Annotated in this window: 49 protein-coding genes, 1 tRNA gene and 1 pseudogene; 30 read left to right on the forward strand and 21 right to left on the reverse strand. The window is 64.1% G+C overall.

Annotated features, from left to right (window positions below; all coding sequences use genetic code 11):
• Positions 1-81: 81 nt before the first annotated feature.
• The 5 genes from QSV46_RS31495 to topA all read right to left on the reverse strand — a co-directional run bounded on the left by QSV46_RS31495 (position 82) and on the right by topA (position 7,983).
• Positions 82-1,407, reverse strand: coding sequence for an LLM class flavin-dependent oxidoreductase (locus QSV46_RS31495; RefSeq protein WP_314960779.1), 1,326 nt, complete (start codon positions 1,405-1,407; stop codon positions 82-84).
• 232 nt (positions 1,408-1,639) lie between these two features.
• Positions 1,640-2,389, reverse strand: a complete 750-nt coding sequence (locus QSV46_RS31500; protein ID WP_314960781.1) for an NUDIX hydrolase — start codon at positions 2,387-2,389, stop codon at positions 1,640-1,642.
• A gap of 31 nt (positions 2,390-2,420) precedes the next feature.
• Positions 2,421-2,861, reverse strand: coding sequence for a DUF983 domain-containing protein (locus QSV46_RS31505; protein WP_314960782.1), 441 nt, complete (start codon positions 2,859-2,861; stop codon positions 2,421-2,423).
• Positions 2,855-5,212: a ribonuclease R gene (gene rnr, locus QSV46_RS31510; protein WP_314960783.1), complete on the reverse strand. Its 2,358-nt coding sequence runs from the start codon at positions 5,210-5,212 to the stop codon at positions 2,855-2,857. Before rnr ends, QSV46_RS31505 begins: the two co-directional genes overlap by 7 nt.
• Positions 5,213-5,220: 8 nt before the next feature.
• The gene (gene topA / locus QSV46_RS31515) at positions 5,221-7,983 is read right to left on the reverse strand and encodes a type I DNA topoisomerase (RefSeq protein WP_314960785.1); all 2,763 of its coding nucleotides are present in this window, start codon (positions 7,981-7,983) and stop codon (positions 5,221-5,223) included.
• 226 nt (positions 7,984-8,209) lie between these two features.
• On the opposite strand from topA, the gene QSV46_RS31520 reads away from it, so the two are divergent.
• The gene (locus QSV46_RS31520; protein WP_314960787.1) at positions 8,210-8,449 is read left to right on the forward strand and encodes a hypothetical protein; all 240 of its coding nucleotides are present in this window, start codon (positions 8,210-8,212) and stop codon (positions 8,447-8,449) included.
• Positions 8,450-8,643: 194 nt separating this feature from the next.
• Here the strand turns inward: QSV46_RS31520 and QSV46_RS31525 are convergent, their stop codons facing one another.
• Positions 8,644-9,111 carry a helix-turn-helix domain-containing protein gene (locus tag QSV46_RS31525; RefSeq protein WP_314960788.1) on the reverse strand — a complete coding sequence of 156 codons (468 nt, stop codon included), beginning with the start codon at positions 9,109-9,111 and terminating at the stop codon, positions 8,644-8,646.
• A gap of 121 nt (positions 9,112-9,232) precedes the next feature.
• Between QSV46_RS31525 and QSV46_RS31530 the strand changes: the two genes are divergently transcribed.
• Entirely contained in the window at positions 9,233-10,006 is a 774-nt protein-coding gene (locus QSV46_RS31530; protein WP_314960789.1) for an SDR family oxidoreductase, read from the forward strand.
• Between the two features lie 205 nt (positions 10,007-10,211).
• Here the strand turns inward: QSV46_RS31530 and QSV46_RS31535 are convergent, their stop codons facing one another.
• Positions 10,212-10,820, reverse strand: coding sequence for an FMN-dependent NADH-azoreductase (locus tag QSV46_RS31535; protein ID WP_314960791.1), 609 nt, complete (start codon positions 10,818-10,820; stop codon positions 10,212-10,214).
• Between the two features lie 83 nt (positions 10,821-10,903).
• Between QSV46_RS31535 and QSV46_RS31540 the strand changes: the two genes are divergently transcribed.
• Entirely contained in the window at positions 10,904-11,314 is a 411-nt protein-coding gene (locus tag QSV46_RS31540) for a helix-turn-helix domain-containing protein (RefSeq protein WP_314960792.1), read from the forward strand.
• Here the strand turns inward: QSV46_RS31540 and dprA are convergent.
• Positions 11,311-12,448 (reverse strand): annotated as a pseudogene (gene dprA / locus QSV46_RS31545) (DNA-processing protein DprA). The gene QSV46_RS31540 and the pseudogene dprA sit on opposite strands and share 4 nt — an antisense overlap.
• A 91-nt stretch (positions 12,449-12,539) precedes the next feature.
• Here dprA and QSV46_RS31550 point away from each other — a divergent pair.
• Positions 12,540-13,784: an amidase gene (locus tag QSV46_RS31550; protein ID WP_314960794.1), complete on the forward strand. Its 1,245-nt coding sequence runs from the start codon at positions 12,540-12,542 to the stop codon at positions 13,782-13,784.
• Here QSV46_RS31550 and QSV46_RS31555 read toward each other — a convergent pair.
• The 4 genes from QSV46_RS31555 to QSV46_RS31570 all read right to left on the reverse strand — a co-directional run bounded on the left by QSV46_RS31555 (position 13,776) and on the right by QSV46_RS31570 (position 17,977).
• On the reverse strand, positions 13,776-14,942 hold the full coding sequence (locus QSV46_RS31555; protein WP_314960796.1) for a patatin-like phospholipase family protein: 1,167 nt from the start codon (positions 14,940-14,942) through the stop codon (positions 13,776-13,778). The genes QSV46_RS31550 and QSV46_RS31555 overlap by 9 nt on opposite strands.
• Positions 14,943-15,090: 148 nt before the next feature.
• The gene (gene plsY, locus QSV46_RS31560) at positions 15,091-15,690 is read right to left on the reverse strand and encodes a glycerol-3-phosphate 1-O-acyltransferase PlsY (protein ID WP_314960798.1); all 600 of its coding nucleotides are present in this window, start codon (positions 15,688-15,690) and stop codon (positions 15,091-15,093) included.
• 32 nt (positions 15,691-15,722) lie between these two features.
• Complete coding sequence (locus QSV46_RS31565) at positions 15,723-17,024, reverse strand: dihydroorotase (RefSeq protein WP_314960800.1); 1,302 nt, start codon at positions 17,022-17,024, stop codon at positions 15,723-15,725.
• A 5-nt stretch (positions 17,025-17,029) separates the two neighbouring features.
• Entirely contained in the window at positions 17,030-17,977 is a 948-nt protein-coding gene (locus QSV46_RS31570; protein WP_314960801.1) for an aspartate carbamoyltransferase catalytic subunit, read from the reverse strand.
• Between the two features lie 263 nt (positions 17,978-18,240).
• On the opposite strand from QSV46_RS31570, the gene QSV46_RS31575 reads away from it, so the two are divergent.
• Genes QSV46_RS31575 through QSV46_RS31585 form a run of 3 tightly spaced genes read left to right on the forward strand, consistent with a single transcriptional unit; the run spans position 18,241 to position 21,410 of the window.
• Entirely contained in the window at positions 18,241-18,957 is a 717-nt protein-coding gene (locus QSV46_RS31575) for a M15 family metallopeptidase (RefSeq protein ID WP_314960973.1), read from the forward strand.
• Positions 18,958-18,978: 21 nt separating this feature from the next.
• Positions 18,979-20,622 carry an acyl-CoA dehydrogenase family protein gene (locus tag QSV46_RS31580; protein ID WP_314960803.1) on the forward strand — a complete coding sequence of 548 codons (1,644 nt, stop codon included), beginning with the start codon at positions 18,979-18,981 and terminating at the stop codon, positions 20,620-20,622.
• Between the two features lie 23 nt (positions 20,623-20,645).
• Positions 20,646-21,410: a CPBP family intramembrane glutamic endopeptidase gene (locus QSV46_RS31585; protein ID WP_314960975.1), complete on the forward strand. Its 765-nt coding sequence runs from the start codon at positions 20,646-20,648 to the stop codon at positions 21,408-21,410.
• Here QSV46_RS31585 and QSV46_RS31590 read toward each other — a convergent pair.
• Positions 21,407-22,330 carry an AEC family transporter gene (locus QSV46_RS31590; RefSeq protein WP_314960804.1) on the reverse strand — a complete coding sequence of 308 codons (924 nt, stop codon included), beginning with the start codon at positions 22,328-22,330 and terminating at the stop codon, positions 21,407-21,409. The two genes, QSV46_RS31585 and QSV46_RS31590, sit on opposite strands and share 4 nt — an antisense overlap.
• Positions 22,318-22,824, reverse strand: coding sequence for a Holliday junction resolvase RuvX (gene ruvX / locus QSV46_RS31595; RefSeq protein WP_314960806.1), 507 nt, complete (start codon positions 22,822-22,824; stop codon positions 22,318-22,320). The genes QSV46_RS31590 and ruvX overlap by 13 nt, the downstream gene beginning before the upstream one ends.
• A gap of 47 nt (positions 22,825-22,871) precedes the next feature.
• Here ruvX and QSV46_RS31600 point away from each other — a divergent pair, with 47 nt between their 5' ends.
• Positions 22,872-23,090, forward strand: coding sequence for a hypothetical protein (locus QSV46_RS31600; RefSeq protein ID WP_314960807.1), 219 nt, complete (start codon positions 22,872-22,874; stop codon positions 23,088-23,090).
• A gap of 52 nt (positions 23,091-23,142) precedes the next feature.
• Here the strand turns inward: QSV46_RS31600 and QSV46_RS31605 are convergent, their stop codons facing one another.
• Together QSV46_RS31605 and QSV46_RS31610 are read right to left on the reverse strand one after the other, a co-directional pair.
• The gene (locus tag QSV46_RS31605) at positions 23,143-24,078 is read right to left on the reverse strand and encodes a cyclase family protein (protein ID WP_314960808.1); all 936 of its coding nucleotides are present in this window, start codon (positions 24,076-24,078) and stop codon (positions 23,143-23,145) included.
• 188 nt (positions 24,079-24,266) lie between these two features.
• On the reverse strand, positions 24,267-25,157 hold the full coding sequence (locus QSV46_RS31610; RefSeq protein ID WP_314960809.1) for a LysR family transcriptional regulator: 891 nt from the start codon (positions 25,155-25,157) through the stop codon (positions 24,267-24,269).
• Between the two features lie 97 nt (positions 25,158-25,254).
• Here QSV46_RS31610 and QSV46_RS31615 point away from each other — a divergent pair, with 97 nt between their 5' ends.
• The 8 genes from QSV46_RS31615 (at position 25,255) to QSV46_RS31650 (ending at position 32,867) form a co-directional block, all read left to right on the forward strand.
• Entirely contained in the window at positions 25,255-26,235 is a 981-nt protein-coding gene (locus tag QSV46_RS31615) for a nitronate monooxygenase (protein WP_314960810.1), read from the forward strand.
• 17 nt (positions 26,236-26,252) lie between these two features.
• The gene (locus tag QSV46_RS31620) at positions 26,253-27,329 is read left to right on the forward strand and encodes a nitronate monooxygenase family protein (protein WP_314960811.1); all 1,077 of its coding nucleotides are present in this window, start codon (positions 26,253-26,255) and stop codon (positions 27,327-27,329) included.
• 77 nt (positions 27,330-27,406) lie between these two features.
• Entirely contained in the window at positions 27,407-27,694 is a 288-nt protein-coding gene (gene gatC / locus QSV46_RS31625; protein ID WP_314960812.1) for an Asp-tRNA(Asn)/Glu-tRNA(Gln) amidotransferase subunit GatC, read from the forward strand.
• A 21-nt stretch (positions 27,695-27,715) separates the two neighbouring features.
• A complete protein-coding gene (locus QSV46_RS31630; protein WP_314960814.1) occupies positions 27,716-27,931 on the forward strand; it encodes a hypothetical protein in 216 nt (71 codons plus the stop codon).
• Positions 27,928-29,403, forward strand: a complete 1,476-nt coding sequence (gene gatA / locus QSV46_RS31635) for an Asp-tRNA(Asn)/Glu-tRNA(Gln) amidotransferase subunit GatA (RefSeq protein WP_314960816.1) — start codon at positions 27,928-27,930, stop codon at positions 29,401-29,403. Before QSV46_RS31630 ends, gatA begins: the two co-directional genes overlap by 4 nt.
• Positions 29,394-29,696 carry a hypothetical protein gene (locus tag QSV46_RS31640; RefSeq protein ID WP_314960818.1) on the forward strand — a complete coding sequence of 101 codons (303 nt, stop codon included), beginning with the start codon at positions 29,394-29,396 and terminating at the stop codon, positions 29,694-29,696. The genes gatA and QSV46_RS31640 overlap by 10 nt, the downstream gene beginning before the upstream one ends.
• Complete coding sequence (gene gatB / locus QSV46_RS31645) at positions 29,693-31,171, forward strand: Asp-tRNA(Asn)/Glu-tRNA(Gln) amidotransferase subunit GatB (protein WP_314960819.1); 1,479 nt, start codon at positions 29,693-29,695, stop codon at positions 31,169-31,171. The genes QSV46_RS31640 and gatB overlap by 4 nt, the downstream gene beginning before the upstream one ends.
• A 1,429-nt stretch (positions 31,172-32,600) precedes the next feature.
• A complete protein-coding gene (locus QSV46_RS31650; RefSeq protein ID WP_314960820.1) occupies positions 32,601-32,867 on the forward strand; it encodes a hypothetical protein in 267 nt (88 codons plus the stop codon).
• A gap of 475 nt (positions 32,868-33,342) precedes the next feature.
• On the opposite strand, the gene QSV46_RS31655 is transcribed toward QSV46_RS31650, so the two are convergent.
• Positions 33,343-33,435, reverse strand: a tRNA-Ser gene (locus tag QSV46_RS31655).
• Between the two features lie 707 nt (positions 33,436-34,142).
• Between QSV46_RS31655 and QSV46_RS31660 the strand changes: the two genes are divergently transcribed.
• The 6 genes from QSV46_RS31660 to QSV46_RS31685 all read left to right on the forward strand — a co-directional run bounded on the left by QSV46_RS31660 (position 34,143) and on the right by QSV46_RS31685 (position 44,873).
• Positions 34,143-35,711 (forward strand): porin, encoded by a 1,569-nt coding sequence (locus QSV46_RS31660; RefSeq protein ID WP_314960822.1) that lies wholly within the window; start codon positions 34,143-34,145, stop codon positions 35,709-35,711.
• Positions 35,712-36,328: 617 nt separating this feature from the next.
• Positions 36,329-37,372, forward strand: a complete 1,044-nt coding sequence (locus tag QSV46_RS31665; protein WP_314960977.1) for a transporter — start codon at positions 36,329-36,331, stop codon at positions 37,370-37,372.
• Positions 37,373-37,654: 282 nt separating this feature from the next.
• Positions 37,655-38,683 carry an HAD family hydrolase gene (locus QSV46_RS31670; protein WP_409997231.1) on the forward strand — a complete coding sequence of 343 codons (1,029 nt, stop codon included), beginning with the start codon at positions 37,655-37,657 and terminating at the stop codon, positions 38,681-38,683.
• 39 nt (positions 38,684-38,722) lie between these two features.
• Positions 38,723-39,709 (forward strand): formylglycine-generating enzyme family protein, encoded by a 987-nt coding sequence (locus QSV46_RS31675; RefSeq protein WP_314960824.1) that lies wholly within the window; start codon positions 38,723-38,725, stop codon positions 39,707-39,709.
• A 56-nt stretch (positions 39,710-39,765) separates the two neighbouring features.
• On the forward strand, positions 39,766-41,421 hold the full coding sequence (locus tag QSV46_RS31680) for an arylsulfatase (RefSeq protein ID WP_314960825.1): 1,656 nt from the start codon (positions 39,766-39,768) through the stop codon (positions 41,419-41,421).
• A 182-nt stretch (positions 41,422-41,603) separates the two neighbouring features.
• Positions 41,604-44,873, forward strand: coding sequence for an ABC transporter substrate-binding protein (locus QSV46_RS31685; RefSeq protein ID WP_314960827.1), 3,270 nt, complete (start codon positions 41,604-41,606; stop codon positions 44,871-44,873).
• 153 nt (positions 44,874-45,026) lie between these two features.
• Here QSV46_RS31685 and QSV46_RS31690 read toward each other — a convergent pair whose 3' ends face one another.
• Positions 45,027-45,506, reverse strand: a complete 480-nt coding sequence (locus tag QSV46_RS31690) for a MarR family winged helix-turn-helix transcriptional regulator (RefSeq protein WP_314960829.1) — start codon at positions 45,504-45,506, stop codon at positions 45,027-45,029.
• 150 nt (positions 45,507-45,656) lie between these two features.
• Positions 45,657-48,089: a lytic transglycosylase domain-containing protein gene (locus QSV46_RS31695; RefSeq protein ID WP_314960831.1), complete on the reverse strand. Its 2,433-nt coding sequence runs from the start codon at positions 48,087-48,089 to the stop codon at positions 45,657-45,659.
• Between the two features lie 241 nt (positions 48,090-48,330).
• Between QSV46_RS31695 and dapA the strand changes: the two genes are divergently transcribed.
• Genes dapA through QSV46_RS31715 form a run of 4 tightly spaced genes read left to right on the forward strand, consistent with a single transcriptional unit; the run spans position 48,331 to position 50,806 of the window.
• Positions 48,331-49,221, forward strand: coding sequence for a 4-hydroxy-tetrahydrodipicolinate synthase (gene dapA, locus QSV46_RS31700; RefSeq protein WP_314960832.1), 891 nt, complete (start codon positions 48,331-48,333; stop codon positions 49,219-49,221).
• A 52-nt stretch (positions 49,222-49,273) separates the two neighbouring features.
• Positions 49,274-49,687, forward strand: coding sequence for a large conductance mechanosensitive channel protein MscL (gene mscL / locus QSV46_RS31705; RefSeq protein WP_314960980.1), 414 nt, complete (start codon positions 49,274-49,276; stop codon positions 49,685-49,687).
• A gap of 59 nt (positions 49,688-49,746) precedes the next feature.
• Positions 49,747-50,220, forward strand: a complete 474-nt coding sequence (gene smpB, locus QSV46_RS31710; protein WP_094891864.1) for an SsrA-binding protein SmpB — start codon at positions 49,747-49,749, stop codon at positions 50,218-50,220.
• Between the two features lie 4 nt (positions 50,221-50,224).
• Positions 50,225-50,806, forward strand: a complete 582-nt coding sequence (locus QSV46_RS31715; protein ID WP_314960835.1) for a peroxiredoxin — start codon at positions 50,225-50,227, stop codon at positions 50,804-50,806.
• Positions 50,807-50,825: 19 nt separating this feature from the next.
• Here QSV46_RS31715 and QSV46_RS31720 read toward each other — a convergent pair whose 3' ends face one another.
• Positions 50,826-51,500, reverse strand: coding sequence for a uracil-DNA glycosylase (locus QSV46_RS31720; protein WP_314960837.1), 675 nt, complete (start codon positions 51,498-51,500; stop codon positions 50,826-50,828).
• A complete protein-coding gene (locus QSV46_RS31725; RefSeq protein ID WP_314960839.1) occupies positions 51,481-52,125 on the reverse strand; it encodes an NYN domain-containing protein in 645 nt (214 codons plus the stop codon). The genes QSV46_RS31720 and QSV46_RS31725 overlap by 20 nt, the downstream gene beginning before the upstream one ends.
• Positions 52,126-52,454: 329 nt before the next feature.
• Between QSV46_RS31725 and rpoZ the strand changes: the two genes are divergently transcribed.
• The 4 genes from rpoZ to acpS all read left to right on the forward strand — a co-directional run bounded on the left by rpoZ (position 52,455) and on the right by acpS (position 56,555).
• Positions 52,455-52,847, forward strand: coding sequence for a DNA-directed RNA polymerase subunit omega (rpoZ, locus tag QSV46_RS31730; RefSeq protein ID WP_027522935.1), 393 nt, complete (start codon positions 52,455-52,457; stop codon positions 52,845-52,847).
• Between the two features lie 208 nt (positions 52,848-53,055).
• Complete coding sequence (locus tag QSV46_RS31735; RefSeq protein ID WP_314960847.1) at positions 53,056-55,341, forward strand: bifunctional (p)ppGpp synthetase/guanosine-3',5'-bis(diphosphate) 3'-pyrophosphohydrolase; 2,286 nt, start codon at positions 53,056-53,058, stop codon at positions 55,339-55,341.
• A gap of 45 nt (positions 55,342-55,386) precedes the next feature.
• The gene (locus QSV46_RS31740) at positions 55,387-56,139 is read left to right on the forward strand and encodes a pyridoxine 5'-phosphate synthase (protein ID WP_314960849.1); all 753 of its coding nucleotides are present in this window, start codon (positions 55,387-55,389) and stop codon (positions 56,137-56,139) included.
• The gene (acpS, locus tag QSV46_RS31745) at positions 56,136-56,555 is read left to right on the forward strand and encodes a holo-ACP synthase (RefSeq protein ID WP_314960851.1); all 420 of its coding nucleotides are present in this window, start codon (positions 56,136-56,138) and stop codon (positions 56,553-56,555) included. The genes QSV46_RS31740 and acpS overlap by 4 nt, the downstream gene beginning before the upstream one ends.
• Positions 56,556-56,765 lie beyond the last annotated feature (210 nt).

Below are 56,765 nucleotides of genomic sequence, written 5' to 3' on the forward strand. Positions count from 1 at the left end.
CCAGCCAGCATGGTGAATCAGAAATACACTGATTTGGGAATCCCAAATCGATTCAGACTAAACTCATCCCGCTTTAGAAGATCACGCCTCGAAGAACCGGTTTTTCGGCCGCGGCAAACCCAGATTCTCCCTCAAAGTGGCCCCTTCATATTCTTTGCGGAAAATCCCGCGCCGCTGCAGCTCCGGCACGACCTTGTCGACGAAATCGTCGAGGCCGGCGGGCAGGAACGGGAACATGATGTTGAAGCCATCGGAGCCACGGCCGACCAGCCATTCCTCCATCTGGTCGGCGATGCTCTTGGCCGTGCCGACGAAGGACAGCCCGCCATAGCCGCCGACGCGTTGGGCGAGTTGGCGCACGGTGAGTTTTTCGCGCGCGGCGAGGTCGACCATGCGCTGCCGGCCGCTCTTGCTGGCGTTGGTCTCGGGGATGTCGGGGAGAGGCCCGTCCGGATCGAAACCTGACGCATCGGTGCCCAGGATGACCGAGAGCGATGCAATGGCGCTGTCGTAATGCACGCGGCTGTCGAGCAGCGCGCGCTTCTCCTTGGCTTCATCGACGCTGTCGCCGACCACGACGAAGGCGCCGGGGAGGATCTTGAGATGTTCGGGGTCGCGGCCGACTTTTTCCATGCGGCCCTTGATGTCGGCATAGAGTTTTTGGCTGTCGGCAAGGCTGCCGCCGCCGGTGAAGACGGCTTCCGCCGTCTCGGCCGCGAGCTGCCTGCCATCTTCGGATGCGCCCGCCTGCACGATCACCGGCCAGCCCTGCACGGGCCGCGCGATGTTGAGGGGGCCGCGCACCTTGAGGTATTTGCCCTTGTGGTCGAGCACATGCATCTTGGCGGGATCGAAGAACAGGCCTGATTCAACATCGCGCACGAAAGCGTCGTCGGCGAAGGAATCCCACAGGCCAGTGACGACATCGTAGAACTCGCGGGCGCGCTTGTAGCGCTCGGCGTGCTCCATGTGGTCGTCGAGACCGAAGTTGAGCGCCGCGTCCGGGTTCGAGGTGGTGACGATATTCCAGCCGGCGCGGCCGCCGCTGAGATGGTCGAGCGAAGCAAAGCGCCGCGCCACGTGATAGGGCTCGTCGAACGTGGTCGAGCCCGTCGCGATCAGGCCGATCCGCTCGGTCACGGCCGAGAGCGCCGACAGCAACGTGAACGGCTCGAACGAGGTCACGGTGTGGCTGCGCTTGAGCGCGTTGACCGGCATGTTCAGCACGGCGAGATGATCGGCCATGAAGAAGGCGTCGAACTTGCCGGCCTCGAGCTTCCGGATCAGCCTCTTGATCTGGCCGAAGTTGAAATTGGCGTCCGGCCAGGCCCCGGGATAGCGCCAGGCTGCGGTGTGGATGCTGATCGGGCGCATGAAACCGCCAAGCTTGAGTTGCCGTTGTGCCATCGCCCGGTATCCGTTCTTTGTGTCGTTCGGGAAGACATAGGCACGCCCGGGAACTCCGCCATCGGGGGAGGCGGGAAGATTATTTTGTTTTTCGATGCGTCCTCAGCACGTTCGCGTCATCCCGGGGCGCCGCGCCGGGGGCGAGCGCGGAAATCCATCGGGCTGCAGAGACGGTTGATAAATGGGCTCGCGCTACGCGCGCCCCGGAATGACGGGAGAGAACTGATGCTGATCAGCTCAAAATATCCTTCTGCATCCTGCCGCCGTAGAAATGGAAGAACGGCACCGGCGCATCGTGGCGGAGCGGGCCGGTGGCAAGGCGGGTGTCGAGCTCGTTGAGCACGTTGCGCGTCATCGGATGCAGATCGGCGAGCGGCTTCGAGCCGAGCTCGACCCAGACCAGCTCGACCAGCTCCGCATCGGCATGGATCACGCCGTCGACGCTGTGGGCGATCGCGGAAGCGTCCGCCGTGAAGAAGCGCGTGTCGAACCGCTTGACGCGGCCGGGCGGGGTGATCGCACGCGCGATCAGGAACAGGCTGGACGGGTCGGGCAGCAGGCCGGCATCCGCAAACGGCTTCCAGGGGCCGTCGAGCTTGGGCACCTTGCCCTCCGTCTTGCGCCCGAGGCAGAGGCCGGTCTCCTCGCAGGCCTCGCGGATCGCGGCGATCGCCAGCGACTTTGCACGCGAGGGCGGCGTCTTCGGACTGCCTTTGGCGAGATTGGCTTCCAGCTCCGCGGTGATGGGCGCGGCACAGGGCACGCGATAATCATCCTTGTCGACACGGCCGCCAGGGAAGACGAACTTTCCCGGCATGAACACCACCTTGTCGTGGCGCTTGCCGACCAGCACTTTCGGGATTGTGCCGCTGCGATCGACCAGGATCAGCGTCGCCGCATCCTTCGGGCGGAAATAGGGATGATGGTCGGCTTCCTTGCCCTCGTGGATCTTCGCTTTTTCCGCCTGCGCCGTATCCGTCATGTCCTCACCAAACCACTTTTGCTTATTTTCCTTACACCGGCGGAATACCATCCGGCGGGTTCTCGTCAAACCCGTGCATGCGCAGAGCCCATTGCAAGCCGACCACGGCTCCCTTCACCGGCTGGAGCAGCGCCAGCGAGGCGACGAAGGTGAAGGGTAGATAGGCCGCGAAGCTGATCCAGACCGGCGTGGTGTAGTTGGTCTCGATCCACAAAATGGCTGGCACCACGATGTGGCCGACGATGACGATCACGAGATAGGCCGGCAGATCGTCGGCGCGGTGCGGCGTGAAGTCGAGGCCGCATGTCGAGCAATTGTCCGCGGTCTTCAGGAAGGCGCGAAACAGCTTTCCCTCGCCGCAACGCGGGCAGCGGCCGCGAAAGCCGCGCTTCATCGCTGTCCAGACGTCGCGCTTCTCGACGAGGCCGCTCTCGCGCGTCCAGATTTTTGCGGCCGTGTTCGTCGTCACCATGCCTTGCCCTTCTGCCCCTTACCTTTTCCCTTGTTGTTGCCTTTGGTCTTCTTTGCCTTGCCGGATTTTGGCTTCGACGGCTTGTGTTTTTTCGCCGGGCTGCGGCCGGGCTGCGCCTTGAACGAGGGGCGGCGTTGCGGACCGGATGGCCTGCGGCCCCGCGGCGCGGTTTCACTGTCCGACGACAGCAGCTCGAAGCGCAGCGCGCCCGCGACGGGCGCAGCCTCGATCAGACGGACGTCGACGACGTCACCGAGCTGATGCATGGTGCCGCTGCGGGTGCCGACCAGCGCGTGGCGGCCCTCGTCATAGTTGAAATATTCCGTGCCGAGGGATCGGATCGGGATCAATCCGTCGGCGCCGGTATCAGTGAGCTTGACGAACAGGCCGGCGCGCGTGACGCCGGAGACGCGGCCCTGGAAGGTCGAACCGATGCGGTCGGCGAGATGATGCGCGATCAGGCGGTCGACGGTCTCGCGCTCCGCCTTCATCGCGCGCCGCTCGGTGACCGAGATGTGGGCTGCGACTTCGCTTAAGGTTTCCGGCGTCTCGCTGTCGGGCAGGGCGCCTTCGCCGAGGCCGAGCGCGCGGACCAGGGCGCGGTGCACGACGAGGTCGGCGTAGCGGCGGATCGGCGAGGTGAAATGCGCGTAGCGGCGCAAATTCAGGCCGAAATGACCGTAATTCTCCGATGAATATTCCGCCTGCGCCTGCGCGCGCAGCACCACCTCGCTGACCAGCGGAAAGTGATCGTGGCCTTCGAGCTGGGCCAGCACGCGGTTGAACAGCGCAGGGCGTAGCGCACCTGATTTGGCAAAGGGAACGTCGAGCGTCTGCAAGAACTCCGCGAGCGCGTGGACCTTCTCCAGCGTCGGCTCGTCATGCACGCGGTAGATCAGCGGCAGCGACTTCTTTTCCAGCATCTCGGCCGCCGCGACGTTGGCGAGGATCATGAACTCCTCGATCAGCTTATGCGCATCGAGCCTGTCAGGCACGATGACGCGATCGACCGTGCCGTCGCTCTTGAGCAGGATCTTGCGCTCGGGCAGATCGAGATTGAGCGGATCGCGCTCGTCACGGGCACGCTTGACGCAGGCATAGGCGGCGTAGAGCGGCCTCAGGATCGGATCGAGCAGGGGGCCGGTGGTGTCGTCGGGCCGGCCGTCGATCGCGGCTTGGGCTTGTGCGTAGTTCAGCTTTGCGGCCGAGCGCATCAGGACGCGGTGGAACGTGTGCGAGCGTTTCCGCCCGTCCGGGCCGATCACCATCCGCACCGCGAGCGCGCCGCGCAGCTCGCCTGGCACCAGCGAGCAGAGATTGTTGGAGATGCGTTCGGGCAGCATCGGCACGACGCGGTCGGGGAAATAGACCGAGTTGCCGCGATCGAGCGCGTCGCGGTCGAGCGCAGTACCCGGCCGCACATAGAAGCTCACATCGGCGATAGCGACATCGACGATGAAGCCGCCCCTGTTGTTGGGATCAGGATCCGGCTGCGCATGCACCGCGTCGTCGTGATCCTTGGCATCGGGCGGATCGATGGTGACAAGCGGGACGTCGCGCCAGTCTTCGCGGCCCTTCAGGGTCGCCGGCTCCGCCGCTTCGGCCTCACGCTCGGCCGCGGGACGGAATTGCAAGGGGATGTCGTGCGCGTAGATCGCGATCAGGCTGATCGCCTTCTCCGACTTGACCGAGCCGAGCTTCTCCTTGACGCGGCCGGAGGACAGGCCAAAGGCGCGCGAGCGGATGATGTCGACACTGACGAGATCGCCGTCCTTCGCGCCGTGTGCGTCGGCCGCGGCGATGTTCAGCTCGCGGTCGGCGGACTTCTTGTCGACTGGGACCAGCCGCCCGCCGCCTTCGGGTAGCTCACGAAACACGCCGAGGATGCGGCTTTTGGCCTTGTCGAACACCTTGATGATGTGGCCGCGATAGGCCGGGCCTTCGCTCTCGTTGGTCGGCTCGACGCGCAGCAGCGCGCGGTCGCCGATTCCGGCTGCGGTGCCAGGCTTCGGCCGGCGCGGCATTGCAATGAGGATCTTTGGCGGCTCGCCGCTTTCGACCTCGTCCCATTCGGTGGGGCAGGCGATCAGCTCGCCGTCGGCGTCGCGGCCGGTGATGTCGGCGACCAGCGTCGACGGCAGGCTGTCCGGCTCGGAAATCTTGTGGCGTTTTTTCTTGATGGTGCCATCGTCGGCGAGCTCGCGCAGCATGCGCTTGAGCTCGACGCGATCGGCGTTCTTCAGGCCGAACTCGCGCGCAATTTCGCGGGTCCCGACGTTTCCATGATTTGCCTTGATGAAGGCGACGATGGCGCTCCTGTCGGGAAAGCCACGGTCATTCTTGCGTTTCACTTAACCTCTTAAGTCGTGCCGGCACTCTTCTTGGCCGGAGCTTTGGCGGCCGCCGCCTTGGTCGGCGACGTCTTGACTGCCGAAGTCTTGGCGGTCGACGACACGGCTGCGCGCGCCTTGCTGGTTGATTCGGTTTTCGATTTGGCCGCGGCTTTCTTCGCGGCCGGCTTCTTCGGCTTTGGCGCGGCGCCATCGCCGTCCGCAGCCTTCTCCGCAGTTTTCTTGGCCTTGGCGGGCTTCGCCGCCTTCTTCGGCTTCTTGCCGCCGCCCTTGGCCGCGCGCTCGTCGATCAGCGCGATCGCCTGAGGCAGCGTGATGGCGTCCTTCTCGATGTCGCTCGGAATCGTCGCGTTGACGCCGCCGGCCGTGACATAGGCGCCGTAGCGGCCGCCCTTCACCGTGACGGTGCCGAGGGTCGGATGGTCGCCGATCGCCTTGCCGGGATCCGCACCGAAGCGGCGGCTCGGGCCCTTCGCGACCTTCTCCGCGATCAGCGTGACGGCGCGGTTGAGGCCGATGTCGAACACCTCGTCGCCGGCCTCCAGGCTGGCATAGGTCTTCTCGTGCTTCACGAACGGCCCGAAGCGGCCGAGACCCGCCGTGATCGGCTGACCAGTCTCGGGATGCTTGCCGATCTCGCGCGGCAGCGACAGCAGTTTCAGCGCAAGATCGAGCTCGATATCGCCGGGCGAGGTGCCCTTCGGGATGCCCGCGCGCTTCGGCTTCTCGCCTTCCGCATAATCCTTTTGCTCGCCGAGCTGGATGTAGGGGCCGAACCGGCCGGCCTTGACCCAGACATCGCGACCGGTCTCGGGGTCCTGGCCGAGCGAACGATCGGCCGTCGCCTCGCCGTCGGCGGCGAGCTGGCGGGTGTAGCGGCATTCCGGATAATTCGAGCAGCCGACGAAGGCGCCGAACTTGCCGGCCTTGAGGTTGAGCCGGCCGTTGCCGCAGCTCGGGCATTGCCTGATGTCGCCGCCATCCGTGCGCGGCGGATAGATGTGCTGACCCAGCATGTCGTCGAGCACGTCGAGCACCTGGGCGACGCGCAGATCCTTGATCTCGTCGACGGCACCGATGAAGCCGGTCCAAAAGTCCTTCAGAACCTGCTGCCAGGAGATCTCGTTGTTGGAGATGCGGTCGAGCTGCTCTTCCAGATTGGCGGTGAAGTCGTATTCAACGTAGCGGGCAAAGAAGCTTTCGAGGAACGCGACCACGACGCGGCCCTTGTCCTCGCCGTGCAGGCGCTTCTTCTCCAGCTTGACGTAGCCGCGGTCCTTCAGGACCTGGAGGATCGAGGCATAGGTCGAGGGACGGCCGATGCCGAGCTCTTCCATGCGCTTGACGAGCGATGCTTCCGAGAAGCGCGGCGGCGGCTCGGTGAAATGCTGGGTGACGGCGAGCGACTGCCGCTTCAGGGCGTCGTTCGGGCTCATCGCGGGCAGGCGGCGGGAGTCCTCGTCCTCCTCGTCGTCGCGGCCTTCTTGGTAGAGCGCGAGAAAACCGTCGAACTTGACGACCTGGCCGGTGGCGCGCAGCTCGAGCGTGCGCCCGCCGACCTTTGCCGTGATGTCGACCGTCGTGCGTTCCAGCTCGGCCGATTCCATCTGGCTGGCGATGGTGCGCTTCCAGATCAGCTCATAGAGTCTGGCCTGATCGGCATCGAGCTTGCGGCTCATGCTGTCCGGGCGGCGCGACATGTCGGTCGGGCGGATCGCTTCGTGCGCTTCCTGGGCGTTCTTGGCCTTGGCCTGGTACTGGCGGGGCGCATCCGGCACGTAGGCGTTGCCGTAATCCTCGCCGATCACCTTGCGCGCCTGGGTGATCGCCGACGGATCGATCTGCACGCCGTCGGTCCGCATATAAGTAATGAGTCCGGTGGTCTCGCCGCCGATGTCGATGCCTTCGTAAAGGCGTTGGGCGATGCGCATCGTGTGCGCCGGCGCGAAGCCGTATTTGCGGCTGGCTTCCTGCTGCAGCGTCGAGGTGGTGAAGGGCGCCTGCGGATTGCGCCGCGCCGGCTTCGCATCGACCGCGGTCACTGCGTAGGCGGCTGCTTCCAGCGCCTTCTTGAAGTCTTCGGCTTCCGCGCCGGTGCCGATGTCGAGCCGCTGGATCTTCTTGCCGTCGGCACCGACGAGACGGGCCTCGAAGGCGTCGCCGCGCGGCGTCAGTAGGGTCGCGATCAACGACCAGTATTCGCGGGCGACGAACTTCTCGATCTCGAGCTCGCGGTCGCAGACGAGGCGCAGCGCCACCGACTGCACACGGCCGGCCGAGCGCGCGCCGGGCAGCTTGCGCCACAGCACGGGGGAGAGGGTGAAGCCGACCAGATAGTCGAGGGCACGGCGCGCCATGTAGGCGTCGACCAGCGCGCCGTCGATCTGGCGCGGATTCTTCATCGCATCCGTGACGGCCTGCTTGGTGATGGCATTGAACACCACGCGCTCGATCTTCTGGTCCTTGAGCGCGCGCTTCTCTTTCAGCACCTCCAGCACGTGCCAGGAGATGGCTTCGCCCTCGCGATCAGGGTCGGTCGCCAGAATCAGGCGGTCAGCGTTCTTCAGGGACTTGGCGATGTCGTTGAGCCGGCCGGCCGCCTTGGGGTCGACCTCCCAGATCATCTTGAAATTGGCGTCCGGATCGACGGAACCGTTCTTCGCCGGCAAGTCGCGGACATGGCCGAACGAGGCCAGAACCTCGTAGGACGAGCCCAAATACTTGTTGATCGTCTTGGCTTTCGCCGGCGACTCCACAATGACGATATTCATGTAGTTCCAGTAACTTATGGGAAAATCTTAGGCCGAATTCGAGAAGATTCGGGTCGGCCGTTTCGAACCGAACATGGGTGGTGAGGCCCCCGCTGTCAAATCGAGGGGTGTTGAAAGCCCCCGGAATGGGAAAAGTTTCATATCGAGAAAGTTGCGAAATACCACCTTGGAGTTGTGGCTGGTGTCAGCGTAGAGTTTCCCCGGGCATGGATTCGGGTGGGGTCTGGTGACAAAGCCAGGAAAGAAACGGGCGCGCGCCGCATCAGGTGCGCCGGGAGGCTCGCGCAACGAGGAACCGGGGGAGGGCGGCGTCGATGAGGCCGTCGCCTTCATCGCCGAGCAGGTCGGGGCATTGCGCAAGCTCGCCGAGCGCCACAAGCTCGACGTGCTGCATTATCTACTGGGCATGACCAAGCTGGAGGCCGACGAACATTTGCGGCTGCGGAGCAAGCGCAAGCTATCGTGAGCGCACCCGGCCAGTAGCAGACCCGTCATCCCCGCGCGAGCGCGTAGCGCTCGTCGCTGGAGGCGCGAGTGGCGCGATGCAAAGCATCGCGCCGGGAGCCTCGAAGGATGAGCGGCCGGGATGCAGCCGGGCCGTCGTCCTTCGAGGCCAGGACGAGCACCTCAGGATGACAGTCAAAGATTTGAGGAGCGCTCTCACACCGACCGCCGCCGCTGTGCCGGCCGCGGCTTCAGCGTGGTATCGGCTTGCGTCAGCAATCGTCCATCCTCTGCGCGCAGGTCCAGCTTTCGCACGGGCCGGCCTTTCGCGCGATCGACCAAGATGGTCGCGATCTCCTCCGGGCGATCGTCGAACTCCTCGCTCCATTGCCGGAGCGCGACCAGAATCGGGAAGGTGCCGCGGCCCTTCGGCGTCAGCACATATTCCTGGTAGGCGCTGCCATCGGAGGCGGGGGCGGTTGCCAGAATGCCGTGGTCCACGAGTGAGCGCAGGCGCACCGACAGAATGTTCTTGGCCATGCCGAGCTTGGTCTGAAACTCGCCGAAGCGGCGCAGGCCGAACAGCGCTTCGCGGATGATCAACAGCGACCACCAGTCGCCGATCGCTTCCAGCGATCGCGCAATCGGGCAGGCATCGCCCTCGAAGCTCGTTCGTTTCACCATCGTCCTGGTCCTGTCGCGTTTGCACGATCTCGGCGGCGATCACGCCCTTGTGTGGTTGCATCATAAAACCATATGCCCTAGATGGCAACCTGGTTTTATGATGCAACAACTGGAGGCAAACGTGAGACTGAAGAACAAGACGGCACTCATTACGGGCGGCAATAGCGGCATTGGCCTGGCGACCGCGAAGCTGTTCGTGGCCGAGGGCGCGAAGGTGATCATCACCGGACGCAACAGGGAGACGCTGGAGGCGGTGGCGAAGGAACTCGGGCCGAACGCAATCGCGCTGGTTGCCGATGCCACCGACATCGCCGCCACCGAAGCTGCGATCAAGAAGGGCGCCGAAAATTTCGGCAAGCTCGACATCGTGTTCGCCAATGCCGGGATCGCCGGCGGCACGCCGCTGGGTTCAGCGACGCTCGAGGTCTTCCAGAAGGTGATCAGCACGAACCTCACCAGCGTGTTCTTCACCGTTCAGTCGGCGCTGCCCTATCTGAACGACAACGCCTCGATCATCCTCAACGGCTCGGTGATCTCGGTGCTCGGCATTCCCGGGTACTCGGCTTACGGTGCCGCGAAAGCCGGCGTGCGCGCGATGGCGCGGATCATGGCTTCAGAACTGTCGCCGCGCGGCATCCGCGTCAACGTCGTTGCGCCGGGCGCGATCCGCACGCCGATCTGGGGCGCGGCGACCGCAACGCCGGAAGCCGAGAAGGCGTTCGAGAAGCGCATTGCGCTGACGACGCCGCTCGGGCGCATGGGCGAACCGGATCACATTGCGAAGACCGTGCTGTTCCTCGCCTCCGACGATGCCGCGCACATTCAGGGCCAGGAGATCTTCGTCGACGGCGGCGCAGTGGCTTCGCCGAGCGGCGCGCCGATCTATCGCGGCTGATCACGTGAAGTGAAAATTGAATCGGTCGGCGCGGTTGCGCCGGCCGGTTTCCACGCTTTGCGAGATGTATTTCCTGAGGCCTTGGATATGCGTTGAACCTTCGCACGCGCTGCCGTCATCCTCGATATGCAGGGCGCGTGGTTCGAGCTCGCTCGATCTGTCAGCCGCCGCCGATCTCCGGCAGCGGCTGTCGTACCCGTGAGCCTTACGCTGCGCGCAGGCTGGTAGCGGCCTGAAGCGCGCCGGCCAGCGCCTTCTCGCGATGCTCCGGTCCGACCTGGATGCCGTCGGCGACGATGAATTCGGGGCTCGTGATACCCATGAACGCAAGCACACCGCGCAAGTATGTTTCGAGATGCTCCAGCGAAGCGGCCGGCGTGCCTGCGCCATAATGCCCGCCGCGCGAGATCGCGACGATCACGCGCTTGCCGCCGGCAAGGCCCTGCGGTCCGTTCGCGTCATATTTGAACGTCTTCCCCGCCACCAGGACGCGGTCGATCCAGGCCTTGAGCTGGCTCGGAATGGTGAAATTGTACATGGGTGCGCCGATCACGACGATATCGGCGTCGAGGAACTCGTCGAGCACGGCCGCGCTCGCGGCCAGATCGGGACCGAGTTCCGCCGGCGCTGGCGCGCCTTGCGCGGCGGCGAGGTGGGATCCGGAGAGATGGGCGAGCGGGGTCTGGGTCAGATCGCGATAGGCGATGTCGAGCGACGGTGTCGCTTGGCGCAGCCGGTCGACGATGGCGGCGGAGACCTGCCGGGAGACGGAGTGGGGGCCGAGGACGCTGGAATCGATATGGAGCAGTTTCATTTGGGATCACCCTGGTATAAGTTTGTAACCAGAGCTACATGAGTGACTATCGAAAACCCCGCAAGAACGCACCTTTTTGAGCCATGGACACATCCCTGACACCGACGCACACCGATTTGCCTGCCGCGGCCAAGCCCGATCCTGATCATGCGGACTGCCGCGGGGTCGCATCCGTGCTGTCCCGCGTCGGCGACAAATGGAGCGTGTTCGTGATCATGATGCTCGGCGACGGACCCAAGCGCTTCAATGAGCTGAAGCGCATGATCAACGGCATCTCGCAGCGGATGCTGACCCTGACGTTGCGCGGGCTGGAGCGCGACGGCCTCGTCACCCGCACGATCTTCCCGACCATCCCGCCGCGCGTGGACTATGAGCTGACCGATCTCGGCCGCGGGCTGTCGCAGCCGGTCGAGGCACTCGGCAAATGGGCGATGGCGCATCTGCCTCAGATCGAGGCTGCACGAACGCAATTCGATCAGCGTAACGACGGCTAAAGCAGCGACACCAGTCCACCGCCGTGGCGTTCAAGCCGGCCGGCAAGCTCCAGCTCCAGCAGGACGGTGCGCACGATCGCGGGCGAGGCGCATCCGCACGAGGTCGTCGATCGAGATTGGGACGGGGCCGAGCAGGCCGGTGATCTGGTCGCGGTCGTGCCCTTGCGGATCGCTCTCGAACGGCTCGCTGTCGGGCTCGCCTGCGGTGTGCATCGGCGGCCGCTCCATGATCGGCGCGACCGCGTTGATGATGTCGGATGCTTCCGTGACGAGCGTTGCGCCCTGCTTGATGAGATCGTTCGTGCCTGCGGCGCGCGGGTCGAGCGGTGAGCCCGGCACCGCGAACACCTCGCGGCCCTGTTCGGCGGCCATGCGCGCGGTGATCAGCGAGCCGGAGCGGTGCGCCGCCTCCACCACGACGACGCCGAGCGCGGCGCCCGAGATCAGCCGGTTGCGGCGGGGAAAATCGCGGGCGCGCGGCTCATGGCCGAGCGGCATCTCGGAGATCGCCGCGCCTTGCTGATCGAGGATCGAGGCGAGCAGATCGCCATGCTCGGGCGGATAGATGCAGTCATGCCCGCCGGCGAGCACGGCAACCGTGCCGCTTGCGACGCTGGCGCGATGCGCGGCCTGGTCGACGCCGCGTGCGAGCCCGGAGATGACGATGAAGCCGGCTTCGCCGAGTTCGCGGGCGAGCTGGCCGGCAAATTTCAGCCCGGCTCCGGAGGCGTTGCGCGAGCCGACGATGGCGATCATCGGCCGCATCAGGGTTTTGGTGTCGCCACGCACGGCGAGCAGCGGCGGCGCATCGTCGATCATCGCCAGCCGTGCCGGATAGCCGTCTTCGCCGGGCGCGCGCCAGGCGATGCCGGACCTGCGGCTCGCGGCGAGCTCCGCCTTCGCTTCATCCGCGCTGCAGATGCGCCCCGATCGCTGTGCACCGCCGCGGCGCGCCAGATCGGGCAGCCGCTCCAGCGCGGCGCGCGGGCTGCCGAAATGATCGACCAGCGACCGAAACGTGCGCGGCCCGACATTGTCGGAGCGGATCAGCCGCAGCCGGTCGATCCGGTCAGCCTCGGTCAGCTCCATGCTGGGATTGATGGCGTCCACGGCGTCTCCTTGCAGGCACAGCATGGAACAACCTGAGGGCGTTGCGCAACAGTGACGTGTGCTTGTGCGGTCTCGTAGCGATGTTAAAAGCGATGCCAATAAGAAGGGTTTTGCCATGATCTCACTCGCCGACCTCCAGCGCCGCATTGAAGCGGGCGAACTCTCGCCCGATGACGCCATCGCCCAGTCGTACGCGGCGATCGAGGCCAAGGAGAAGGACGTCCGCGCCTTCGTCCGCCATGACAAATCCGCCAAGGCGCAAGCCGCCGGCCCGCTGCGCGGCATCGCGGTCGGCATCAAGGACATCATCGACACCGTCAACATGCCGACCGAAATGGGCTCGGAGATCTATCGCGGCTGGCAGCCGCGTTCGGATGCGCCGGTCGTGATGATGCTGAAGCGGGCGGGCGCCACCATCATCGGCAAGACGACCACCACGGCGTTCGCCTCGCGCGATCCAACGCCGACGCTCAATCCACACAATCTCGGCCATACGCCGGGCGGCTCGTCCTCGGGCTCGGCGGCGGCCGTCGGCGCCGGCATGATTCCGCTGGCGCTGGGCACCCAGACCGGCGGCTCGGTGATCCGGCCCGCCGCCTATTGCGGGACGGCGGCGATCAAGCCCTCGTTCCGGATGCTGCCGACGGTCGGCGTGAAGTGCTATTCGTGGGCGCTCGACACGGTCGGCCTGTTCGGATCGCGCGCCGAGGATCTCGCGCGTGGACTTTTGGCGATGACCGGCCGCAGCGAATTCTCCGGCATCGTCCCGGCGAAGGCGCCGCGCATCGGCGTGGTCAGGCAGGAGTTCGCCGGCGCCGTGGAGCCGGCCGCCGACGAGGGATTGCAAGCCGCGATCAAGGCGGCGACGCGCGCCGGTGCCAGTGTGCAGACCATCGATCTGCCCGAGGCGGTGCAGGAGGCGTGGCGCATCCACCCCATCATCCAGGATTTCGAGGCGCATCGCGCGCTCGCCTGGGAGTTTTCGGAGCATCACGACGAGATCGCGCCGATGCTGCGCGCCAGTCTCGATGCGACCGTCGGACTGACGCCGAAGGACTATGACGAGGCCCGCCGGATCAGCCGTCGCGGCCGCCGCGAGCTCAGCGAATTGTTCGAGGGCTTCGACGTGCTGCTGACTTATTCGGCGCCCGGCACACCGCCGGCCAAGGAGCTCGCCTCCACCGGAGACCCCCGCTACAACCGTCTCTGGACGCTGATGGGCAATCCTTGCGTCAACGTGCCGGTGCTGAAGGTCAATGGCCTGCCGATCGGCGTGCAGGTGATCGCGCGCTTCGGCAACGATCCCGGCGCACTCGCGGCGGCGTGGTTCCTGGAGGATGCGCTGGCGAAATCAGGCTAGCGCGGGTTCGATGGCCGGCAGGGCGCGTTCGGCCTCGATGCCTGCCGTGTCTTGCCCGAGCCAGCGCTCGGCGGCCGCGCGGCCGCTCCGATGCAGCGTTCGCATGAAGCCGCGGCCGAGATCGGTGGACGAGCGCTGCGCCAGGCCGTCAACGGAATCTTCGGCTGCAATCCTGGAGAGCCGCAGCGAAGGCGTGGCGTGCGCTTGCGCCCATTCGATCGCCGCAATCTCGGCGTTGAGCGCGGCATTGGCTGCGATCTGGTCGAGCCGGCGGTCGATCGCGGCGAGCGTGATCGGCACGTAGCCGTCGCGCGCGGGCGTGACCTGAATGAGCAGCAGGTCCGCGGTCATCGATTCCTGTGCCAGCTTGATCAGCGGCGGATTGCCGCCAAAGCCGCCGTCCCAATAGGCTTCGCCGTCGATCTCGACGGCGCAGTGAACCAGCGGCGGGCAGGTCGAGGCCAGCGCGACGTCCGCGGTGATGGCGTCATTGCGAAAAATCTGCTGCTGCCCGTCGCGGATGCGCGTTGCCGCGATCAGGAGCTTTGGCGACTTCGCCGCACGCAGGGCGGCAAAATCGATGTCGCGGGCCAGCGCCTGCCGCAGCGGATCGAGATCGAACGGATCGAACTGGCCCGGGCGCAGCGTCGGCCCGAACGCGACCGAGCTTCCCGCCGACGAGAATCCGCCGACCAGCATCAGCGAGCGGAACGAGGCCTCGTGCATCAGGCGGACCCAGAACCGGTTCAGCCGCGCGCGGGCGGCTTCGCGGCCGCCTTCGGCAAGGCCGCAAGCGAGCAGCAGCGCGTTGACGGCGCCGGCGCTGGCGCCGCTGATCGTGTCGATCTCGAGATCGGGCTCTTCCAGCAGCCGCTCCAGCACGCCCCAGGTGAAGGCCGCAAAGGTGCCGCCGCCCTGAAGCGCGAGCGAGAGTTTTTGCGGCGGCCAGTATCCGGGGCGCGCCCGCACAACAGGCCTGGCCGCAGTTACGACCGGAGCCGGAACGACGCGAGCGGGTGTCGGCACGACGGGAACAGGCTCCGGCGCGGGAAGCGGCGAGGGCGCCTCGGACCAGATGTTGGTGGTCGAGAGCAGCCGGCTTGCCGCAGTGCCCTGCAAGCCGCTTTCATGATGCGTGCCGACAATCGTTCCGCTCATTCTGAGCAACCGCGTAGCGCCATTTCCTCGATCAGGATGACAGGCATGGAACCCGTTCGCCACTCCGGCCGCGAGCAGCTTTGGAGTTGCGAACAGGATTTGGCATATAATGCGGTAGAGGTGCGGCGGTATCCGTACTTTTTCCGCGTTACGCTTTCTCGCCGATCCGGCTTTCCTTGCCCGCTTGCAACCGCTTGATGTTCTCGCGATGCGCGTAGAACAGGAGCAGCGTCAGTACTGCGAACAGCGATGTCAATTTGGGTTCGCTGATCCACCACCACAGGAACAGCGGCGTGACGAAGGCTGCGACCAGTGCGGAAAGCGACGAATAGCGGGTGGTGAAGGCGGTCGCGAGCCAGAGCAGGCAGAACACGAGTGCGCCCACTGGAATCAGACCGAGCAGGATTCCAATATAGACGGCGACGCCCTTGCCGCCCCGAAACTTGAGCCAGATCGGAAAAAGATGGCCGAGGAACGCACCGAACCCGGCTAGCAACGCCGCATCGAGGCCACCGACGCGAAATGCAATCACCACAGCCACGGTGCCCTTGAGGGCGTCGAGCAGTAGGGTGCCCGCGGCAAGGCTCTTGCGCCCCGTGCGCAGCACGTTGGTGGCACCAATGCTGCCGGAGCCGATCGAGCGGATATCCTGCGTGCCGGCGAGCTTGGTCAGAATCAAGCCGAACGGAATGGAGCCGAGCAGGTAGCCGATGACGAGCGCCACCGGCAGGAAGGCTTCAAACGGCATGGCCGCATCTCCATGTCGAACGATCCCGGACGCTAGACATGCTCGTAAACCGTTCGTCCGCCGACAATGGTGCGCACCACGCGGCCTGTAAAGCGGGCCTCGTCGAACGGCGTGTTCTTGCAGGGCGATTTGAGGTCGGCGGGATCGACCACCCAGGGCACGTCGGGATCGATCACGATGATGTCGGCCGGAGCACCCGTGCGCAGGGTTCCGCCTGGTAGCCCCAGGATCTCGGCCGGCCGGGTCGACATCGCCCGGATCAGCGTCTTCAGGTCCATCTCGCCATTGTGTACGAGCCGCAGGCCGGCGGGCAGCATGGTCTCGAGCCCGACGGCGCCGGGGGCGGCTTCCGCGAACGGCAGGCGCTTGACCTCGACGTCCTGCGGATTGTGATCGGACATGATGACGTCAATGAGGCCGGAGGCCACGGCTGCGACCAGTGCGCGGCGGTCGTCCTCGGTGCGGAGCGGCGGCGACAGTTTCAGGAACGAGCGGTAGGGGCCGATGTCGTTCTCGTTCAGCGCAAGATGGTTGATCGAAACCGAGGCGCTGACCGCGAGCCCGGCATCGCGGGCGCGTTTCAGGACGTCGAGCGAGTCGATGCAGGACAGCGAGGCCGCGTGATAGCGGCCGCCGGTGAGCGCGACGAGGCGCATGTCGCGCTCGAGCATCACGGCTTCCGCGGCGTTCGGGATGCCCATCAGGCCGAGGCGGCTCGCGAACTCGCCCTCGTTCATCACGCCCTCGCCGACGAGGTCGGGGTCCTCGGTGTGGTGCACGATCAGCGCGTCGAAATCGCGGGCGTAGGTCAGCGCGCGGCGCATCACCTGCGCATTGGTGACGCTTCGGTCGCCGTCGCTGAACGCGATGGCGCCCGCGGCCTTGAGCAGGCCGAACTCGGTCATCTCCTGGCCGTGCATGCCCTTGGTGAGCGCCGCCATCGGCTGGATGTTGACGATGGCGGTGTCGCGGGCGCGGCGCATGACGAAGTCGACCGTCGCCGAGTTATCGATCACCGGAGACGTGTCGGGCTGGCAAATGATGGTGGTGATGCCGCCGGTCGCCGCCGCCTGGCTCGCGGAGGCAAAGGTCTCGCGATGGCTGAAGCCGGGCTCGCCGACAAAGGCGCGCATGTCGATCAGGCCGGGCGCGACGATCTTGCCGGAGCAGTTGACGATGTCGGTGCCCTCGGGGACGCCGGCAGCGCCGATGCCGCGGCGAGTCTCGCGGATGGTGCCGTCGGCAATCAGGACGTCGCCGATGCCGTCGAAATCGCGCGACGGGTCGACGATGCGGGCGTTGGCGAGCAGGATGGGACGGCGATCGATCAGCATGGGCATCACGCGTTCGGCAGGTTACGGGCGAGCGCTTCCAGCACCGCCATGCGCACGGCGACGCCCATCTCCACCTGTTCGCGGATCAGGGACTGCGCGCCGTCGGCGACCGCGGTGTCGATCTCGACGCCGCGGTTCATCGGGCCGGGATGCATCACGAGCGCGTCAGGCTTGGCGTAAGCGAGCTTCTTCTGGTCCAGCCCGAAATAGTGGAAATACTCCGAGGTCGACGGCACGAAGGAGCCGTTCATGCGCTCGCGCTGGAGCCGCAGCATCATGACGATGTCGGCGCCGTTGAGTCCCTCGCGCATGTCGCGCGCGACCTCGACGCCCATCCGCTCGATGCCGGGCGGCAAGAGCGTGGAGGGGGCGACGACGCGGACGCGGGCGCCCATGGTGTTGAGCAGGATGATGTTGGAGCGGGCGACGCGCGAATGCAGCACGTCACCGCAGATCGCGATGACGAGCCCCTCGAGCCGGCCCTTGTTGCGCCGGATGGTGAGCGCGTCGAGCAGCGCCTGGGTCGGATGCTCATGGGCGCCGTCGCCGGCATTGATCACGGAACCGTCGACCTTGCGGGCCAGCAGTTCCACCGCGCCCGAGGCGTGATGCCGGACCACCAGGATATCCGGGTGCATGGCGTTCAGCGTCATCGCGGTGTCCACCAGCGTCTCGCCTTTTTTGATGGACGAGGAGGACACCGACATGTTCATGACGTCGGCGCCGAGGCGCTTGCCGGCGAGCTCGAACGAGGACTGGGTCCGGGTCGAGGCCTCGAAGAAGAGGTTCACCTGCGTCCGTCCACGCAGGACGGTGCGCTTCTTGTCAACCTGGCGGTTGAGCTCGACATATTCTTCGGACAGGTCGAGCAGGCCGCTGATGTCGGCCGCGGAAAGGCCCTCGATGCCCAGCAAATGCCGGTGGCCGAGGACAAAGGTCGATTTCGATGTCATTAAAGCGAGAGCTATAGGCGCGGATGGCGGGGGGAGCAAGGGCCAATGCCGGGGCAGGGAGTTATCCCCTGATAGTGCTCCTTCCTCCGTCATGCCCGGGCTTGTCCCGCCTGCGCGGCCGAAGCCGCTGCGGCGAGGCGAAGGCCCGGCATCCACGTTCCTGCATGCTCGCCGCAAAAAGGGCGTGGATGGCCGGGACAAGCCCGGCGATGACGGCGTGGGAGCATTCTGTGAAATCAATTCTGACAGCGCTCTTGGCGCTAATGACGATCAGCACCGCTCACGCCCAATCGCTCCCGGGCGGCTTCGTCTATCTGCGCGCTATCGATCCAACCATCATCCAGGATATCCGCTACGCCACCTCCAACAATTTCGTCGGCCGTCCGCTCGCCGGCTATGGTGCGGGCGAATGCGTGGTGAAGCGGGAGGTGGGACTGCGGCTGAAGGCGGTCCAGCAGGAGCTGGCGGCGCAAAACCTGTCGCTGAAAATGTTCGACTGCTACCGGCCGGCGCGGGCCTCGCTCGACATGGTGAGTTGGTCGCAGAACGGCCACGAGACGGCTGCCGAGCGGCGCTACAATCCGAAGATCCCGAAGACTGAGCTGTTCCGCCTCGGCTATATCGCGAGCCGCTCGCAGCATTCGACGGGAGCCGCCCTCGATCTCACGCTCGTCGATCTCAAGGCCGACAATTCCGCCAAATTCGATCCGTCGAAAACCTATGCCGATTGCACGGCGCCGGTCGAAGCGCGACTGCCGGAAGGCAGCGTCGATATGGGCACCGGCTACGATTGCACGGATACGAAAGGCCATACTGCGGCACCGTCGCTCACGTCGGATCAGCGCGCCTGGCGCAGGCGGCTGGTGGCTGCGATGGCGAAGCAAGACTTTGTGAACTATTCGAAGGAGTGGTGGCATTTTTCCCTGCCGGGGGCGGGCGGGGCGGCCTATGATTTCGCGATCCAGCCGCGGCGGAACTGATTCCGATCCGAGGAGGTGCCGATGAGCCAGCCCAGCTTCGCAACCCACGAGGTTTTCAACCAGTCGCCGCCGTTCGAGGACGTCGATCTGTTCGCCGCGGACCGGCCGCTGGTCGATGCGGTCAAGGCCAATGGCGGCGCGGCGGCGGAGCGGGAACTATCCGAGTTCGGCAAGCACTGGGGCTCGGCCGCGATGGCCGATCGCGGGCGCGCGGCGAACGAGAACACTCCGAAGCTGCGCAGCTTTGATGCAAAAGGAAATCGCCGCGACCAGGTCGAGTTTCATCCGGCCTATCACGAGCTGATGGCGCACAGCGCCCATGCCGGCGTGCACAATTCGACGTGGACGGCGGAGGGGAAGCCTGCGGGCGATGCCGCCGAGGTGATCCGCGCGGCACGATTCTACATCGCCGCGCAGGTCGAGACCGGCCATCTCTGTCCGATCACGATGACACGCGCCTCCGTCGCGGCACTGGCGATGCAGCCGGATTTGCTCGCGCGCGTGATGCCGGTGCTGTCGACCAGGAGCTACGATCCGAGCTTTGCGCCCTGGTCGGACAAGCGCGGGATGACGCTCGGCATGGGCATGACAGAGAAGCAGGGCGGCACCGACGTGCGCGCCAACACGACGCGCGCGGTGCGCGACGGCAGCGCCTATCGCGTCACCGGACACAAATGGTTCATGTCGGCGCCGATGTGCGACGCGTTCCTGGTGCTGGCGCAGGCCGAGGAGGGGCTGACCTGCTTCTTCATGCCGCGCTTTGCGCCCGACGGATCCGTCAATGCGATCCAGTTTCAGCGGCTGAAGGACAAGCTCGGCAACCGCTCCAATGCATCGTCCGAGGTCGAGTTCGCCGGCGCCTATGCGGAAGCCGTCGGTGAGGCGGGCAAGGGCATCCGCACCATCATCCAGATGGTGCAGCTGACGCGGCAGGATTGCGCGATCGCTTCCACCGGCCTGATGCGCTCGGGGCTCGCGCATGCCTTGCACCACGCCCGTCACCGCAGCGTATTCCAGAAGCATCTCGCCGATCAGCCCCTGATGCAAGCCGTGCTGTCCGACATGGCGCTGCATGTCGAGGCCAGCGTCGCGCTGGTAATGCGGCTCTGCCGCGCCTTCGACCGCATCCCGCATGATGCGGCGGAGGCCGCCTACATGCGGCTGCTCACGCCCGCGATCAAATACTGGACCTGCAAGAGCGCACCTAGCTTCCTCTACGAGGCGATGGAGTGCCTCGGCGGCAACGGCTATGTCGAGGACGGCATTCTGGCGCGGCACTACCGGGAAGCGCCCGTGAATGCGATCTGGGAAGGCTCGGGCAACGTCATGTGTCTCGACGTGCTGCGCGCGCTGGCGCGCGAGCCGGAGGCGGCGATGGCGGTGCTGCAATCACTGGCCGCCGAGACCAAAGGCCTGCCGGGCGCAGGTGAGGCGGCCGCTTTCGTCGGCCAGACCTTCCGCCGTGCCGACGGCGAGCGCGTCGCGCGGCTCGCGGTCGAGAAGCTGGCGCTGCTTGCCGCGGCCGCCGCACTCAACGGCGTGTCGCCGCGCCATGCCGAACTGTTCGCCGCCACGCGCCTCGCCAGCACCCACGCCGGCATGTATGGCGCGGTGGAGCTGGAGAGCGGTGACGCGCGCGCGCTGCTGGAACGGGCGCTGCCGTGAGCCTCCCCAACGAAAGCCTCCTGATGGACTCCCTCAATCCCGACCATCCGCCACTCATGGTGGCGCCTGCGACACCGCGCGTCTGGATGTTCTTCGGCACCTCGCTCTGGGGCATCGTCATCTTCGCTGCGATGTTCGTCGGGCAGATCGGTGCCATCGTCTATCTGGTCTGGGTCGCCGGCGACCCCGTTGACCTGACATCGATGCAGCGCGTCGGTCGCGAGCCGGCGTCGCTCGCGTTTTCGGTCACGATGGGCCTGCCGGCGACGCTGGCCGCCGTGTGGCTGGCCATTCGCATCAAGAAGGCCTCCTTCGTCGACTATCTCGCGCTGCATTGGCCGTCCTGGAAGCAACTCCTGTTCGGCACGGTCGGGTTGATCCTGATTGTGGTCGCCTGGGAGACGCTGTCGCGGAGCCTGGGCCGCGAGGCGACGCCGGGCTTCATGACTGACCTGTTGAAATCCGGCCGCGACAAAGGCGCGGCCTTGATGCTGCTGTTCGCCTTCAGCGTGGCAGCGCCCATGTCCGAAGAGGTCCTCGCCCGCGGCTTTCTCTTCCGCGGCTGGTCGGCGAGCTTCCTGCGGGTGCCGGGCGCGATTATCCTGTCGTCGCTGGTGTGGACGGTCGTGCATCTGCAGTACGACATGTACTTCCTCGCCGAGGTCTTCACTATTGGCCTCTGGTTCGGCTACATGCGCTATCGCGCCAATTCGCTCTGGCTCACCATCGTGCTGCATGCGCTGAACAACCTGACCGCGGTGGTGCTGACGATGTGGCTGGGGAGCTAGGCCACCAGCGCGATCGCGATCGGCATCGTGATCGCCGCCAAAATCGTCTGCAGCGTGATGATCTGCGCCAGCAGGGGCGCATCGCCGCCCATCTGGCGGGCCAGCACATAGGCGCTGGGCGAGGTCGGCACCGCCCCGCAGATCGCGACGATGGCGAGGCTGTCGCCGGACAGGCCAAACCAAGCGGCAAGCAGCAGGGCGAGCAACGGCATCAGGACCAGCTTGAACCCCACGCCGAGCGTTGCGCCTATGCTCGGGCGGAGCAGGCCCTTAAGCTGCAGGCCGGCGCCGGTGACGAGCAGGCCGATGGCGAGCGAGGAGCGGCTCAGTGCGTCCGCCACCTCATGCCAGATCTTCGGCAGTGGCAGGTGCAGCAGGTTGACGGCGAGCCCGATCGCGCAGGCCCAGATCAGGGGATTGCGGATCACCGTCATGACGATGGCGCGCGCGGACTGTTTCTCGGGCGATGCATAGTGCGCGAGCACGGCGACACTGAAGACGTTGACCATCGGAATGATCGCGACCATGGCGACGGACGCCAGCGCCAGTCCGACATCGCCGAACATGTTGGCGGAGACGGAGAGCGCCACATAGGTCTGCCAGCGCGTCGCACCCTGGAAGATCGAGGTGAAGGCGGGACCGTCGATAGCCAGCCGCGCCAGCGCCGGGCGGAGCGCGAGGCAGAGCAGCGACATCGCTAACGCCGCTAGCAGCAGCGCGCCGCCGACGCCTGCGACCGGCACTTTTGAAAGGTCGGCCTTCACCAGCGTCTGGATCAGCAGCATCGGGAACAGGACGAAATAGGTCAGCCGCTCCAGCCCGTGCCATTGGGTATCCAGCCGCATCAGACTATGCCTCAGCACCACGCCGAGCACGATGAGGATGAAGACCGGCAGCAGCGCCGCGATCACCACGGCCATGGATCAGCCGGCCCCGGGCTGGCACGCAGATTGGCGAGACGGTCGAGCGCGCCTTGCAGGATGAAGATCGCGGCGTGTTCGTCGATCACCTCGGCGCGTTTGGCGCGGCTGACGTCCATGCCGATCAGCTCGCGCTCGACCGCCGCGGTCGACAGACGTTCGTCCCAGAGGCCGATCGGCAGTGAGGTGAGCCCGGCAAGATTGCGGGCGAAGGCGCGGGTGGATTGCGCGCGCGGGCCCTCGCTGCCGTCCATGTTGATGGGCAGGCCGAGCACGAAGCCGACCGCCTTGCGCTCGGTGGCGATCGCGAGCAGCCGGGCGGCGTCCTGCTTGAACGCCTTGCGCTGGATGGTCTCGACGCCGGTCGCCAGCCGCCGGTCCGGATTGGACACGGCAACGCCGATGGTCTTGGTGCCGAGGTCGAGGCCGATCAGCCCACCGCGTTCGGGCCAGTGGGTTGCAGCATCGACGAGGGGCAGGATAAGAGCCGGCATGGCGTTAGCGCATATCACGCGTCGCGCTGCGGAGTGAACCCTGAACAATGGATGCACTGACACTATTCGGCCTGTTTGCCGTGTCCGCCATGCTGGTCTGCTATGCCCTGGAGGACCGCAGCCATTGGTTCGTGCTGCTGTTCGCGGTGTCCTGCGCGTTCGGCTCGGCCTACGGTTTTCTCCAGGGCGCCTGGCCGTTCGGCCTCGTCGAGGCGATCTGGGCCGTCGTCGCACTGCGGCGATGGCATCTCAGGCCGCAGAGATAGTTCGGGCGAGGGGCCTGCGGTGCGGCAGGCTGATCCTCGCCCGGTTATCAGATCAGCGGATCGCGATCGGGTTGATCATCGCCTGCACGCCGCCGGTCCAGCGCGGCTGTCCCAGCACGAACAGGAATTCATAGCCCTTGTCCCGAGCGAGCGCGGCCGTGTCCATGTTCTCGAGGATGTAGGTCCCGTTCATCGCGAGCAGGATCTGGTGCACCTCGAACACGTTGTTCGACTCGAACGGCAGCACCTCGAGGCCCCAGGTGTCGGCGCCGACCGCGACGACGCCCTTGCCGGTCAGGTACTTTGCGCCTTCGACGCCCAGACCCGGCTCGCCGGCCGAATAGCGCTTGTCGTCCTTGCCGATCAGGCTGAGCCAGCCGGTGTGGAAGATGACGACATCGCCCTGGCGGATCTCGACGCCCTGCTTCTTGGCGGCCTCCTCGATCTCCTTGACGTTGAAGGCGGTGCCTTCCTTCACCACGTCGGTGTTGAAATAGGCCGCCATGTCGAGCAGCACGCCGCGGGTGACCATCGGCGGCACCTTCTCGATGCCGAGCTTCTTCAGCCCGTTCGGATCGGCGAAATCGGCGAGCTTGTTGCCGTTGTAGTAGACGTGCTCGACGCCGAGATGGCCGAGGCCGTCGAGCTGGCTGCCGATGCCGACCCAGGTGTCCAGGATGTCATCGTTATAGGTCGCCTTGTTGGGACCGAGACCGGGGCTGCCGGCCTGACCGGGCTGCACGATGGTGAGCTTGAACGCGCGCGGCGGATAGGCCGGCGTCTGCGGCGTGACGGGAATGCCGAGCGCGTAGGTCTTGCCGGTCTTCACCAGGGACGCAGCCTTCAGCACGAGCTCGGGCGTCATGTAGTTGGCGGCGCCGATCTCGTCAGTCGGCCCCCATTTCGATTTGGTCCAGTCCTGTGCGCTTGCTGTTTCGATCGTCGCCGACAATGCGGCGACACAGCACAACACGAGCGTATTGCGCATCGATAGTCCTCCCGATGTTTATTGCTTCGTTTTGGTTTCGCGCTGGCTAGTCGCTCATCCTAACGTGGAATGGTCACGGCCTTCAAAGCTTTTCGATGTGCTGCGCTGCGATGGCTGAAGGCAGTGCAGATCGAGTCACGCGCGATGGATTTGTGACGAATTTCGCTGCGTGGAACGCAGTGCCTGCATCAAGCCGCGATGACGGCGTCGTCCTGCTTCAGGCAGGCGGCAAAACCGCTGAGCGCGCTGGTTTGATGTCCGGCGCTGCGCTGGATGAAGAGCGTCTCGACACGCGCGTGCGGGGCGCTCAGCGTGTGGATCGACACGCTGCCGTTCATCGCGCTGCGTTCGACGACGGCACGCGGCAGCAGCGTCACGCCCATATCGGCGGCGACGCAGCCGATCATGCCGTCGAGCGTGCCGAGCTCGAAGCGGGCGGCCGAGGGCCAGCCGAACTCGACGAACACCTGCTCGAGCCGCTGGCGGTAAGTGCAGCCGGTGCGGAACGCCAGGGCGGTCGGGCCCGACTCCGGCGTGCCGGCACGCAGCTCTGCCAACGACGCCCAACGCCGCGCGGTGACCAGCACCAGCTCTTCGCGAAAGGCGCTGGTCGCAATGAGGTCGGCATGTGCAATGGGGCCCGCGACGAAGGCGCCGTCGAGCGTGCCTTCGAGCACGCAGGCGACGAGGTCAGCCGTGGGCGCCGTGCGCAGGCTCAGCCGCACGGCGGGGAAGCGGCGGTGGAATTCGGCGAGCAGGGGCGGCAATCGAACGGCGGCCGTCGTTTCCATCGAGCCGATCGCGAGCGGCCCCTTCGGCTCGCCATCGTCGCGGGCGGCAAGCACGGCCTCGCGTGACAACGCCGCCATTCGCTGTGCGTAGGGGAGGAGGCGCTTGCCGGCGCCGGTCAGCGTCATGCCGCGGCTGTGGCGCTCGAATAGCGCCGTGCCGATCTCCGCCTCCAGCGCCTTGACGCGCTGGGTGACGTTGGATTGCACCGTGTTGAGCTCTTCGGCGGCGCGGGTGATGCCGCCGGTGCGGGCGACCGCCGCAAAGGTCTGGATATCGCTGAGTTCCATGGCATCGTTCCGCGTTTGAGATGGCAGCGTTCGTAACAATTCATTTTTCGAGAATGCTAGCCGGCTCTAGGGTTGGTGTCCAGACCGGGAGGGTGCCATGCCGATCGCGACGCCGCTGACCACGCTGCTGGAAATCACGCATCCCATCCTGCTGGCTCCGATGGATGTCGTCGCTGGCAGTCGTCTGGTCACGGCCGTCAGCCGGGCCGGCGGCTTTGGCATCCTTGGGGGCGGCTATGGCGAGAAGGCCTGGCTGGAGCAGGAGACGGGGAAGCTCGCGAATTTACGCGCGCCATTCGGCATCGGCTTCATCACCTGGAGCCTCGCCAGGGGGCCCGAGCTTCTCGACATCGCGCTGGTCGCAAAACCGTCTGCGGTCATGTTGTCGTTCGGCGATCCCGCTCCGTTCGCGTCAAAGATCAAGTCGGCAGGTGCGCGCCTGATCTGCCAGGTGCAGGACGAGGCGATGGCGCGGCAGGCGCTCGATGCCGGGGCCGATGTCCTCATCGCGCAGGGGACGGAGGCGGGTGGCCACGGTGCCTCCCGTACCACCGTCGACCTCGTGCCTGCCATTGTCGATCTCGCGGCGGGCCATGTGCCTGTCGTCGCGGCCGGCGGTATTGCCGACGGGCGCGGGCTCGCCGCCATGATGATGCTGGGCGCGAGCGGCGTGCTGCTCGGGACGCGCTTCTATGCGAGCCAGGAGGCTGACGGCGCGGAGGAAGCCAAGCGACGCATCTGCGCGGCGGATAGCGGCTCGACCGTGCGCGGCATTCTCTTCGATCTCTCCCGCAACAATGTCTGGCCGGCGCCGTTCACGGGACGCTGCCTGGTCAACGACCATGCCAGACGCTGGATCGGGCGCGAGGTCGAACTGATGCAGAATGTTGCCGCAGTCGCGGCGGACTATGCCGCGGCAAAGGCCGCCGGCAATTTCGACGTCGCGGCGGTGATTGCGGGCGAGGCGGTCGGCCTGATCCATGATATTCCACCGGCGGCGGAGATCGTCGAACGCGTTGCGGCCGAGGCCGAGCAGCTCATCGCTGGCCGTCGCAATTCCATTGCTTCCGCCGCCTGAAATGCGAGAGACACACCATGTGGCCTGACCGTCGACTGATCGATCTCTTCAAGACCGAATTCCCCATCGTACTGGCGCCGATGGCCGGTGTGATGGATGCGGAGCTGGTGATCGCCGTGGCAGAGGGTGGCGGGCTCGGCTCGCTGCCGAGCGCGATGCTGATGCCCGAAAAGGCGCGCGAGCAGGTCAACACAATTCGCCAGCGCGTGAAGGCGCCGGTCAACATGAACTTCTTCTGCCACACGCCGGTCGATCTCACGCCTGAGGCCGAGGCGCGCTGGAAGCAGCGGCTCGCGGGTTATTACACCGAGCATGGTCTCGATCCGGCGGCACCGATCAACGCCGCGAACCGCGCGCCGTTCGATGCCTCTTTCTGCGAGGTTGTCGAGCAACTGAAGCCCGAAGTGGTCAGCTTTCATTTCGGCCTGCCGGAGCAGGCCCTGCTCAAGCGCGTCAAGGCGGCCGGCTGTCTCGTCATCTCGTCTGCCACGACAGTGAAGGAAGCGGTCTGGCTCGAGCAGCACGGCGTCGATGCTGTGATCGCGCAAGGCGCCGAGGCGGGTGGCCATCGCGGCATGTTCCTGACCGACAAGATATCCGAGCAGCCCGGCACGTTTGCGCTGGTGCCGCAGGTCGCCGATGCCGTGAAGGTGCCCATCATCGCGGCGGGCGGCATCGCCGACGGGCGCGGCATTGCCGCGGCCTTCGCGCTGGGTGCCTCCGGTGTGCAGATCGGCAGCGCCTATCTGCGCTGCCCGGAATCCAAGGTCAGTGCGGGCGGCCGCAAGGCGCTGGCTGAGGCGCGGGACGATTCCACTGTCATCACCAATGTCATGACGGGACGCCCGGCGCGCGGCGTGCAAAACCGCCTGATGCGCGAGGCCGGTCCGATCTCGCCGGATGCGCCGCCGTTTCCCCATGCCGCGACCGCGCTGGGGCCGCTGAAGGCGGCGGCCGAAAGACAGGGCAGGGTGGATTTCACCAATCTCTGGGCCGGCCAGGCCGTCGCCCTCGGCCGTGAGGTCCCCGCAGCCGATTTGACCCGGGATCTCGCCAGATCGGCGCTGGCGCGCATGAAAACGCTGGCTGGATAGCGGGAAAGCGCCGGTTGCGGCGCAAAACCGGCCTCTGCTATACGGCACATAGGTTTTGCCGCGAGAGGCCTTATATAATGTCCGTCGACACCGTTACCGTCCGCCGCATCGCGCATCTGGCGCGCATTGCGGTTTCCGAGGGCGAGGTTCCGCATCTTCAGGGCGAGCTCAACGCCATGCTCGCCTTCGTCGAGCAGCTCTCCGAGGTCAATGTCGAGGGCGTGGAGCCCATGACCTCGGTCACCCCGATGCAGATGAAGAAGCGGCAGGACGTGGTCAGTGACGGCGAGATGGCCGACGATATCGTTGCCAACGCGCCCGCGACCGAAGGTCACTTCTTCCTGGTGCCCAAGGTTGTTGAATAGTTCAATTCAGGACGCTGTCCGATGTGCATGCTCTGTCACGATGAGAAGGCCTATCAGGCCTACATGAACTATCTCGACAAGATGGAGCGGCAGGGCAAGGCTGCCGACCCCAACGTCGCCGTCAATGCCGTGCTCGACGAGATCGAGGCCGCCGCGAACGCCGCCGCCAAGAAAAAAGACGACCCGGCCAACGACAAGACCCTGTCTCCATTCTTCTGCAGCCCGATCAATAAATGACCGATTTGACATCGCTGACGCTCGCCGAGGCCCGCAAGGGCCTCGCGGCCAAGACTTTCACGTCACTCGAGCTGACCGACGCGCATCTGAGCGCGATCGAAGCCGCGCGCGTGCTCAATGCCTTCGTGATGGAGACGCCGGATCGCGCGCGCGACATGGCGAAGGCAGTGGACGAGAAGATTGCCAAGGGCGACGCCGGTCCGCTCGCGGGCATCCCGCTCGGCATCAAGGACCTGTTCGCGACCAGGGGCGTGCGCACCACGGCGTGCTCGAAGATCCTCGGCAATTTCGTGCCGACCTATGAGTCCACCGTCACCTCGCAGCTGTGGCGCGACGGCGCGGTGATGCTCGGCAAGCTCAACAATGACGAGTTCGCGATGGGCTCGGCGAACGAGACCTCGTGCTTCGGCCCCGTCGGCAATCCGTGGCGGCGCGAGGGGAGCAACACGACGCTGGTGCCGGGCGGCTCGTCCGGCGGCTCGGCTTCGGCCGTGGCAGCGCTGCTGTGCATGGGCGCGACCGCGACCGACACCGGCGGCTCGATCCGCCAGCCGGCGGCCTTCACCGCCACCGTCGGCATCAAGCCGACCTATGGCCGCTGTTCGCGCTGGGGCATCGTCGCCTTTGCCTCCTCGCTCGACCAGGCCGGTCCGATCGCGCGCAGCGTGCGCGACAGCGCGATGCTGCTGCGCTCGATGGCCGGGCACGATCCGAAGGACACGACCTCGGTCGACCTTCCCGTGCCGGACTACGAGGCAGCGATCGGCAAGTCCGTGAAGGGCATCAGGATCGGCATTCCCAAGGAGTACCGCCTCGACGGCATGCCGCCCGAGATCGAGAAGCTGTGGAGTGAGGGCGCAGCCTGGCTCAAGGCGGCCGGCGCCGAGCTCGTCGAGGTCTCGCTGCCGCACACCAAATACGCGCTGCCGGCCTATTACATCGTGGCGCCGGCCGAGGCCTCGTCCAACCTCGCCCGCTATGACGGCGTGCGCTACGGCCTGCGCGAGCAGGGCAGGAACATCACCGAACTCTATGAGAACACGCGCGCCGATGGCTTTGGCGCCGAGGTGAAGCGGCGCGTCATGATCGGCACCTACGTGCTCTCGGCCGGCTATTACGACGCGTATTATTTGCGCGCCCAGAAGGTGCGCACGCTGATCAAGAAGGATTTCGAGGATTGCTTCGCCGGGGGCGTCGACGCGATCCTGACGCCGGCGACGCCGTCGGCGGCCTTCGGCATCGGCGAGAAGGGCGGCGCCGATCCGGTCGAGATGTATCTCAACGACATCTTCACGGTCACCGTGAACATGGCGGGGCTGCCGGGCATCGCCGTGCCCGCCGGCAAGGACGCGCAGGGCCTGCCGCTCGGCCTGCAACTGATCGGCCGTCCGTTCGACGAGGAGACGCTGTTCTCGCTCGGCGAGGTGATCGAGCAGGCCGCCGGCCGCTTCACGCCCGCGAGGTGGTGGTGAATGTCGCCGCTTTCATCGCGAGCCTCGATGGCGCGGCACCGGCGCAGGAATTGAACGCGCCGCTCGCCGGCCTCTGGTGGGCCGGCAAGGGCGACTGGGACCGCGCGCACAAGATCGTCCAGGACGAGAGCAGCCGTGAGGCGGCCTGGGTGCACGCCTATCTGCACCGGGTCGAGGGCGATCTCGGCAATGCCGGCTACTGGTATCGCCAGGCCGGCCAGCCCGCTGCAAAGGATTCATTGGAAGCAGAGTGGGAGCGGATCGCTGCCACGCTGCTCGGGAGCACGACATGAGCACGGCCACGCACAAGCTTCTCAAGGGCGCCACCGGTGACTGGGAGATGGTGATCGGCATGGAGATCCATGCCCAGGTGACCTCGAATTCGAAATTGTTCTCGGGCGCCTCGACCGCGTTCGGCGGCGAGCCGAACAGCCACGTGTCGCTGGTCGACGCGGCGATGCCGGGCATGCTGCCCGTCATCAACGAGGAATGCGTCAGGCAGGCTGTCCGGACCGGGCTGGGGCTGAACGCGCAGATCAATCTGCGTTCGGTGTTCGACCGCAAGAACTATTTCTATCCGGACTCGCCGCAGGGCTACCAGATCAGCCAGTACAAATCGCCGATCGTCGGCGAAGGCGAGGTCGAGGTCGAACTGGACGGCGGCAGGACCGCGACCATCGGGATCGAGCGGCTGCATCTGGAGCAGGATGCCGGCAAGTTGCTGCACGACCAGTCGCCGAACATGTCCCAGGTCGACCTCAACCGCTGCGGTGTGGCGCTGATGGAGATCGTGTCCAAGCCGGACATCCGTGATGCCGAGCAGGCCAAAGCGTATGTGACCAAGCTGCGCTCGATCCTGCGCTATCTCGGCACCTGCGACGGCGACATGGAGAAGGGGAGCTTGCGCGCGGACGTCAACGTCTCGGTGCGCAGGCCCGGTGCACCGCTCGGCACCCGCTGCGAGATCAAGAACATGAACTCGATCACGTTCATCGGCCAGGCGATCGAGTACGAGGCGCGGCGCCAGATCGAAATTTTGGAGGACGGCGGCCAGATCGACCAGGAGACCCGTCTCTACGATCCCAACAAGGGCGAGACGCGCTCGATGCGGTCCAAGGAAGAGGCGCACGACTATCGCTACTTCCCCGATCCGGACCTGCTGCCGCTGGAGTTCTCGCAAAGCTTCGTCGACGAACTGAAGAGCGAGCTGCCGGAGCTGCCGGACCAGAAGAAGACGCGCTTCGTCGCCGATTTTGGGTTGTCGGCTTATGACGCGAGCGTGCTGGTTGCCGAGCGCGAGAGCGCGGTGTTCTACGAGACGGTGCTGGACAAGCTCGGCAACCGCGCCCGCGACGGCAAGATGGCGGCAAACTGGGTGATCAACGAACTGTTCGGGCGCCTCAACAAGGAAGGCCGGAATATTACGGGCTCTCCGGTTGGCGCCGAGCAGTTGGCTGCGATCATCGACCTGATCGGCGAGGGCACGATCTCCGGCAAGATCGCCAAGGATCTGTTCGAGATCGTCTGGCAGGAGGGCGGCGATCCCCGCGCGCTGGTCGAAAGCCGCGGCATGAAGCAGGTGACTGATCTTTCGGCAATCGAAAAGGTTGTCGACGACATCATCGCGGCCAATCCCGACAAGGCGGCGCAGGTGAAGGACAAGCCGCAGTCGCTCGGCTGGTTCGTCGGCCAGGTGATGAAGGCGTCCGGCGGCAAGGCCAACCCGCAGAGCGTCAACGACCTCTTGAAGTCCAAGCTCGGCGTCTGACGTCACGCGTTCGAACGAGGTGACGATACGCGTCGTCACCTCGCTTTCAGTTCGCGATGCGACGCTCGCGCGCATCCTCGAACGGCAAACTCCATCTCGATCGACAGCTCCGCGGCGACCGAATCGCCGGCACGCGATTCGCGCAAAACGGCGGCTTGACCACGCCCCGACGAGCGCTCGCGCCGTTAAGCATGAAAATATTTTCGTTGCCAAAACTCGCGACTCAGAGTCCGCGAAACGCTTTTGCGAGGCGATCTCGCTCGTCGCGAGACGCGTGATCGCGCTGATCATCCGCAATGCGTGAGTGCAAAAAAATACTTTCTGCATAGTGTTTTCTTGCAATCACTACTCTCGCAAACACCGATGATGCGCCCACTCTCTGCGATCGCAGGCACACGTCATGCGGTGCGCTTGCACCGCGCTCGCCAAGCGCACGCGCGTTGCGCCGTCAACACTTCTTTAAGCGAGACGCTGTTTTTTTCGTTGTGTTGGTGTATTCGGGATGAGTGTGCATTCGATCCCCGACTGCATGCAGCGATTAAAGCCATCTCACACATCGGAGGGCAACATGGCCAAGAAAGCGAAGAAGGCGAAGAAGGCGAAGAGCGCAGTGAAGAAGACTGCGAAGAAGACCCGCAAGGTCGCCAAGAAGAAGAAGTAACTTCGACTTCTGAAGTTGCCGGCTGCTAGACAGCCGGCACGTCATCAGCGCCTCCCAGAGGTTCTGGTCGACGACAGAGGGTGTCGGCGAGACATCAGGTCAACGGTCGGATCGCTTTCTGCGCGGTCCGGCAGAAGAAACAAGTTTTCTTCGTTCGGTGCGGGCCGGTCATCCGGTTCTGCAATTTCACGAGTAGCCTCGCGGCCAAAGTGGAATCTGGTCCTGACGTGTTCGCCGACGCCCTCGTTCCCTTGAGGCCGGGGTATTGCCGGCATTCCCTTATCCAAACATTGTTGATCTGATCGCGGCTTGATCGCCGCTGCCGTCGTTGTTCTGCCTTGGGGCAGGCGAGGGCTGCGGTCTTGCGGTACGCGAGGCCCGTGCGCCCAATTGCGAGGTCATCGCCGGGTTCCGACCGGGTGCCCCAGCGCGCCGTTAAGCGCGCCGCCGCGCGCGATGGTTATCGTTCTCCCAAAATTCCAAGGTAAACCGAGTCTGACGAATCGCAGAAGTGCCTGCAAGACGAGGACTTTTCGATTTTCGTGCGCCGGCGCCGCGCCCTCGCGTTTACGTCTGCTTCATCGCGATACTTAAACTGCCATTCAAATTTGCCCGCCATCATCGCCTTCAACAAGCCGGCAAACGGCATGCAAGAAGACTTGGGGATGAGTTGAATAGCGCACGATCCCAGAAGGGATCATGCAAATCAGAGTTGGACGGGAGCCGCGCTCGGGCGAACCAGGCGGCATAAGAAAAAGGGGATGCGTTATGTTTCAGGGTACTTTCGATCTGGAGACGGCAACGCCGATCGACGCGAGCGCGCTGTCGGACGTGTTGTTCGAGCGCGGGATCTACTGGGCGAGCGGTCGCTCCGGCCTCGTCGATCTGATCGCCGCGCATAAATGGTTCAACCTCGCCGCGCTGAAGGGCCGCAAGGACGCCGTGACGCTGCGCCAGGAAATCGCCGGACAGATGTCGGACGCCGAGATCGCGGCCGCGCAGCGCGAGGCGAGGGCGTGGGTTTCCGCTCATTGAACTGAGGATCGCGCGTCCATACCCGTGGTTTCACCGGTGAGATGGTCGCGCTGAATCAAATTCCTGCGTCGTGCCGCAACCTAGTCCGTACGGCACGAGCAATCCCGGCAGGAGTGACTCGGGATTGGGGCCAAGGCCAAATCAAGGCTGCCGATCCAGATCGCTCGATGATTGCGATCTGGAACTCCGACGGCCGGGCACCACCGGCATTCGGCCCAGGATCTTCGAGGTCGCTGCGTTTCCATGTCGCCGAAGGGCCGGCGTCTGGTTCAACGTCTGGGCCGGCGAGGCGATGCTGATATCGCCCTCACGTTGGCGGATCTGGCGGTCCCGCCGCCCGAGGCGGACACACATATATAAAGACCGGGCGAATCGCGCCGAACCCATGGCGCTGATCCTTGCCCCAGGCTTTCGCACCGGCTCCCCGATCGGCTTCAGGTGAAAGAACGCAACGATTCTTGTTTCTGACGCTGGGTGGCGGAGAGGGAGGGATTCGAACCCTCGATACAGCTTGAGACCGTATGACGCTTTAGCAAAGCGTTGCCTTCAGCCACTCGGCCACCTCTCCGGTGCGAGCCTTATGCCTCTATTTGCTTGGGCCGGTCAATTTGTAACCGTGTGTTTGCGCTCGAATATTCCCAGCGATTTTCGTGGCGGAGGGCCTATCGCGAGTTCGAATCCTTCTGCCTCCGCCAACTGAGCTGGGCCGCAGTCCCAATAATCCCCGCGATCTATCATCTATAAAGGGTGTCCGCCGCGCGGGCCCTGACCATCGCCGTCGGCGTGCTTGCGCCAGAAAGGGGCGCGAAGAGGACTCTAAGCCTTCTCTTTGAGTCTCCTTCTGATTCCACGATTCGCGCGCGTCAAAGCCCATGTACGCCAAGCTCCAGTCCGCGGTGCCTCAAGTGTGGAACTTTGAAGGCAAACGTGACCACCGTTAAAACGACAATGAAAACAATGCTTTGCGAAGGCGCCATGATCACATCTGCGTGTTGTTTGTGCAACACCTGTCGGAAAACAAGCTTCATTGGCCCGTTTCGGAGCGTTCTGTTGTTGTGTGTGCAAAGGCGTTCGGTAATTGTGACTGAGCGACGGAGGGGGGCATCCCGAGGTCGTCCCGTTTTAGGTGGTTCGCTTAAGTCCCTCGCGTTCAGCGGGTGTGTCCGAAGGCGCGAAGCGACTAAGCGGTGAGTTAAGGGACAAGGGAACCAACCTTAGGGTGCTTCACCCAGCGGATCCGGAACCTTCCCTATAGAGCAAACTTGGAGGTTTAGCATGAAGTTGGTTAAGAGCCTTTTGCTCGGTTCAGCGGCGGGTCTCATCGCTGTTGGCGGAGCGCAGGCAGCCGATCTCCCCGTGAAGGCCAAAGCGGTCGAATACGTGAAGATCTGCTCTCTGTACGGTGCCGGATTCTACTACATCCCGGGCACTGACACCTGCATCAAGCTGGGTGGTTACCTGCGCGCCGAAGTCGCGCTGGGCACCAACAGCGTCTTTGGCATTGCGAACGGCTCTCCCGGCGGTGCGCACAATCGCCTGAGCAACTACTACACGATGCGCGCTCGTGAAGATCTCAACATCGACACGCGCACCGCGACCGAATACGGCGTCGTTCGCACGTTCTTCGACGCGACGTTCTCCTGGACCACGGGCGGCTACCAGGGCACCGGTTCCGCCTTCGGTAATACCGCCTACACCAGCACTCTGGCCCTCAACACCTCGGGTGCCACGCCGGCCCTCGTTGGCTCGACGATCAACCCGACTGACGGCGGTACCTCGGGCGGCTCGCTCGGCGTGTACTACGCCTTCATCCAGTTCGCCGGCTTCACCATGGGTAAGGCCGTGTCGCAGTTCGACGCGCCCTGGACCAACTATCCCGGCAACAACATCGACAGCCTCGTCGGCGGCAGCGGCACGGTCACTGGTGTCAACCAGTTCTCCTACACCGCTGACTTCGGTCAGGGCGTCACAGCGTCGTTCTCGGCGGAAGACGCGACGGCATACTACCAGGCCGGCAACGTCAACCTCGCCGGCGCTAGCGTGGCTGGCCTCGTCGGCGGCACCAGTGGTATCAACGCCATCGGCGGTTCGCGTTCGCCGAACCTCGTCGGTATGGTTCGTGTCGACCAGGCCTGGGGCCTCTTCCAGGCGTCGGTCGCTGCGCATGACAACCACGTTGCCTACTACGGTGCGACCGAGCCGACGGGCCACCCCGACGACAAGTGGGGTTGGGCAGTTCAGCTCGCTCTGTCGATCAAGAACATCCCGACCGGTGCGGGTGACGTGATCAACATCTCGGGCGTCTACACCGACGGTGCGACCCGCTACAACTTCCAGAACCTGGCGGGTAGCTCGTACTCGATGTTCGGCAGCTCCGGCATCGCCTACCAGAGCGTCGGCTTTGCCTTTGCTCCGGATACGGTGTTCACATCGGCGGGCGGCGGTTCGCAGCAGGAAACCGTCAAGACCTGGGGCTTCCGTGGTGCTTACACCCACAACTGGGATCCCTTCTGGAATACGGCGATCTACGGTGCGTACGCTCAGGCGCAGTACGGCTCGCTCGCCAAGTCGTCCCTCTGCGGCGTTGGCGGCACGTTCGCCGTGGCCGGCGTTACCTCGTGTAACCCGGACTTCGCCATCGGCCAGGTCGGTATCATCACCCGCTGGACCCCGGTCAAGAACCTGACCTTCTCGGCGGACTTCAACTGGACCCACTTGGACTCGAAGATGGCGGGTACCTTTGCTTACGGTGGTGCTGGTGCAATCGCGAAGCCGGCCGCTGTTTACGAGCTGAAGGATCAGGACTCCCTCGTTCTGCTCCTCCGCGCTCAGCGCAACTGGTAAGTTCGGTCTAACGACCTGACGGAAGCCCCGGCGGGAAACCGCCGGGGCTTTTTGTCTTGAACTCCCGCCAAGTCAGTCAGTGGTCGCCCGTGAACAAGCCCCTGAGCGGTTGAGCAGGCGTCTCTTTTTTGGATGGGCGGCCGTTTTGAGATTGCGGGGATTCGGAGTCCCAGGAGCGGCGTCTTCAGTGTCGTCAAGCGCGAGCCGCCGCCGCTCTGCCATCAACCCATCACCTGAAGGCTGAAGGTCACCTCGGCCGCTGCTGCCGCCTGTCCAGCCCCGCTCAATTCGGCTTCTCAAGGGACAACTCAATAAAGTTTCAAAGTTTTCTGATCGGGAGTTTCGAAATTATGCCATCTATCCACTGCCGTACGTCGTAAGAGATCGGCGCCACGCCGCACGGGGAGATAACTCGCCCGAAGATCATCCGGGCTCGCCCAGCCATCGTGCTGCTGCAGCTCCTATGGCGGTTTGCCGCGGACCAGCTTTATCACTTGCGTCAGCCCGACAACGGCGTAGACTTTCTCGTGCAAGGCGACCATTTTTGGAGCCACAATGTGACGGCGAAAACCGCTGCGAAAAGCGAGCGCTCGATCCCAGCACATCCACGCAGAGTTATCCCTGCAGCCCTGCTGACGTCCACTCTATTGCTTTCTGCCCAGCCTGCCTTGGCCGACGAAAACGGCATCAGTTTCTGGATACCCGGCCTTTTCGGAAGCCTCGCGGCCACGCCGCAGCAGCCGGGTTGGTCCCTGGCGAATATCTACTACCACACCTCCGTATCCGCTGGCGCCGACGTCGCGCGGGCGCGTGAATTCACGCTCGGCAGGGTTCCGGCCAACCTTGCAGTGAACGCAAATCTGAATCTGAATGTGAACGCCACCGGCGATCTTGGCCTTGTGCTTCCGAGCTATGTATTTGCAACGCCGGTGCTCGGCGGCCAAGCGTCAGTATCCCTCCTGGCAGCCTATGGCGTCGTTGGTACCAGCCTGGCAGGGACCTTGTCGGGCGTGCTCACGACGCCGTTCGGTAATATTCCCTTCGCGCGGTCCGACACTGTCAGCGACACGACGTGGGGCTTTGGGGACCTGGCGCCGCAATTCGCATTGCGCTGGAACGCCGGCGTCCACAACTACATGACCTATATCACGGGTGACATCCCGGTTGGCGCTTACCAATCTGATCGTTTGTCGAACCTCGGCATCGGACACGGAGCGATCGACGTCGGTGGCGGCTACACCTATTTCAACCCGCAGACCGGTCACGAATTTTCCGGGGTGCTCGGCTTCACCTACAATTTCAAGAATACGGCGACGCAGTATCAGAATGGCGTCGACATGCACTTCGACTGGGGTGCATCGCAGTTCGTGTCGAAGCAGGTCATGCTCGGCCTCGTCGGCTATGTCTACAAGGAACTGGGCTGCGATAGCGGTTCAGGGAATCGCGTCGGCTGCTTCCAGTCCCAGGTGGTTGGCGTCGGGCCCCAGATCGGTTTCCTTTTTCCGGTCGGCGACATGCAGGGCTATCTCAATCTGAAAGCCTACGGAGAGTTCGCCGCGGAAAACCGGCCATCGGGCTGGAATACTTGGGTCACCTTCGCAATCTCGCCGCCCGCGCCCGGAGCGCCTCCGACAACAAAGCCCATCGTCAGAAAATACTGAGATTAACTAACCGCCGGCCTATCGGCCGTCGAACAGCGATTGCGTGCAAAAACTTTAGCAAGGGCATGCGAGAGACGGCTCTATGTGCAGGCGGCACATTTCGCATGGATTTGGATCGCCACTATCCGGAGGAAGCATAAGTCTACTGCGCGGCCCTGCATGCGTCGCAACATGCTCGTATCAAGCTCGTCGCAGTTTCAAACGAATTTCAACAGTACGAGATCCTTTCCGCTGCGAATGGTCGAACAATCCGATGCGTTTGCAGAGCAATTGGAGATGCGTATGATCATTGAATCTTCTCCGCTGGATCGGCGCGCCCTTCTTTCTTCGCTGGCTGTACTTCCGCTGCTTTCTGCCTCGCTGCACTCGAGTTCGGCGCTGGCACAAGCTCAGCGCGATCCGTTGCCTTCCTGGAACGACGGTTCGGCGAAGACGTCCATCGTCGACTTCGTCAGGCGCGTCACGGACCAGCGCGGCCCATATTTCGTGCCCACCCAACAGCGGATCGCAACCTTCGACAACGACGGCACGCTATGGGTCGAACAACCCATGTATGTGCAGCTTGCCTTCGTCCTCGATCGGGTGAAAGCCATGGCTGCGATGCACCCGGAATGGAAGGGCAAACAGCCCTTCGCGGCGGTGCTGGATGGCGACCTGAACGCACTCGCTGCTTCCGGCGAAAAGGGTATTGCCGAACTGGTCGCGGTCACCCACGCGGGTATGACGACGGCCGAGTTTGAGACGATCGTCGCGGACTGGCTCGCCACCGCGCGCGACAGGCGCTTCAAACGACCTTACACGGAGTTAGTGTATCAGCCGATGTTGGAATTGCTCGCCTATCTTCGGGCGAATGGTTTCCAGACTTTCATCGTTTCGGGTGGCGGCGTTGAGTTCATGCGGCCATGGACGGACGCCATCTACGGCGTGCCTCCAGAGCAGGTGGTCGGATCCTCGATCAAGACCCGGTTTGAAATGCGCGACAGCACCCCGGTGCTATTCCGGTTGCCCGAGGTCAATTTCATTGATGACAAGGCCGGCAAGCCGATCGGAATCAACGAACATATCGGCCGCCGCCCCATCGCCGCTTTTGGCAACTCGGATGGCGATCTTGAAATGCTCCAATGGACGACGCTCGCCCCCGGCGCGCGGTTCGGTCTGCTCGTTCACCATACCGACGCCGAGCGCGAATATGCCTACGACCGCCAATCCCACTTCGGGAAATTGGACACGGCCCTCGACGCCGCAGCGGTGAACCGATGGACGGTGGTCGACATGAAGAATGACTGGAAGCGAATATTCGCCTTTGACTGAGATCCATTGGAGATCCGTGAAGCCGGGGGGAGTGATGCAATGAATTTCACAGGAGCGAAATCCTTCTCCGGGCAAACGGCTGAGGGGACGGCGGACCAGGAGATGGTCTATATCCCCGGCGGGACTTTTCGGATGGGGTCCGAGCAACACTATCCAGAGGAGGCGCCGGTCCACCGGGTTACAGTGGACGGATTTTGGATAGACCGAACGCCAATCACCAATCGCCAGTTCCGCGATTTCGTCAACGCCACTGGTTACGTCACACTCGCGGAACTGATACCCGACGCGAAGGACTATCCTGGCGCGTTACCGCACATGCTCAAGGCCGGATCTCTCGTCTTTACACCGCCGCAGCAAGCTGTGGACCTGCGCAATTGGGGCGAATGGTGGACGTTCAAGTTCGGCGCCAACTGGCGCCGTCCCTATGGGCCACACAGTAACTTGCGCGGGATCGAGAACCATCCCGTCGTGCACGTCGCCTACCGAGATGTCGAAGCCTATGCGAAATGGGCAGGCAAGGAATTGCCGACCGAGGCTGAATGGGAGTTCGCTTCGCGTGGAGGACTGGACGGTGCCGAATTCGCCTGGGGGCACGAACTCGTACCCGGCGGCCAACATATGGCGAACATTTGGCAGGGTAATTTCCCCTGCGAGAATCTCGCAACCGACGGGTTCGAGCGCACCTCGCCCGTCACAGCTTTCCCGGCGAACGGCTACGGGGTGCACGACATGATCGGCAATGTCTGGGAATGGACTGCCGATTGGTATTCACCGATGCACGAGGCCGATGCGGCGAAGGCGTGTTGCATTCCGCAAAACCCGCGGGGTGGACTTGAAAATGCGAGCTACGACCCTCGAAATCCGAAGATCAGAATTCCGCGCAAGGTGCTGAAGGGCGGCTCGCATCTTTGCGCGCCTAACTATTGCCGCCGCTATCGTCCGGCCGCGCGTCATGCCGAGCCGATCGACACCTCAGCAAGCCATGTCGGCTTCAGGTGCATCACCAGGAAGAGGATCGCGTCATGAGTAACGATAGGATTCCGAGAAAGCCTGAGATGAGCACGGGACCAAACGGCGGCGGAATGAAACGCCGCGATCTCTTGTTGAGTGGTAGTTCTCTCGCCGCCGCTTCGGCGCTCTCGGCCATCGGATTGACGAGCCCTGCGCAAGCGCAGCAACCAGTTCCGGCGCCGGCGCCCGCTGCGCCCGGGCAACGGCCGAACATCGTCGTCATCATGGGTGACGACATCGGCATCTGGAATATCGGCGCCTACCACCGCGGGATGATGGCCGGACGGACGCCAAACCTCGACAAGATCGCCGCCGAAGGCATGCTGTTCACCGATTACTACGCCGAGGCGAGTTGCACGGCGGGCCGCGCCAACTTCATCACCGGCGAGCTGCCGATCCGCACCGGCATGACCACAGTTGGCCAGGCCGGCGCGCCCACAGGCTTGCCGGCGGAGGCCGTGACTATTGCCACGGCGCTGAAAGGTATGGGCTACGCCACCGGCCAGTTCGGCAAGAACCACCTTGGCGACAAAAACGAGTTTCTGCCGACGGTGCATGGCTTCGACGAGTTCTTCGGCTACCTGTATCACCTCGACGCGATGGAAGATCCGGCCCACCCCGCTTATCCGCAGGAGCTGTTGAACATAGTCGGTCCGCGCAACATGGTCCACTCGTGGGCGACCAACGTGGACGACGCCACCGTGGATCCGCGCTGGGGCAAGGTCGGCAAGCAGAGGATCGAGGACGCCGGAACGCTCTATCCCAAGCGGATGGAAACCGTGGACGATGAAATCCGCGACCTCGCGCTTAATTTCATCGACAGGGCCAAGGCCGACAACAAGCCATTCTTCCTGTGGCTCAATCCGACCCGCATGCACATCGTCACGCATCTATCGCCGAAGTACCAGGCGATGCGCAACTCCAAGAATGGTTGGTCCATCCATGAAGCCGGCATGGCGCAGCTCGACGACGACGTTGGCATCGTGATGCAGAAGCTCAAGGATATGGGCGTGGACGACAACACCATCGTCGTCTTCACCACGGACAACGGCACCGAAGTATTTACCTGGCCGGACGGCGGACAGACGCCGTTCGCGCAAAGCAAGGGCACGGTCATGGAAGGCGGCTTCCGCGCCCCGGCCATGATCCGCTGGCCGGGCAAGGTGCCGGCCGGCAAGGTCGAGAACGGCATCATGTCTGGACTGGACTGGTTCCCGACCTTACTGGCCGCCGCAGGCAACCCCAACATCGTCGATGAGCTCAAAAAGGGTAAACACATCGGTGACCGCACTTACAAGTGCCATCTGGACGGCTACAATCAGATGGACATGATCACCGGCAAAGGACCGTCAAATCGGCACGAAATCTTTTATTTCGGCGAAAGCGAGCTGGGGGCCGTGCGCATCGATGACTACAAGTATCGTTTCATCGACCAGCCCGGAGGCTGGCTGGGTGATAAAAGCAAGGTTGACGTGCCCTATTTGACCAACCTTCGCCTCGATCCTTTCGAGCGCACCGGCTGGCCAAATAGCGGGACCAAGGAGGGCGCCCAGCAATACTTCGACTGGTTCAAATACGAATTCTGGCGCTTTGTGTTTGTCCAGCAGCAGGTTGAAAAGCTGGCGATGACGGCGGTCGAATTTCCGCCCATGCAAAGGGGCGCGAGCTTCAATCTCGATGCCGTGAAGGCGAAGATCGCGGCCGCGCAAGCTGCAATCGCCAAGTAGCGCAGCTTGCAGCCTCAAGACGTCGCCCCGAACTCCCGGGGCGACGTCTTCAAGGAAGAGAGACGCCGAGAACGAAGGTTCGTCGGAGCGGCCGGAAATGGCATTTCGACTGGCCTCGTTGAATTTCTCAGGTGCCTTGAGCTTGCGAAACATGCGGGACGGTTGCCGAAGTAAAGGCCCCGATGACAGTCGATCAGCAATCGCCTGGATATGTCGCATCGCTGAAGAAAGCGGTCGTGACAGGAGTGATGGCTGCTGCTTGCTTGATCTTGTTGGCGGCGCATCCGGCTGCCGCGCTGGATCAGGTTTCCCTTCAGCTGAAATGGAAGCACCAATTCCAGTTTGCGGGCTATTATCAAGCGCTTGAACAGGGCTTCTATCGCGACGCTGGCCTCGACGTTATCATCCGCGAGGGCGGTCCGGACATAGATGTCTCTGAGACGGCGGCCAGCAGCAAGGCTGATTTCGGGGTCTGCAGCGCCAGTGTTTTACGTGACTGGGAAGCGAACCGCCGGCTGGTCGTGCTGGCCGCCATATTCCAGCGTTCCGCGGCCGTCATCCTGGTCCCACGTCGGGCAGACATCAGCAGCGTGGCGGATCTGCGCGGCCATACGCTCATGGACACACCGGGAAGCGACGAGATCGCCGCGATGCTGAAGCGCGAGGGGGTCGACTACCAGTCGATGATCCGCGTTCCACATGAGGGAAATCCACGCGACCTTCTGGTCGGCCGAGCCGACGCGATGATCGCGTATAGTACGAATGAGCCATTTGTCCTTGAGCAATTGGGCGCACCGTACCGCACGTTCGCGCCGGCGGCATCCGGCATTGACTTCTACGGCGACAATTTGTGCGCCTCCGAACAGGAAGTGAAAGCCCATCCGAACCGGGCTGCGGCATTCACGAGGGCGAGCTTGAAAGGCTGGGCCTTTGCCCTCGCGCACAAAGAGGCGAGCGTCGATCTGATTCTGCGGAAGTACTCGGCGAAAAAGAGCCGGGAGGCTCTGCTGTTTGAGGCGGAGCAGACCACGATGCTAGTCGGACAGGACGTCGACCGGATCGGCCGGCAGGATCCCGCGCGTTGGCGACACATTGCCGCGGTCTATCGGCAACTTGGGCTACTGACCGGCGATACGCTCCCGCCAGCACTGATCTGGCATGGAAATGAGGGCAGCACGCCGCGATGGCTAATTCCGCTGATGCTCGCCCTGGCAGGATTGGCGGTGGCGGCGCTTCTCGGGTACCGAAACCGCCACACGTTGCGGGCCACAATCAAACGGCCAGCCGCGCTTGCGCCGTTTGCCAGGATGGGGCGGCCAAGACTGAGCCTGATCATGTCGCTGCTCTTTATCGGCCTCAGCATTCCCGTCCTCATTTTCATCCTGATCTACAATTACAATAGGAATTCGGCCGGCATCGTATCGATCCTGAACGACGCGGTCGCGCAGACCAGCCAGGCCGGCGTTGAACGCACCCAGGATCTGATCGAGAGCACCGAAACCCCGCTACGTTTTCTCGTCGAATTGGCCGTCGCCGATTCCGGCTATTTCCGTACCGAGCAAAGCCGCGATCTATTGTATCGCGCCCTGACGTCGGCCGCGCATATCGACGCTGTCTATGTCAGTTTCGAGGATGGCTATCATCGGGTCGTCACCCGCATCGACGAGGACCGCCGGCGCGCCGATCCCCGGATTCCCGCGACAGCCAACTGGCATTCCAGCTACATCGATGCAATCACTTATTCCCTGCTCCGCGTGCGTCATCGAACATTCTTTGACGTATGGCCCAATCAGGTTGGTAAGTATGATGTTGCCACCGAGACTGACATGCGCCGCGCCTTACCTGGGTATCAGTCGGTCAAGACGACGCGCACACTTGTGGTAACTGAGCCTTCAATCAATCCAGATACAGGCTTTCCTGTTATCGCCTTGCGCGTTCCGATCTTTCGCGGCGTTGATTTCCTTGGTTGCGCATCGGCCCACATCACCGTGGACGTCCTGTCACGCTTTCTCGACAGGCACCGCGCCAGCGCTGGAAGCACCACATTCATTGCCGACCGCAACAACGGCAAGATCATTGCCTTTCCGGATAGGCAAAAGGGCGTTCGTATCGAGAACGGAGTGCTCAAGATCGCAACCATGGCTGACATCGACGACCCCGTCGTACGCGAAGCTCACCGCCAACACGCTCGCACCGGCGCCGACAGGTTTGCGTTCCGATCGCCCATCAACGGAGAGGATTTGATCGCGGCGTTCGCCAGCTTCCCTGGTGGCTTCGGCCAACCCTGGCAGATGATCACGTTGACGCCGATCGACGATTTCGTGGGGACGCTGAAGAGGACCAATCGATTGATGATGGTGGTGATCATTGCGCTCACCATGATCGAGTTGTTCTTCATCTACGTCGCCGCCAGCCGGCTGTCGCGTCCAGTCGAAAACGTGTCCCAGCAATTGCAGGCCATTGAAAGCCTCAACTTTGATACGCCCGCGAGTCCACCATCAAATATACAGGAGATCGCCAAGCTGGAATCGGCCGCTTCGTTGCTAAGAACATCGTTGAAATCTTTTTCCTCCTTCGTTCCGCTCGATGTGGTCCGCCAACTGATCAAGTCGGGTATCCCGCTGACTCTCGGCGTCGAGCCACGATTCCTCACCGTGTTCTTTTCCGATCTGGAGAATTTTTCCACCCACGCCGAGACGCTCGCGCCGGTTGACCTTCTGGTCCAGATATCGACCTACCTGGAGGAAGTCTCGTCAGCGATCTCGGAGGAAGGCGGCACCGTCGACAAGTTCATCGGCGATGGCGTCATGGCGTTCTGGAATGCCCCGGTCGAACGCCCTGACCACGTTCTGCGCGCATGCACTGCTGCATTGCGAGCGGCGCGCCGCATGGAACGTGTCAACGATGTCTGGGAGTCGGAAGGACGACCACGAATCCACCTGAGAATCGGGCTCAATTGCGCCAACGTCCTTGTCGGCAATGTCGGTTCTTCTAACAGGCTGAGCTACACGGCCTTGGGCGACGGCGTGAACGTTGCTGCCCGCCTTGAGGGCATCAACAAGCTATTTGGCACTACCATCTGCATCAGCGACAGCATTTACGACCGGGCAAAAGCCGACATACTCGCGCGACCGCTAAAGCGGGTTCAGGTGAAAGGCCGCAAAACCGACTTTATGATCTATGAGCTGCTTGCTCTGAGCGCCAGCGACGATCCGGAGTTAAGGCGCCGCGATGGCGATGAGCAGCTGATTGCCATGACCTGGCATGCCTCACAGAAATTCGAGGCCAGGGATTTCGCGGGGGCGGAGCACGCCTACCGCGTCGTCCTAAATGCGTTTCCCAGCGATACCGTCGCAACGTTGATGCTGAAGGAATGCACGGAAAGACAGAGAGTTGATATTCGCGAGGAAGACTCAAGAACAGTACTTGAGAAGTTTAACGGCGGTTCGTGAGCGGCTACGCTGTAGCGCCTAGAGCTCTGCAATGACTGCGCGCCGCTATTCCACGCTGGCGGTGCCCCGGCGCAGATCGGCTTCGATCTGCAAGCGCGCCGCCGCCGAAGCGGGCGCGGCGCGGCCGCTTCAGGCTCGCCCGGCATCAGCGAGTCATGAAACGTCGATGGCAAGCAATCGTGCAGCCAGCCGCGCATTCTTGGCGATCGTCGCGAGCGCATCGTTCAGGCTTGCCAGCGTCTTCTCGTCAAGTTCGTTGAACATGGTCGAATTCAAGGCGAGCTTTCTCTTGGACAATTTTTCGATGTCCATTGTCGCCTTCTTCGTCAGCGACATCAGGACAAAGCGCGCATCGTCGGCTCCCGGCCGCCGCGACAGCAAACCGGCCTTTTCGAGGCTCTTGGTTTGGTTGGTCACGAATGCCGGGTGAACCCGCAGCTTATTGGCAATGTCGATTCCGGCGACACCTCGCCCCTCGTCCAGTTCGGTGACAGCCATCAGGATCAGCCACTGCGGCTCGGTAATGCCCAGCAGTCTGGCCCAGCTGGTGTGGATGTGCTCGACCTGAGTGTGGATTTCGACCACGTTCCAGATGAAGTCCGTAATTGCTCTGTCGAGTTTGTTCTCGATCATGTCGTCCTGGTTTCCTTCAGGAGGGAGCAGATCAGTTTTTCCGTCCCGATCTTTGGCGGGCATTTTGAATATAGTGTGCCGGCGAGGGGCAAGTCGACGATCCGGGACTGGCGCCAATAGTCGCAGTAGACGTCTTCGACAAGGATCGCTCTACTCCACGCTGGCGGTGCCACGGCGCAGATCGGCTTCGATCTGCAAGCGCGTGCCGCCGCCGAAGCGGGCGCGGTAGACCTGAAGGTTCTCCATGATCCGCTGCACGTAATTGCGCGTCTCGGAGAATGGAATGAGCTCGACCCAGTCGACCGCGTCGACCTTGGGATCGCGCGGATCGCCGTAGCGGTCGACCCACTTCTTCACGCTGCCGCGGCCGGCATTGTAGGCCGCGAAGGTCATGATGTAGGAGCCGCGGTAATCCTCGAGCAGGCCGCCGAGCTCGGCCGAGCCGAGCGTGGCATTGTAGACCGAATCGTTCTTCAGCCGCGCCAGATCGTAGGTCGCGCCGTGCCGCTTGCAGACGTAGCGCGCGGCATCCGGCGTCACCTGCATCAGCCCGTAGGCCTGCGCCGGCGAGACCACCGACGGGTTGAACGCGCTCTCCTGCCGCGCGATGGCGTAGACGATGCTGCGCTCGACCTCGGGACCGATCGGCGTGAACTGCGGAATGCCGTTGACGGGGTAGGCGTAGAAGTCGAACGGCAGGCCACGGTTGAGCGCGGCCTTGCCGAGCAGCAGCATGCCGCGCGCATCGCTGTAGCGCTGGGTCAGCTCGCCAAGGCCGGCAAGCGCTTCCGGATCGCCGTTCTCGCCCATGTCGGCGAGCAGCGGTATCGCCATCTCGCGCTCGTCGAGCTCGTAGAGCAGTTGCGCGGCGCGCACGATCTCGAGCCGCTCGGCGCCGCGGCCGCGCGGCTGGCTGTGGAGCTCGATCTGCGGCAGGCCGAGTTTTGCGCGCGCGAGCTGGCCGTAATAGCTGGTGGATTGCTCGGCTGCGCGCGCGTAGGCGTTGCGCGCCTCCTGCTGACGGCCCGCGGCTTCCGCGGCGCGGCCCTGCCAATAGCCGGCGCGCGCCAGCGCGGTCGGATTGACGCTGCCGACGCCGATGCGGGCAAAATGCTGGGTCGCTGCTGCGGGATCGTTGAGGAAGCGCAGTGCGATCCAGCCTGCGGTGAACTCCTGCTCGGTCTTGTAGATATCGCGCGAGGGCAGGGCCGCATCGCGCGCGATCAGATAGGCGCTGCGAAATTCCTCGGTGTCGATCATCTTGCGCGCCAGGAGGCGCCGCTCGATCCACCATTCGTCGAGATTGTGGAGCCGGTTCGGATCCTTCGGAGCCGACAGCATCAGCTGGGCCGCTTCGGCAAATTTCTCCTCGCGGCGGAGCAGCTGGATCTTGCTGAAGATGAAGCCGGGATCATTGTGCAGCTCGCGCGGCACGGCGTCGAGCAGCGCGCGCGCGTTCGGCGCCTTCTTGACGGCGGCGATGCGGGCCTTGGCGAGCGCGACATAGCCGGCGCCGAGGCGTTTTGCAGCGCGCAGCGCCGCTTCGTTCTCGCTGCCGTAGAGCAGCGTGTCCATCCGCGCCTTCTGGTCGCCCGGCGTCAGCAGCGCGCCGAACTGGTCGAGCGCGTTGTTCTCGGTGTCCTCCGACATCGGATCGCTGCGCCAGGCTTCGCGCACCAGCCGTTCGGCATTGGCGCGGTCGCCGCGCGCCAGCATCGCCTTGGCGAGCGTGAAGCGGCCCTTGGCGGACACGGGGGATTCATTCTCGAACCACGACCACGCAACGGAATCGTCGCGCCTGTCGTCCCACATCGCGGCTTCGAGGCGCCGGCGCAGGAAAGTCTGCGACGGCCAGCTCGGATTGGCGGACAGGAAGGCGCGGTATCGCTCGACGGTGGCGCCGTTGTCCTCGCTGCGCAGGATGATCCATTCGGCGAGCTTTCGCGCGACGGGATCCGAGATCGAGGCTGCGTAATTGGTGGCGTCGCCCGACTTGCGCTTGCGCACGAGCTCAATGACGGTCTCCAGGGTGTCTTTGTCGGCCTGCGACGTCGAGGAGGTGGCAGCGACCGCGGCCGGCGTGACCGGCTTGCGCGGCGTGGCATGCTGGCGGGTCGCCGGCGCAAGCACGGGCGCCGCGAGCGGTTTGGCGGGGGCCGGGGCAGTCGGTCTGACAGTCGCCGTCACGGCAGGTGCGGGGGCAGTCTTGGGAGACGAGCCATGGGCGGCCGGCTGTGATTTTGGCGCAGGGGCCGCCGCAGCCGCCTTGGGCTTGTCCTTCCCAGGCTCCTTGCCGGCGTCCTTCCCAGTATCTTTGCCAGTGGGTTTCTTCGCTACATCCTTGGCGGGGGCGCTCGCGGCCCCCTTGCTCGCGCCCTTGGGAGCCTCCTTGGGGGCTTCCTTGCCGGTTCCCTTGGCAGATCCCTTTGAAGCGTCCTTGGCAGCTGGTTTCGCGGTGTCCCTAGAGCCTTCCGGCGCTGCCTCGTTGGATTTGGCCAACGCTGCGCAGCCGACCGTCAGCCCTGCTATCAGGCACACGGCCAGACCGGTGGATCGCCATGCGGCACGAGCAAAGGAGGTCACGGCGTTTCGTCGCCCCGAATCAGTCAATTGGCCCAAGGCCTATCTGTACAAGATCTGGCTGTATTTGATTGAATATGCGGACAAAATACCAACAACCGCTTACCTCCGGCGGGTTTGCACCACCACCGCGGCAAAATCGCGGCCTAAACGGTGCTTCACGCGGAAGCGGCCCTTTTACCGTCGTATCAGACCCGGTATGAAGAGGGCTTGCTCAAGAGATCTGCGCGTACGGAGGAAGTCCATGGCAGCCAAGACGAAATTCCGGGGGTCGTTCACCGCCTTGGTCACGCCGTTCAAGAACGGCTCGCTCGACGAGGCGGCGTTCCGCTCGCTGGTCAACTGGCAGATCTCTGAGGGCACCAACGGCCTGGTCCCGGTCGGCACCACCGGCGAGAGCCCGACGCTCAGTCATGACGAGCACAAGAAAGTGGTCGAATGGTGCATCGCTGAAGCCAAGGGCCGCGTGCCCGTCGTTGCCGGCGCCGGCTCCAACTCGACCAAGGAGGCGATCGAGCTTGCCCAGCACGCCGAGAAGGCGGGCGCGGATGCCGTGCTGGTGGTGACGCCCTACTACAACAAGCCGACCCAGGAAGGCATGTATCAGCACTTCAAGGCGATCAACGATGCGATCGGCATTCCGATCATCATCTACAACATCCCGCCGCGCTCGGTGATCGACATGTCGGTGGACACCATGGCGCGGCTGTGGGAGCTGAAGAACATCGCCGGCGTCAAGGACGCCACCGCCAGCATGGTCCGTGTCTCGCAACAGCGCGCCGCGATGGGCGAGGACTTCAACCAGCTCTCCGGCGAGGACGCGACCATCCTCGGCTACATGGCTCATGGCGGCCACGGCTGCATCTCGGTGACCTCGAACGTCGCCCCGCGCCTGTGCTCGGAGTTCCAGGCCGCCTGGGCGAAGGGTGACCACGCCGCCGCCTTGAGGCTGCACGACAAGCTGATGCCGCTCCACAACAACCTCTTCATCGAGAGCAATCCGGCGCCGATCAAGTACGCGATGTCGCTGCTCGGCAAGCTCGACGAGACGCTGCGGCTGCCGATGGTACCGGTGTCCGAGCCGACCCGCGTCGCGGTGCGCACCGCGATGGTGCATGCGGGGCTGATCAACTGAGGCGCTCGCCTCTCGGGGAGCTTTCATGGGGGTCGAGGAAAGAGGCACGCGGATGCTCAAGGAGTTCCGCGAATTCGCGGTGAAGGGCAATGTCGTCGATCTCGCGGTCGGCGTCATCATCGGCGCGGCCTTCGGGGCCATCGTCAATTCGCTGGTCGGCGACGTGATCATGCCGATCATCGGCGCCGTCACCGGCGGCCTCGACTTCTCGAACTACTTCACCCCCTTGTCGAAGGCGGTCACCGCCACCAACTTAGCCGATGCGAAAAAGCAAGGCGCCGTCCTTGCTTGGGGCAGCTTCCTCACGCTCACGATCAACTTCATCATCATTGCGTTCGTGCTGTTCCTGGTAATCCGCGCCATCAACACGCTGAAGCGCAAGGAAGAGGCGGCACCCGCCGCGCCACCGAAGCCGTCGGCCGAGGTCGAGCTGCTGACCGAGATCCGCGATCTCCTCAAGAAGTGACGCGCGTACTTCATTGAAACTGTTAGTTTACGCGCGCATCTCGATCAGGTTTGTCTGACATGGCCGATAAGAACGAACGTCCGATCAAGGTCATGGCGGAGAATCGCAAGGCCCGCTTCAACTACGCCATCGAGGACACGATCGAGGCGGGCATCGCGCTGACCGGCACCGAGGTGAAGTCGATCCGCAACGGCAAGAGCACGATCGCGGAATCCTACGCCGACTCCAAGGACGGCGAGATCTGGCTGATCAACGCCACCATTCCCGAATACCTCCAGGGCAACCGCTTCAACCACGAGCCCAAGCGCCCGCGAAAACTGCTGCTGCACCGCAAGCAGATCAATAAGCTGATGGGCGCGGTCGACCGCGAGGGCATGACGCTGATCCCGCTCAAGCTGTACTTCAACGAGCGCGGGCGCGCCAAGCTGCAGCTGGCGGTTGCGAAAGGCAAGAAGCTGCATGACAAGCGCGAGACCGAGAAGAAGCGCGACTGGAGCCGGGAGAAGGGCCGGCTGATGCGGGCGAGGGGGTAGCGAGATGAATCAGAAAAACCTGCTCGAGGTCGACTGGAGCAAGATCCCGGCACCCATTGATGACGGCGGCGCCGCGCATCTGGCCGGCACGACGCTGCCCGCGATCAGCCTGCTCGCGACCGACGATACGTCAGTGACGCTGTCGGCGCTCTCCGGGCGCACCGTGGTGTTCGCCTATCCGCGCACCGGCGAGCCCGGCAGGATCTCGCTGGTCGACGATTGGGACATGATTCCCGGCGCGCGTGGCTGCACGCCGCAGACCTGCGCGTTCCGCGATCTCTTCGCCGATCTCCGGGCAGCCGGCGCCTCGCACGTGTTCGGCCTGTCGACCCAGAGCAACGCCTACCAGACCGAGATGGCCTCGCGCCTGCACCTGCCGTTCCCCGTGCTGTCCGACGAGAAGCTGGCGCTCACGCGCGCCCTGAGTTTGCCGACCATGGAGGTCGCAGGCCTGACGCTGATCAAGCGCCTCGCATTGATCATCGACGACGCCACGATCACGCACGTGTTCTACCCGGTGTTTCCGCCGGACCGGAATGCGGGCGATGTGCTGGACTGGCTGAAGGCCAATCCGGCCGGAGGCTGATTTCCTATTTGATGCGTTTCTAGTCGAGGTCGGCCTTTATCCTGGCAAACACGCTGCGGAACATATCCGGCGTCAGCACGCCGGTGTTCGTATTGTAGCGCGAGCAGTGATAGCTGTCGTAGAGCTTGAACGCGCCGGCCTGATGCACCGCGCCGTGGCCGAAGGGGGCCTGTGAGGCCTTCAAGCTGAGCGGCTTGAGCACGGTGTCGTGCGCAATGCGCCCGAGCGCGACGATCGCGCGTAGGTTCGGCATCGTCGCGAGATTCGCGACGAGGAACCGGCGGCAGGTGTTGATCTCGAGCGGCAGCGGCTTGTTCTGCGGCGGAACGCAATGCACGGCGTTGGCGATCCGGCAGTCGACCAGCTCGAGGCCGTCGTCGGGCCGCGCCTGATAGGTGCCCCTGGCGAAGCCGTATTCAAGCAGCGTGGCGTAGAGCAGGTCGCCGGCATAGTCGCCGGTGAACGGACGGCCGGTGCGGTTGGCGCCTTGCATCCCCGGCGCGAGCCCGACGATCAATAGGCGGGCCTTGATGTCGCCGAAGGGCGCGACCGGCGCATTGTGCCACAACGGCTCGCGCGCACGGTTGGCCTCACGAAAGGCGACCAGGCGCGGGCAGAGCGGACAGTCACGGTCGGGGACGAGGGTGAGAGGCTGGCGGCTTGACCGTGCCGCCTCACTCCTCGAAGTCGTCATCGCCCCTCGGCGCCATCGTGGTCGCGCGCTGGAGGAACTGCGGGGCGTGGTGGCGTCCCTCGCGCTCGCTGCGGTCACGCGGGGCGGGGCGTTCGGACGGGTCGCGGCCGAGCTTGGATTGCAGCTCGACGAGGTCGGTGAACACGTCGGCCTGGCGGCGCAGCTCGTCGGCGATCATCGGCGGCTGGCTCGCGATGGTGGAGATCACGGTGACCCGCACGCCGCGGCGCTGGACCGCCTCGACCAGGGAACGGAAGTCGCCGTCACCCGAGAACAGCACAATCTGGTCGACGTGCTCGGCGAGCTCCATGGCGTCCACGGCGAGCTCGATGTCCATGTTGCCCTTGACCTTGCGTCGGCCGGAGGCGTCGATGAACTCCTTGGTCGCCTTGGTGACGACGGTGTAGCCGTTGTAGTCCAGCCAGTCGATCAGCGGCCGGATCGAGGAGTATTCCTGATCCTCGATGATGGCGGTGTAGTAGAACGCCCGCAGCAGGGTCCCGCGGCTCTGAAATTCCTTCAGCAGGCGCTTGTAATCGATATCGAAGCCCAGAGTTTTCGCCGTCGCGTAGAGATTGGCCCCATCGATGAAGAGCGCGATCTTGTTAGTAGGAGAAGGTGACATTCAGTTTGCTCGCGTAGTGTTTGTGATTGATCGTTTATTGTTGGCGCGGCAGCCGCGAGCCGCGCAGTCCCAAGGTGACGCCGAAACCCGTCGAAACCGCAAATCCGGAGAAGTCGGGGCAATCAAGGTATAGTTATGGCGGACCTGCATACGTCCGGTGCTGCCCTCGACGGCAGCCCGGAAAATCATCCATCCCAGCCCCAATGTGGGGGTAGCAGAGCCGTTTGGCGAGGCCAAATCACAAATTCGCCTTGCGAAACCGCCCCGGCCCCTATAACTAGCCCGGATCATCCACATATTTCGTCCCACCCACAACGGAGCGACAGTCCATGGCTCGCGTCACCGTAGAAGATTGCATCGACAAGGTCGACAACCGGTTTGACCTCGTCCTGCTGGCTGCCCACCGTGCCCGCATGATTTCGTCCGGCTCACAACTAACGGTTGACCGCGATAACGACAAGAACCCTGTTGTGTCTTTGCGTGAAATTGCCGACCAGACCATCTCGCCGGAGGATCTCCGCGAAGAGCTGGTGCACTCGCTCCAGAAGTTCGTCGAGGTCGACGAGCCCGAGCCCGATACGGTGCCGCTGATCGGTTCCGCCGGCGCCAGCGTCGATGCCGACGACACCGAAGTTGCCGTTGAGCGCATGACCGAAGAGGAGCTCCTGAAGGGCCTCGAGGGCCTCGCGCCGCCGGAAGAGCAGCCGGAGGAGGACGAGTAAATCGTCCCATCGCAGTCGTCGACTTCTTGTGATCTTATCAAGGGCCCGAACCAGCGTTCGGGCCTTTGCTTTTGTTGGCGTTTTCGTGGTTACCATAGCGTTGCCGCTTCGCGCCGCGCCCTGTCACTGAATTGATCGGACGCGCACGAGATCGGAGCTAGGATGTATGCAACGGGCTGTCCCATGGCCCGTTCGAAGGCAGGACGGAATGGTATATCGGCGCTGGAGCCCAACGCAGATGCAGGCCGCAACCGAATCGGTTGCCGTGGCCCCGACTGCGCCGGTGGCCCGCCCGGCCAAGCCGCGCGCGCGCATGATGCGTCAATATGACCTCGTCGAGCGCGTCAGATCCTACAATCCCAACACCAACGAAGACCTGCTGAACCGCGCCTATGTCTACGCCATGAAGGCGCACGGTTCGCAGACCCGCGCCTCGGGCGATCCGTATTTCTCGCACCCGCTCGAAGTGGCGGCGATTCTCACCGACCTGAAGCTCGACGACGCCACCATCGTGGCCGCGCTGCTGCACGACACGATCGAGGACACCGAGGCGACGCGAGCCGAGATCGACCAGATCTTCGGGCCCGAGATCGGCGCGCTGGTCGAGGGCCTGACCAAGCTGAAGCGGCTGGAGCTGGTGTCGCGCGAGGCCAAGCAGGCCGAGAACCTGCGCAAATTGTTGCTGGCCATTGCCGACGACGTCCGCGTTCTCCTGGTCAAGCTCGCCGACCGCCTGCACAACATGCGCACGCTGGACTTCGTGCCGACCGAATCGCGACGGCGCATCGCCGAGGAGACGCTCGACATCTATGCGCCGCTGGCGGGACGCATGGGCATGCAGGAGATGCGCGAGGAGCTGGAGGATTTGTCCTTCCGCACCCTCGATCCCGAAGCCTATTCGGTGGTCATGCAGCGGCTCGATGCGCTCGCCGAACGCAACCGCAATCTGATCGGGGAGATCGAGGACCAGCTCTCCAACAATCTGCGCCACCGCGGGCTTGGCGCGCGGGTCTATGGCCGCCGCAAGAAGCCATTCTCGATCTGGACCAAGATGGAGCGCAAGTCGGTCGGCTTCGAGCAATTGTCCGACATTTTCGGTTTCCGCGTCGTCGTCAACGACATCGAGGCCTGCTATCGCGCGCTCGGCATCGTCCACACGAACTGGCCGGTCGTGCCGGGGCGTTTCAAGGACTATATCTCGACGCCGAAGCAGAACGACTACCGCTCGATCCACACCACCGTGATCGGTCCCGGCAACCAGCGCGTCGAGCTCCAGATCCGTACCGAGGCAATGGACCAGATCGCCGAGCGCGGCATCGCCGCGCACGTGTTCTACAAGGAAGGCGTGGGCTCGCCGACCGAATTCCTCAAGCGCGAATCCAATGCGTTCGCCTGGCTGCGCCACACCATCGGCATCCTCTCGGAGAGCGCCAACCCCGAGGAATTCCTCGAGCACACCAAGCTCGAGCTGTTCCACGATCAGGTGTTCTGCTTCACCCCGAAGGGCAAGCTGATCGCGCTGCCGCGCCATGCCAATGTGATCGACTTCGCCTACGCCGTGCATACCGACGTCGGCAACAGCGCGGTGGGCTGCAAGATCAATGGCCAGTTCGCGCCGCTGTCCTCGGAGCTCCAGAACGGCGACGAAGTCGAGGTGCTGACCTCGGAAGCGCAAGCGGCGCCGCCGTCCGCCTGGGAAACGCTCGCGGTCACCGGCAAGGCGCGTGCCGCGATCCGCCGCGCAACACGCACCGCCGTGCGCGACCAATATGTCGGCCTTGGCCGGCGCATCGTGGAGCGCCTGTTCGAGCGTGCCAAGATCGAATACGCCGACGACAAGCTCAAGGGTGCGCTGCCGCGGCTGGCGCGCACCTCGATCGAGGACGTCATGGCGGCGGTCGGACGCGGTGAGATCAAGGCCTCCCACGTCGCGCGCGCGATGTATCCCGACTACAAGGAGGAGCGCATTGCGCGCTACGGCGTCAAGAAGGGGTTTGCCGCCAAGCTCAGGGAGAAGTCGTCGGAGCCGCCGCGCAGCCCGGTCGCGATCCCGATCCGCGGCATCAATTCGGACCTGCCGGTCAAGTTCGCGCCTAACGGCGGCGCCGTGCCGGGCGATCGCATCGTCGGCATCGTCACGCCGGGCGAGGGCATCACGATCTACCCGATTCAGGCACCGGCCCTGAAGGATTTCGAGGAGGAGCCGGAGCGCTGGCTCGACGTGCGCTGGGACATCGAGGACTCCGCACCGCAGCGTTTTCCGGCCCGCATCAAGGTCGAGAACGTCAACGAGCCCGGCGCGCTGGCGCAGATCGCGACCGTGATCGCCGAGCATGACGGCAACATCGACAACATCAGCATGCAGCGCCGTTCGCCTGATTTCACCGAGACGACGATCGATCTCGAAGTCTACGATCTGAAGCATCTGAGCGCGATCCTGGCCCAGTTGCGCGCAAAGGCGGTCGTCGCCCGCGTCGAACGTGTTAATGGATAGGCGCCTCTCGCATGCGTCTGTTCCCCTGATTTCGTGAGTCCTGAAATGCCCGCTTCTCCGCTCCGCCTCGGCGTCAATGTCGATCATGTCGCGACCCTGCGCAACGCGCGCGGCGGCCGCAATCCCGATCCGGTGCGCGCCGCGCTGCTTGCGATCGAGGCCGGTGCCGACGGCATCACCGCGCATCTGAGGGAAGATCGCCGGCACATCCGCGACGAGGACATGGCCCGGCTGAGGGCCGAAATCTCCAAGCCACTCAATTTCGAGATGGCGGCGACCGACGACATGATGCGGATCTCGCTCGCGACCAAACCCCACGCGGTGTGCCTGGTGCCGGAGCGCCGCCAGGAGGTGACGACCGAAGGCGGCCTCGATGTGGTCGGCCAGCACAATGCGCTGGCGCCCTACATCGCGCGGCTGAACGATGCCGGCATCCGGGTCTCGTTGTTCATCGCCGCGGATCCCGCGCAGATCGAGATGGCGGCGCGGCTGCGGGCGCCCGTGATCGAGATCCACACCGGCGCCTGGTGTGACGCCGTGGTCGACGGCCATACCGAGACGGCGGAGGCCGAATGGCAGCGGATCGTTGCCGGCGTGAAACTGGCGAAGTCCGCCGGGCTCGAGGTTCATGCCGGGCATGGGCTCGACTATGCGACGGCGGAGACGATTGCCGCGCTGCCTGACATCATGGAGCTCAACATCGGCTACTACATGATCGGCGAAGCGCTGTTCGTCGGCCTCGCCGAGACGGTGCGGAGCATGCGCGCGGCGATGGACCGCGGCCGGAGCCGGGCATGATCATCGGCGTCGGCTGCGACCTGATCGACATCACCCGCGTGGCCAAGGTGATCGAGCGCCACGGTGAGCGCTTCCTCGACCGCATCTTCACCGTCGCCGAGCGCGCCAAGGCGGAGCGGCGCACCAAGAACGAGAAGATGGTGGTTGCGACCTACGCCAAGCGCTTCGCCGCCAAGGAGGCCTGCTCCAAGGCGCTCGGCACCGGCATCAGGCGCGGCGTCTGGTGGCGCGACATGGGGGTGGTCAACCTGCCCGGAGGGCGGCCGACCATGCAGCTGACGGGCGGGGCGCTCGCCCGGCTCCAGGCCCTGACGCCTGAAGGGTTCGAGGCCAGGATCGACCTGTCGATCACCGACGACTGGCCGCTGGCGCAAGCGTTCGTCATCATTTCCGCCGTGCCGCTGGCCAAGCCCTGACGTGCAACTCAGCGTTTTATAATTCGTATTTAGAATCAGCATCTTAAGAAGTTTTGACGCGATCCTTGATTGCGTGGACCTCGACAACCGTCTAAAAGTCCGCCGACGCAAATCAGGCTGGGCGAATTCGGCTTTACGCCGGAATTGGCCCTCATTATCAGAATCAGGACAATCTCCTTGGGCCGCGAAGCGATGGGCTGTTCGCGAGAG

The organism is Bradyrhizobium cosmicum (assembly GCF_032290525.1).
In the GTDB taxonomy this organism is placed as follows: Bacteria; Pseudomonadota; Alphaproteobacteria; order Rhizobiales; family Xanthobacteraceae; genus Bradyrhizobium; species Bradyrhizobium cosmicum_A.

Coding starts and splice junctions, on each gene's coding strand:
- QSV46_RS31495 (WP_314960779.1), bottom strand. CDS start 1,407: ATGGCACAACGGCAACTCAAGCTTGGCGGTTTCATGCGCCCGATCAGC.
- QSV46_RS31500 (WP_314960781.1), bottom strand. CDS start 2,389: ATGACGGATACGGCGCAGGCGGAAAAAGCGAAGATCCACGAGGGCAAG.
- QSV46_RS31505 (WP_314960782.1), bottom strand. CDS start 2,861: ATGGTGACGACGAACACGGCCGCAAAAATCTGGACGCGCGAGAGCGGC.
- topA (WP_314960785.1), bottom strand. CDS start 7,983: ATGAATATCGTCATTGTGGAGTCGCCGGCGAAAGCCAAGACGATCAAC.
- QSV46_RS31525 (WP_314960788.1), bottom strand. CDS start 9,111: ATGGTGAAACGAACGAGCTTCGAGGGCGATGCCTGCCCGATTGCGCGA.
- QSV46_RS31535 (WP_314960791.1), bottom strand. CDS start 10,820: ATGAAACTGCTCCATATCGATTCCAGCGTCCTCGGCCCCCACTCCGTC.
- QSV46_RS31540 (WP_314960792.1), top strand. CDS start 10,904: ATGGACACATCCCTGACACCGACGCACACCGATTTGCCTGCCGCGGCC.
- QSV46_RS31550 (WP_314960794.1), top strand. CDS start 12,540: ATGATCTCACTCGCCGACCTCCAGCGCCGCATTGAAGCGGGCGAACTC.
- QSV46_RS31555 (WP_314960796.1), bottom strand. CDS start 14,942: ATGAGCGGAACGATTGTCGGCACGCATCATGAAAGCGGCTTGCAGGGC.
- plsY (WP_314960798.1), bottom strand. CDS start 15,690: ATGCCGTTTGAAGCCTTCCTGCCGGTGGCGCTCGTCATCGGCTACCTG.
- QSV46_RS31565 (WP_314960800.1), bottom strand. CDS start 17,024: ATGCTGATCGATCGCCGTCCCATCCTGCTCGCCAACGCCCGCATCGTC.
- QSV46_RS31570 (WP_314960801.1), bottom strand. CDS start 17,977: ATGACATCGAAATCGACCTTTGTCCTCGGCCACCGGCATTTGCTGGGC.
- QSV46_RS31575 (WP_314960973.1), top strand. CDS start 18,241: ATGACGATCAGCACCGCTCACGCCCAATCGCTCCCGGGCGGCTTCGTC.
- QSV46_RS31580 (WP_314960803.1), top strand. CDS start 18,979: ATGAGCCAGCCCAGCTTCGCAACCCACGAGGTTTTCAACCAGTCGCCG.
- QSV46_RS31585 (WP_314960975.1), top strand. CDS start 20,646: ATGGACTCCCTCAATCCCGACCATCCGCCACTCATGGTGGCGCCTGCG.
- QSV46_RS31590 (WP_314960804.1), bottom strand. CDS start 22,330: ATGGCCGTGGTGATCGCGGCGCTGCTGCCGGTCTTCATCCTCATCGTG.
- ruvX (WP_314960806.1), bottom strand. CDS start 22,824: ATGCCGGCTCTTATCCTGCCCCTCGTCGATGCTGCAACCCACTGGCCC.
- QSV46_RS31600 (WP_314960807.1), top strand. CDS start 22,872: ATGGATGCACTGACACTATTCGGCCTGTTTGCCGTGTCCGCCATGCTG.
- QSV46_RS31605 (WP_314960808.1), bottom strand. CDS start 24,078: ATGCGCAATACGCTCGTGTTGTGCTGTGTCGCCGCATTGTCGGCGACG.
- QSV46_RS31610 (WP_314960809.1), bottom strand. CDS start 25,157: ATGGAACTCAGCGATATCCAGACCTTTGCGGCGGTCGCCCGCACCGGC.
- QSV46_RS31615 (WP_314960810.1), top strand. CDS start 25,255: ATGCCGATCGCGACGCCGCTGACCACGCTGCTGGAAATCACGCATCCC.
- QSV46_RS31620 (WP_314960811.1), top strand. CDS start 26,253: ATGTGGCCTGACCGTCGACTGATCGATCTCTTCAAGACCGAATTCCCC.
- gatC (WP_314960812.1), top strand. CDS start 27,407: ATGTCCGTCGACACCGTTACCGTCCGCCGCATCGCGCATCTGGCGCGC.
- QSV46_RS31630 (WP_314960814.1), top strand. CDS start 27,716: ATGTGCATGCTCTGTCACGATGAGAAGGCCTATCAGGCCTACATGAAC.
- gatA (WP_314960816.1), top strand. CDS start 27,928: ATGACCGATTTGACATCGCTGACGCTCGCCGAGGCCCGCAAGGGCCTC.
- gatB (WP_314960819.1), top strand. CDS start 29,693: ATGAGCACGGCCACGCACAAGCTTCTCAAGGGCGCCACCGGTGACTGG.
- QSV46_RS31650 (WP_314960820.1), top strand. CDS start 32,601: ATGTTTCAGGGTACTTTCGATCTGGAGACGGCAACGCCGATCGACGCG.
- QSV46_RS31660 (WP_314960822.1), top strand. CDS start 34,143: ATGAAGTTGGTTAAGAGCCTTTTGCTCGGTTCAGCGGCGGGTCTCATC.
- QSV46_RS31670 (WP_409997231.1), top strand. CDS start 37,655: ATGATCATTGAATCTTCTCCGCTGGATCGGCGCGCCCTTCTTTCTTCG.
- QSV46_RS31675 (WP_314960824.1), top strand. CDS start 38,723: ATGAATTTCACAGGAGCGAAATCCTTCTCCGGGCAAACGGCTGAGGGG.
- QSV46_RS31680 (WP_314960825.1), top strand. CDS start 39,766: ATGAAACGCCGCGATCTCTTGTTGAGTGGTAGTTCTCTCGCCGCCGCT.
- QSV46_RS31685 (WP_314960827.1), top strand. CDS start 41,604: ATGACAGTCGATCAGCAATCGCCTGGATATGTCGCATCGCTGAAGAAA.
- QSV46_RS31690 (WP_314960829.1), bottom strand. CDS start 45,506: ATGATCGAGAACAAACTCGACAGAGCAATTACGGACTTCATCTGGAAC.
- dapA (WP_314960832.1), top strand. CDS start 48,331: ATGGCAGCCAAGACGAAATTCCGGGGGTCGTTCACCGCCTTGGTCACG.
- mscL (WP_314960980.1), top strand. CDS start 49,274: ATGCTCAAGGAGTTCCGCGAATTCGCGGTGAAGGGCAATGTCGTCGAT.
- smpB (WP_094891864.1), top strand. CDS start 49,747: ATGGCCGATAAGAACGAACGTCCGATCAAGGTCATGGCGGAGAATCGC.
- QSV46_RS31715 (WP_314960835.1), top strand. CDS start 50,225: ATGAATCAGAAAAACCTGCTCGAGGTCGACTGGAGCAAGATCCCGGCA.
- QSV46_RS31720 (WP_314960837.1), bottom strand. CDS start 51,500: ATGACGACTTCGAGGAGTGAGGCGGCACGGTCAAGCCGCCAGCCTCTC.
- QSV46_RS31725 (WP_314960839.1), bottom strand. CDS start 52,125: ATGTCACCTTCTCCTACTAACAAGATCGCGCTCTTCATCGATGGGGCC.
- rpoZ (WP_027522935.1), top strand. CDS start 52,455: ATGGCTCGCGTCACCGTAGAAGATTGCATCGACAAGGTCGACAACCGG.
- QSV46_RS31735 (WP_314960847.1), top strand. CDS start 53,056: ATGGTATATCGGCGCTGGAGCCCAACGCAGATGCAGGCCGCAACCGAA.
- QSV46_RS31740 (WP_314960849.1), top strand. CDS start 55,387: ATGCCCGCTTCTCCGCTCCGCCTCGGCGTCAATGTCGATCATGTCGCG.
- acpS (WP_314960851.1), top strand. CDS start 56,136: ATGATCATCGGCGTCGGCTGCGACCTGATCGACATCACCCGCGTGGCC.